Raw genomic sequence first — 57671 nt, forward strand, 5'->3', positions numbered from 1 at the left:
ACGAATTGGTATTTTAACAGACAATAGCGGCTTATACGAAAGACTTAGCATTTATGATAACTTACTATTATTTTGTGACTTATACGATTGCAAAAAGGAACGAATCGATGAAGTACTAGCACAAGTGAACTTGCTAGATGATAAAAAAACACAAGTGAAAAAGTTATCAAAAGGAATGAAGCAGCGCGTCACATTAGCGAGAGCAATCCTTCATAAACCAGATATCCTCTTCTTAGATGAACCAACATCCGCACTTGATCCAGTAAATGTGCAAAACATTCATAAAATCTTAAAAGACTTAAATAAAGAAGGAACAACAATTTTCTTAACGACACACAACATGGATGAAGCAGAAACACTTTGTAATCGCATTGCCTTTCTATGCGGTGGAGAAATTGTAGCGCTTGATACTCCAGAAAACCTTCGCTTGCAATACGCGAAAGATCAAATACAAGTTGTGTTAACAGATAAGAAGAAAGAAATTGTGAAAAAAGATGAATTAGGAGCAAAACGCATTTCAGAATGGATGAACAAAGGTGAATTACTATCCATTCATTCACACGAACCAACTTTAGGTGATATCTTTATTGAAGTTACTGGGAGGGGATTATAATGACATTTTCAATGAGACGTGTATCAGCTATTTTTAGAAAAGAAGTACAAGATTTTAAGACAAATTCACAAGTGTTGTTAATGGCATTTTTACCAATTATATTTTCATTTTTATTTAGCAAATTTGGAGCAGGAAAGGAAATGTTAGGCACTACGACTATAACGACCTTCCTATTTGTTGCAGGCTTTGTTCAATCTATGGTAATTGCAGAAGAAAAAGAAAAACATACACTACGTGTGTTAATGTTATCCCCAGCATCTTCTGTTGAAGTTCTTCTTGGAAAGAGTTTATTAACAGCAGGTCTGACGATGGCCATTTGTATTGCAAATTTATTCATTTTAGATCAGTTAAATATCAGTATTCCATTGGTAGGATTGATATTTCTATGTGGAACTATTTTATTTATCGTGCTTGGAACAATAATCGGATTACTTGCATCTTCTGTACCACAAACATCATTAATTGGAATGCCTATTTTAATGACGATGTATTTAGCTGTACAATTTGAGTCACTAGTTGAAAATAAAACAATTAAGACGATGATTGAATATCTTCCGACATCTCATATTGTAAAAGCACTTAACAGCTTAGTAGGTGGGGCCGGATTTAGTAGTATTGGTGGGCATGTATTAAATGTTGCAGTTTGGCTTATCATTTCTCTCGTTGTATGTTTAATCGTATATAAAAAGAAACAATTAGACTAAAAACTGAGCCGAAAGTGCTCAGTTTTTTCTTTTTTCTATCATTTCCTCGGAAATTTTACAATTCCTATACATATTTTTACAGATTTTGTCGAAAAGTAATTAGTTATAGGTTGTATAGGATGCGTGAATATTGTTCAAAATGATTGCTGAGGTGATGATGGAATGCGAGGAAGAAATAATAAAAAGTCGCAAAAGGTAGTACATTTATTTCAAAAAAGATGGGTGTTTCCGGCACTATACATTGCTTGTGCAGCGGTAATTTTAATGGTTGCGCTATGGTTCCAAGGAGCTAATCCGAAGAAGACTCCGAACCAAGATCAAGCAACACCGTATACACAATCGGAAGATCCAGCAGTACCAGTAACGAAATCTTCAGAAGTAGTGAAAATGCCAGCTGCCGCGAGTGTGGAAGTAGTCGTGCAGAAGAAATTCTATGAAGATGCAGCAACTGAGGCGGAACAAGAAAAAGCACTTGTCTTTTATAACAACACATATTCCCCAAATAAAGGAATCGACATTGCTGCGAAGAATGGAAAAGAATTCAATGTAGCAGCTGCTTTAAGTGGTACAGTAACGAAAGCTGAAAAAGATTCACTTCTTGGTTATGTTGTAACAGTTGATAGCGGAAATGGTGTAGCAGCTTCTTATCAAAGCTTAGGCAGTGTAAAAGTAGAAAAAGGTGCACGAGTTGCACAAGGTGAAGTATTAGGAAAATCCGGTCTAAGTGCAATGAATAAAGAAGCAGGTTCTCACGTTCACTTTGAAGTACGTAAAGACAATGTGGCTGTGAACCCTGAGCGCTACTTAAATAAATCAGTAGCAGAAATTAAAGCTGAAGCAGGCGCTGCAAAAGCAACGAACGCTTCTGGTAAAAAAGCTGATGACAAATCTCAAAAAGAAGAAAAGTCAACGAGCACGAAACCAGAAAGTAAAACAGAAGACAAGTCTCAAAAAGAAGAGAAATCAACAAGCGGTTCGACTAGTGACAAAAAAGAAGAACCGAAGAAAGAAGAAAAATCAACAAATGGTTCTACGGAATCATCTAACAGTTCTTCTTCACAAGAATAAAAAAGTGAAAAAATCAGTTCTCACTAGGAGAGCTGATTTTTTTACTTTCACCCCGCATTAACGGGCAGTAAGACCCCTACTTCAAAATTCAGTGAAAGCTAAGAAGTTAGGCCTGGGGTCAACTGCCCGTAAAAGCCCGATTGGTTCAACTAATAATCAGTGGGAAATGGCGCCCACTGATTAAAGTTTCACTTTATATAAAAATACTCAATTTCGAGAAAAAAGTTGCAATAACAAGGAAAAATGACGAGATTCTCGAATATATATTACAAAAGGGAGGGGATACTGTGTCATTTTTGTTTGTTCTGTCGACTGCTATTATTTTATTGTTTGTTTTATTCACGTTATATTATTACATTGCTGGTAAGAAAGAGGTTCCCCACCATCAGTTATTAGAAGAAGAGTTGGAGCGAGAAGAATGACGCCTTATATATAAGGTGTCATTTTTTTTCGCCAAAATAGTCACTGTTAACGTATTTCTCACAAAAAAATGTAATTTTTCTTAACTTAGTCCGCAAAAATAGTGAACATGTAGCATATATCAGTAGTGCGGGCAATACAATGGTATAAACCAAAGCAAAGAGAGTGTTTGAGGTGAGAAATCGTGAATCATTTCATTATAAATCCAAGAATGTTTAACGCTTACAAACAGCACTCACACTTACTTCTTAGTCATATGCAGCGAGGCTCATTTCACCCTTCTCACATCCAATTTAGGGAGGCGAGTGGTGTGCACGATTACATCAAAGAGAGAACTATCAAGATTGGTAAGTATATCGTGGAGACAAGAAAGACAGTGCGTGTCATTGCAAAGGAATTTGGGGTATCAAAGAGTACAGTCCATAAAGATTTAACGGAACGTCTACCAGAAATTAATCCAGAGCTCGCAAATGAAGTGAAAGAAATTCTTGATTATCATAAGTCTATTCGTCATTTAAGAGGCGGAGAAGCAACAAAGCAAAAGTATAGAAAAGAAGATGTAGAAAAGCCGGTCCGTCAATAAATATGCGATCGCAAACATTCCGTGTCAATTCGGTAATATTTTTCAGAAGAATTCTTTTTGCTAATATTACGTTTCTGTTAAATTTATGATAAAATCAGAAATTAGGTGTAAAAGAATTCGGGTGTAACCTGATTTTGAATATCGAGGAGGAAAAAACGGGAATGTTTGCGCGAGATATCGGAATTGACCTAGGTACGGCTAACGTATTAATCCATGTTAAAGGTAAGGGTATTGTATTAAATGAACCATCTGTTGTTGCAATTGATCGTAACACAGGTAAAGTATTAGCAGTAGGTGAAGAAGCAAGAAGTATGGTGGGACGTACGCCTGGTAATATTGTAGCAATTCGTCCACTTAAAGATGGTGTAATCGCAGATTTCGAAATTACAGAAGCAATGTTAAAGTATTTCATTAACAAATTGGACGTAAAGAGCTTCTTTTCAAAACCTCGTATTTTAATTTGTTGTCCAACAAATATCACATCAGTAGAACAAAAAGCAATTCGTGAGGCTGCTGAACGTTCAGGTGGTAAAACAGTATTTTTAGAAGAAGAACCAAAAGTAGCCGCAGTTGGTGCTGGTATGGAAATCTTCCAACCAAGCGGTAACATGGTTGTTGATATTGGTGGAGGTACAACAGATATCGCTGTACTATCTATGGGTGATATTGTTACCTCTTCCTCTATCAAAATGGCTGGCGATAAGTTTGATATGGAGATCTTAAACTATGTTAAACGTAAGTATAAGCTGTTAATTGGAGAACGTACTTCAGAAAATATTAAAATTAAAGTTGGTACAGTATTCCCAGGTGCACGTAGCGAAGAGCTTGAAATTCGCGGACGTGACATGGTAACAGGTTTACCACGCACAATTACAGTATGTTCTGAAGAAATTACAGAAGCACTAAAAGAAGATGCGGCTATCATTGTACAAGCTGCAAAAGGCGTATTAGAGCGCACACCACCAGAACTATCTGCGGACATCATCGATCGCGGTGTTATTCTAACAGGCGGTGGAGCTTTACTACACGGTATCGACATGCTTCTAGCAGAAGAACTAAAAGTACCAGTATTAATTGCTGAAAACCCAATGCAATGTGTTGCGGTTGGTACAGGTATTATGTTAGAGAATATCGATAAATTACCAAAGCGTGCTTTGAGATAAAAAATAAATTCAATTGTAAATAAAAAACCAGAAAGAAGCAATTCTTTTCTGGTTTTTTTATATAATAAGATATACTGGAAAAACACTTACAAATAAGCGTTGTTAGCGCTTTCTTTATGTATGCATTACATAAAATGTATATTAATTGTAATAGTTGGTCAATAAAATTTATGTTATAATCGCTAGTGTGAAATTCATGTGAACTTAATGTAAATAATTTGTAAATCTTGGCGATTTACATAGGGCTTTTGTTATTTGAATAATGATGCGGGGAAGGTCCTAATGTTTTTTTATATTTTCAGAAAAAAATTACAGGAGGACAATTTAATTATGAAAAAGGTAATTACATATGGAACATTTGACTTATTACACTGGGGACATATTAATTTATTAAAGAGAGCAAAAAACTTGGGCGATTACCTTATCGTAGCTATATCTTCAGATGAATTTAATAAGCTAAAGGGAAAAAAAGCTTATCATAGTTATGAAAATCGCAAAATGATTTTAGAAGCGGTTCGTTACGTAGATGAAGTGATTCCTGAACATGAATGGGAACAAAAAGAAAAAGATGTTCAAGAGCATGATGTTGATTTATTTGTTATGGGTGATGATTGGGAAGGTGAATTTGATTTTTTAAAGTCTCATTGTGAAGTTAAGTACTTACCACGTACAGCGGGAATTTCAACGACAAAGATTAAGAAAGAATTATTACAAGTTGCTCAATGATGAAGGAAGCAATGCGCGAAATAGTTATTTATATATATTTGTTAATATTTAAAACACTATTTAACATATGTAAAATTTTCCCAATAAAAAAGAAAGTGACATTTGTTATTTCATATGGTGAAAATTTATTCCATTTGCAAGAAGAAATGATAAAGCAGCGAGTACAGGATGAGGTAGTTGTACTCTATAAATCGACATGTAAATATGATCTGGATAAATATAATCTTAAAAAGTATCGTTTTGAATCATTAAGTATTCGCGATACGATACTTTCTACATATCATATGGCAACTTCAAAACATGTTTTGCTAGATAATTATTTTGGATGTTTATCGGCTATACATTTTAAAGAAGGTGTACAATGTACACAGTTATGGCATGCTGCAGGTGCAATCAAAAAGTTCGGAGTTGAAATGTCAAGTGTGAAAGTGCGAACGAAAAGAGCACAAGCGCGTTTTTTGAAGGTATATAATAAATTCGATAAAATAGTTGTTGGCTCTGATTTACTAGCTGATATTTATAAACAGGCATTTCAACTTTCTGAGGAAAATATTGTACGAACAGGAATTCCACGTACAGATCTATTCTTTCAATTAGATAAGCAGAACGAAGTAATCGTGGATTTAAAGAGCCAAAATGAGATGATTGGAAAGAAAAAGGTAATTTTATATGCCCCTACATTTCGGGAACAGGGGTTAATGGATTCTCATATTGAGTTAGATATTGATAATCTATATGAAAATCTTCATGATGAATATATTTTGATATTAAGGCTACATCCAGCTATAAGAAGAAAGATGGAAATACCTGATGAATATAAGGAGTTTGCATATGACTATTCATCCCATCCAAATATTAATGAGTTACTACTTATTACCGATATTTTAATTACAGACTACTCTTCTATTCCTTTTGAGTTTTCATTACTAAGAAAACCAATGATTTTTTATCCTTACGATTTAGAAATGTATGTGAAAGAAAGAGATTTTTGGTTTGAATATGAATCACTTGTACCAGGATATATTGCTAAGGATGAGAGCGATATAATTCGTTATATTAGGCAAGAGGATTATAATTTAGAGCGAGTTGATATTTTTGCAAAACATTGGAATCAATATTCTAATGGAGATGCAAGTAAACAATTAGTAAACTTGCTATTTAGTGAGCAATAAAACAAAAGGAGAGTGAAGAAGAAAGAATGGATTTAGTTAGTGTAATAATTTCTGTCCATAATAAAGAAGATTATATTGAAAGATGCTTACAATCTGTAGTAGAACAAACACATCAAAATTTAGAAATCATCGTTATAAATGATGCTTCTACTGATAAGAGTAAGTTCATTATTGATCAATTTACTAGAAAATATGCTCATGTTTACATGTATCAATTGAAAAAGCAATCAGGCGTTGCAAAAGCACGTAATCTTGGTGTGAATAAGGCGACAGGTGACTATATTTATTTTTTAGATGCAGATGATTTTATTACTCCCTATACATTGGAGCTATTTTTAAAGCATATCGGACCGTACAATACAATTGCAGGAAAAATCTTTAGAAATAATGTAGAAATTCCTGAATCAATTGAAGATGTACAGGTTCATTTTTATACAAAAGGACAGAAAACGAAAGCGTTGCGTGGAAGAACCTCTGTTAACATTTTAATAAAACGTAGTTTTATTAAAATGCATAAACTTCGATTTGATCAAAAGGTAGATTTCTTTTCTGATATTACTTTTTCAATCCCAGCTATTGTAAAAGTAAAAACATTGCCGATGATTGATATTCCCACTTATATAAAAGGTGATTGTTATGAGCCAATTGAGAATCCAACATTAACATTGTTAGATGATCGTGAAAAAATTGGTGATTTTTTGTATGTCTATAACAAAATGAAGGATAGTTATGGGAAATATGTTAGTATTTCGCGTTATCTGGATCGTCAGCTAATGAATTTCTACTTCAAGAATATTAGGAAATGTGTCGCACCTAATACAGATGTTTGGATGAGATGGTTCAATGTATTAAGTGAGAGTATGAACAAATTAGAAAACTCATTAGTTCAGAAGAGGAATTTCTTTGAACGAAAGGAGATTGCAGCTATTCAAGAAGGTAAAGCAAATGCTGCACAAAAATGGATGAAGCGCAAAGATACATATGTATCCTGGAAAAAGGCTTTTAAAACAAGACAAGATCTTTATAAAGAGGTATATCATTCATTTCTTACGAAACTCCCTCTTAAGCGGGAGAGGGTTGTTTTTGAAAGTTTTGCTGGAAAAAGTTATTCTTGTAATCCAAGATATATTTATGAAGAAATGTTAAAACAGTGTCCAGATATGAAGTTCATTTGGATATTTAATGATACAAAGAAAGACATTCCGGGTTCAGCGAAGAAAGTGAAACGATTAAGCTGGAGATATTATTATTATATGGCAACTTCTAAATATTGGGTTGCAAATGCACGTATGCCTGCATTTTTAGAAAAACGTCCAGAAACGATTTATTTACAAACGTGGCACGGTACGCCACTTAAAAAACTGGCCTCGGATATGAAGGAAGTTCATATGCCAGGAACAACGACTGAAAAATATAAACGTAATTTCTTTAATGAATCTCGTAAATGGGATTATCTTGTTTCACCAAATGATTACTCAACAGAAATTTTTAAACGTGCTTTTAAATTTGAGAAAGAAACATTAGATGTTGGATACCCGCGTAATGATTTGTTGTATCATCCAAAAGAAGAGCAAACACAAATTGCTAAAGATATTAAGAAAAAAATCGGGATACCGACAGATAAAAAAGTTGTTTTATATGCGCCGACATGGCGGGATGATGAGTTTTATGAAAAAGGTAAATATAAATTCAATCTAAAGCTAGATTTACAAGAGATGCAAAGACGTCTTGGAGATAAATATGTTGTTGCATTACGTATGCATTATTTAATTGCAGAAAATATTGATATATCAGGGTTGGAAGAGTTTGTTTATAACTTATCAAATTATGAAGATATTGCTGAGCTATATGTAATCTCTGATGTTTTAATTACAGATTATTCTTCTGTATTCTTTGATTATAGTAATTTAGGTAAGCCTATATTATTCTTTACGTATGATATTGATAAATATCGTGATACATTGCGAGGTTTTTATTTTAATTTTGCCGAAGAAGCACCAGGTCCATTGTTAAAAACATCTAATGAAGTTATCGATGCAATTGAAAATATCGAAGAAATAGAAGCGGAATACAAGGGGAAATTTGATCAGTTCTATAACAGGTTCTGTCATCTTGATGATGGAAATGCAGCAAAAAATATTGTGCAAAAGGTGTTCAAGCGTAGTATGTAATATTAAAGTATTATGATGAACGAAGGATAGCTTTTCCTATTTTTAGGTGCTATCCTGTCTTTTTTTATGAGGTAACACTGGATTGTAGAACAATAGAGAAAGTTGAGGAAATGTGATGAATCATACAGTTACAGTCATCGGCGCTGGAAGTTGGGGTACAGCATTATCAATGGTATTGGCTGATAATGGTCATTTCGTGCGTATTTGGGGAAACAATGCTAAACAATTGCGTGAAATTAATGAACAGCATACAAATAAAATGTATCTACCAGACATTGAATTACCTGAAACGATTCATGGTTATGAGAGTTTACAAGAAGCTATGCAAGGTGTTGATAAGGTTCTTCTAGTTGTACCAACAAAGGCAATTCGGCCTGTATTGGCACAACTTCGAAATGTAATAAATCAATCTATTACGGTTGTTCATGCAAGTAAAGGAATAGAACCAGGAACATCTAAACGTATTTCGGAGATAATTGAAGAAGAAATGCCAGCGGAGTTATTAGAAGCAGTTGTTGTATTATCTGGTCCAAGTCATGCAGAGGAAGTGAGTTTACGTCATCCAACTACTGTTACATCTGCATCTCATAACTTACAAGCTGCAGAAATGATTCAAGATTTGTTTATGAATCAGTATTTCCGTGTGTATACAAATCATGATGTATTAGGTGTAGAATTAGGCGGTGCTTTAAAGAACATTATCGCTCTTGGTGCAGGGATTAGTGACGGACTTGGTTATGGTGACAATGCAAAGGCAGCCCTTATTACACGTGGTTTAACAGAAATTACTCGTCTTGGTTGTGCAATGGGAGCAACGCCTATAACATTTGCTGGCCTTACAGGTGTAGGTGACTTAATTGTAACTTGTACGAGTGTGCATAGTCGAAATTGGCGTGCGGGTAACATGATTGGTAAAGGAAAAAAACTAGAAGATGTTTTGGATAGTATGGGTATGGTTGTTGAAGGAGTACGTACGGCAGAAGCAGCATATTACTTAGCAAAAGAGAAAAACATTGATATGCCAATTACGTTCGCAATTTATGATGTGTTATTTAATGGTGCAGATGCAAAAGAAGCAGTAGATACTCTAATGAATCGTATGGGCAAAGATGAACGAGATCTAGTTGCGAAGCAATAAAGATGAGTATTTGGAAGAGGTTAAGAAAAACATCAATTGTCGTTACAGCATGTAAGTTTGTGTTTGCGCTTTGTAGTAAAATTCCATATTCGAAAAAATATATTGTATTTGAAAGTTATTTAGGGAGGCAATATAGCTGTAACCCGAAAGCAATCTATGAATATTTGGCTAAACAAAATACTAGCTTTCATATGGTGTGGAGTGTTGACAAACGGTATGTAGATCAGTTTGAAGCAAACCGAATACCTTATGTAAAGCGGTTATCACTTCCGTGGTTTTTCTATATGGCAAAGGCTTCTTACTGGGTAACAAATAGTCGAATGCCACTTTGGATGGAAAAACCAAGGTATACGAGCTATGTACAAACCTGGCATGGTACACCGTTAAAGAAATTAGCGCAAGATATGGAAGAAGTATATATGGCAGAAACGACAACGAAAAAATATAAGAACAATTTTTATTATGAATCACGCAAATGGGATTATTTATTATCTCCAAGTTCGTATGCAACAGAAAAATTTAAAAGTGCGTTTCAGTTTGAAAAAGAAATAGTTGAAGTAGGGTATCCACGTAATGACTATTTATATACGCATAATCATTCTACCTATATTGAAGGAGCTAAGAAAAAACTTGGCTTGCCATTAGATAAAAAGATCATTTTATACGCACCAACATGGCGGGATGATCAATTTGATGAAACAGGTAAATACACATTTGACTTACAATTAGACTTGGCGTATTTACAAGAGAAGCTCGGTGAGGATTATATTGTTCTATTGCGTATGCATTACTTAGTTACAAGTGATTTTAATTTGTCAAAATACGGAAAATTTGTGTATGATGTTTCGAAGCATATTGATATAAACGAATTATATTTGCTTGCAGATATGCTAATTACCGATTATTCTTCCGTTTTCTTTGATTACGCAAATTTGCGTAAACCAATAATTTTCTATACGTATGATATAGCTACTTATCGTGATAAGCTCAGAGGATTTTATTTACAATTTGAAGAAGAGGCCCCAGGTCCAATTGTGATGACAACTGAGGAAGTAGTTTTGGCAATTCAGGGAATTGAGCAAGAGTGCTTAACGAATCAATTTGCAACAACATACGAAGATTTTTATAATCGCTACTGCTATGTGGAAGATGGACAATCTTCTAAAAGAGTGGTAGAGAAAATTTTCTTTAGAGAGGCATAATTCATATGAATGCAATGTTCATGATCATTAAGGAACAAGTAAACAACTTCTATTTAATGAAGCGTTTGTCTATCTATGAATTGAAAAGCGCGAATAACAATAATTATTTAGGAATGATTTGGGAAGTATTGAATCCTCTCATTCAAATGAGCATTTACTGGTTTGTATTTGGACTTGGTATACGAGGAGGACAGGGTGTCGATGGTGTACCATTTGTATTTTGGTTATCCTCTGGACTTGTTGTTTGGTTCTTCCTAAACCCAGCGGTTATGCAAGGTACTAAGTCGGTATATAAACGCATGAATATGGTTTCAAAAATGAACTTTCCGCTAAGTGTCATTCCGAGTTATGTTGTTTTATCAGTTTTTTATCAGCATATCATTTTAGTAGGAATTGTGACAGTTGCTTTTCTTCTTTCAGGAAGAGGGATAACGTGGCATTACTTGCAACTTCCATACTATATGATAGCAACTATTATGCTAGTGTTTGTAATTGTATTAATTACATCGACGTTAGCAACGATTGTGCGCGATGTTCAAATTATCGTGCAAGCGGTTATGCGAATGATGTTATATATAACACCAATCTTATGGACCCCAGAAAAATTACCACCTTTGCTACAAACAGTGATGAAATTTAATCCATTTGTTTATGTCGTAGAAGGATATCGAGGAGCATTTCTTGGAACAAGTTGGTTTTATGAGAAAGTAGCATATACATGTTATTTCTGGGGATGTGTTCTCGTTCTATTTCTGATTGGCGCAGCACTGCATATTAAGTTTAGAAAATATTTTGTAGATTATTTATGATGAGGACTGTAAATAATGAACAATCCAGTAAAGTTTCATAACGTAACAAAAAAATATAAAATGCATAGTAAAAATGCCGATAGGTTAAAAGACATGCTATATCCAGGTGGCTTCGGAGAAGATTTTTATGCTTTACAAAATATCACATTTGAAGCAAATCGAGGAGATGTAATTGGTCTAATTGGTGTAAATGGGTCTGGAAAATCGACACTTTCTAATTTAATTGCTGGTATCACAATGCAAACTGGAGGTAAGGTTACAACAAATGGCCAAGTTTCATTAATTGCAATCGCAGCTGGGCTCAATAATCAATTAACAGGTCGCGAAAATATTGAACTGAAATGTTTAATGCTTGGTTTCACAAAAGAAGAAATTAAGCAAATGACACCAGAAATTATCGATTTTGCAGATATTGGAGCATTTATCGATATGCCAGTAAAAAAATACTCCAGTGGTATGAAATCACGTCTTGGATTTGCAATCTCTGTTAGTATTAATCCGGACATCCTCGTAATTGACGAAGCGTTATCTGTTGGAGATCAGACATTTGCAGATAAATGCTTACAACGTATGAATGAATTTAAAGAACAAGGTAAAACGATATTCTTTGTGAGCCACTCCATAGGACAAGTAAAGCGTTTTTGTACAAAAGCATTGTGGCTTCAGTACGGTGAAATTCGAGGATTTGGTCCGATAGACGAAATTATGCCACAGTATGAAATGTTTTTAAAAGAATACAAGGCGATGAGCAAAGAAGAAAAACAACAATTTAAAGAAAAAGCAGAGCGAAAACAGGCGGGGAAGGACTTTGTAAAAGGGCAGAGCGATGGGACAACTGAAGCAGTATCTCCTCAGATAGAGTATATACCATTTCAGTACCAAAAACGTATGAAAAAGAAGAAGTTCTCGTTCAAATGGACTGGAATTATTCTTGCAGCGGTACTTTTGATAACAGCTGGTGGAATTACTTATAGCAAACGAGATCAGTGGTTTGCTTCTTCTCATAAACAAGAAGATAGTGTACAAGCAAAGCCAGAACAAAAGAAAGAAAACCCACTGCAAAAAATTGATATAAGATATATAACGGCTGCTAAAGCTAATATTCGTAGTGGACCATCTGTGGGCAGTTCTAATATTGAGAGGCTCGATTTCGGCCAACCTATTCTTGTAAAAGAAGTAAAACAAGATGAGAGCGGTGAAGGGAATTGGCTGAAGTTCATCCGTGCAGATGGAACGGAAGGTTGGGTGGGTGAATCAATTACAACGGCTGTTCCATTTGATCGATTGTTATCTTATGATGATATAAAGCTCAAGCTTGAACAATTTATTGAACAACCAGATATACTACAGCATGCGGCTACCGCATTTGGAAAAACAAAAGATCAAATGAATGAATTTCAAGGGCCAGCAATTGACGAAACAGTAGATGTTCATAAGACCATATACTATCGAAAGCTAGCGGTGGAATTAAACCCATCTGGAAAAGTGGTTTCTGTTATAATACAAAAACTATCTATCCCGGTAGAAACATTACTGCAAACGTTAGGAACACCACAAATTCAAAGTCAAGATAATAGTATCTATATTTACCGTACAAATAAATATGATTTCATATTTACGACATCAAATGGTATTTCTATAGAACAGATGAAGGTGATCTCGGCGGAAGAGATAGCTGAATAATAAAGAAAAGGCAAAAGGAGTATCCTTTTGCCTTTTTATATTCTACTTAATTTCAGAGAGGTTTTTTTATAACTGTTTCATTAATTTATCTGCCACTTTTTTAGAAAGCTGCTTTGTCATTTTAGGAACAAACGGTTTTATTGCGCCGTTAAAAACAAAGGCTCCTGTACCAGTTGTTCGTAATTCTAACTGACTCGTTACTTTTGTAGTAGAAGGAGAGATCGATTCAGCATGAAAAAAGCCACTACCAATTAATTTTTTAGTTGGAGAAGTCATCGTAAAGCTAATTTTATTAGGCATTTGCCATTCAATAATTTCAACATTGAGATTAACCTCTCGTTTAATAAATCCTAAATCACCGTGCAAACGCCAAGTTGAATGTTTGTCATCAATAATTTTATGTTTAACATAGCCAGTGACCAGTGGAGCCCAATTGTTTATATCACTAATAAATTTCCAAATTTGATCTGGTGAAGTATTTAACTCTATAGTATGTATACCTTTTGCCATTTTTGGATTCCTTTCTAAAAATAAAGGTATTTGAATAATTAGAATAAAATCATATATTCATTTTATTATAATATGGTTATGTAAATTATATTACAAGCGTTTTTTGCTTTTATTTTAATGATTTTTTATTAAAATTCATATTTCTAAATATCACATTTAAGAGAATGTGAGGAAAATAGAGAAATCCTGAGTAATATTGGGGAATTAATACGAAAAAGGTCGAAAATTAGGTTTTAATTTCTTATTTTTGTCATATATAATAAATCTTGAATACGACATTAAGGCTTAATATATTTGATATAATTTGCCTTTCCCTAACTTGGGTATACACTCTTTTCAACCTCCGTGTCAGAGATAATACATATTGAAAAGAGTGTATACATTTTTTTATTTTAGAAGGGAAATTCTAAAGTCTTTTTTATAATGACAAATGAGAGTTAAAATGGGATAATGATAGTATAACTTCCGGTGGTATGACCAATCTTGTTTAAGGAGAGAAGTGTATGCTAGATATTCAACAAATTAAAGAAATAATTCCTCATCGCTATCCATTTCTACTAGTGGATAAAGTTTTAGAAGTAGAAGAAGGAAAGCGTGCTATTGGGATAAAGAATGTTACAGCTAATGAAGAATTTTTTAATGGACATTTTCCAGATTATCCTGTAATGCCAGGTGTTTTAATTGTAGAGGCGTTAGCACAAGTTGGCGCTGTTGCCATGTTGAAGAAAGAAGAAAATCGTGGTCGCTTAGCATTCTTCGCAGGCATCGATAATTGCCGTTTTAAACGACAAGTCCGTCCAGGTGACCAACTTCGTTTAGAAGTTGAAATGACGCGTGTACGTGGAGCAATTGGGAAAGGTAAGGCGGTCGCAACTGTAAATAGTGAAATAGTTTGTGAAGCTGAGATTACATTTGCACTAGGTGATAAAAAAGAGTAAATGTAAAAAGGTGGTATTGTCAAAGAGACTTATTGCTCTTGGACTACCACCTTTTTGTTTATTTTAATTTAAAGCCTAAATTAGAATTAATCGTTGTATAGAATCTAAAGTTACGATTGGCATATTTTAATTGATTATCATTTAGTTTTGTAATGCTACATTTCATATAATCTTTATAGCGAAGGAATATTGCATAGCTTGCAGAAGGAAATTGATTTAAGACGTCAAGCCTAACCTCTATTTTCGCTTCCCCATGCTCATTTATATGAACTGGCACAGAGAATTCATTATCTATATCATGTCGGTCTCTAAAAATAACATCAGTAATTTCATTTATATAATCTCCATATACTAGGAATTCTGCTTTATATGTATCTTCATAGAATTGATCATATTTAAAAACAGCAAGCATGGGGACACGAATATGTTTCAATTTTCCTTTTAGGATAGAAACCATGTACGGTAAGTTGTCTTGAATCACGTATTTTTTAATTTTTTCTTGTTTATCCCATTTAAATAAGGTAGCGATATCTTCATACTGTTCTTTCAGGAATAACTGATAAGCAACTTTATTTATTGGATGGAAGAAATTTTGTGAAAAATTATATCGTAAATCTTTTGTTGTTTCTAGTACTTTATTAAATGTATCAATATATGCTTGTTTATCTTTACTTCTAAAGAAATGATAGCGATTAAAGAGTCTTGTAATGGAGTCAAATTCATAAAGACGATTCAAAATTATTTTTTCTTCATTGATTGGTAAGTTTTTTTGAATCACATATTTAATAACAGCAATGTTACTATCCATTTTTTGAATGACATCTGTTTGTGTTGTTAAAGAATTGTTATTTTCATCTAGACGATTTACGTAATAGATTGTTTTTGAAGTTGTAGAAATTGATTTTGAATGGATAAGTATATCTATGAAAAACTGTTTGTCTTCTGCAAATTTCATTTCAGGGTATTTGATGTTATTTTCTTTAATAACACTGGCTCTCATTAAACGAGCGCATGGCCCTAAATGCTGGAACATATTCGGGATTGAAAATGGTGAAACACTTCTTCGCTCTTTACAAGATTGATGTTCACCGACAATACTAAAGCCATCAGACTCGATCTTAATAGTTTTACCAACAACATAATCATCTTTCGTTTCTTCTAATATGTTATATAAAGTTTCTAGTCCATCGACTTCAAGATAATCATCTGAATCTAAGAAGGTAATATATTCAGAAGTAGATAGTTCGATTCCTAAATTACGAGGAACCGCAGGAGTCCCTGTATTCTCGGCAAGATATACAACAATTATATTTTTGTATTTATTTGCATATTTCAATAATATATTTCTAGATGAATCTGTTGAAGCATCATCTACAAGGATATATTGGATATTATCGAAGCCAATGCTTTGATTTATGACCGATTCAATTGTTTTTTTTAAGTCCTTTTCTGCATTGTATACAGGTGTTATAACTGTAAGTTTATTTTTATAAGAAAGTGCATGTGAGTTCTTAATGTAGTAGCCTTTTTCATTATATACAATTTTTATTTGTTCGTTTGTCTTTTTATTAGCTACTTCTAAGTCATGGATGTTTGACATTCGTGTAACACCAACCTTTTTATAATATACTAAATATCATAACATAATTTGCGAAGTGTTTTGGGATAGGAGAGGTAACATAGGTTGATTTAAGGTGTGAATAAATATTAGAATGAAGAAGAAAAGAATAAAGGTATGTCGATACTTAAGTCCCTTTATTTTTAAACAAATGCTGGATTAAAGAATATAGGGGATTTGAAAAAATTAATTGAAGTTTGAAAAAAGATATTAAAATATTTAAGGAGAAAGTTAATATTTGCAATAATAAAGATATTGTAAACGTCTTTTGTAAATATGCATATTAATTAATGATTTATTTATCAATAGTACTAATAACGATGCATTCTCAATGTTATGGGAGATGAAAAAATTAGATTTGTAATTTTAACCAAAAATTTTCTCGACCATTCTTGCTATGCTAATGTAAGTTTTGTAATATATTAAATAATTGTTGAATATTAAAGTACATGAAATGTGGGAACAGTATATAACATGCTGTTTAGCAAAATAATGATTTGAATTTTAGGTAGATACGAAAGATGGTATATCATTATATGATTTTTATGGTAGAATCTTATTTCATATTTAATAGACTTGGAATTTTATGATAGAAAAATCTATGCATGGTGATGAAAGAAAGAGGGTTGCATAATGAAAAAGAAAATTTTATTTTGGGTACTCGGTATTCTTGGGGTACTAATAATAGGCGGAGGCATTTATGCCTATAATGTATATTCTTCTGTATCTAATACATTAAAGGAAGTTCATCAACCTTTAAAACGTGATCAAAACAACAATAAAGTTGAAGAAAAAGTTAGCAAGAGTGAACCAGTGTCAATTTTATTACTAGGGGCAGATGAGCGCGGTAATGATAAAGGGCGTTCAGACTCTTTAATGGTGATTACATTAAATCCTAAAAATAACTCTATGAAAACAGTAAGTATTCCTCGTGATACGTATACAGAAATTGTTGGAAAAGGCAAAAGCGATAAAATCAATCATGCTTATGCATTCGGCGGAGTAGATATGTCTGTAGCGACCGTAGAAAACTTCTTGAATGTTCCTATTAATTATTATATTGAAGTGAACATGGAAGGCTTTAAAGATATCGTTGATGCAGTCGGTGGGGTAGATGTAAATAATGATTTGGAGTTCTCTCTAGAAGGGAAGCATTTCCAAAAAGGGAATATTCATTTAACAGGTGACCAAGCTCTAGCATACACACGTATGCGTAAAGAAGACCCACGTGGTGACTTTGGACGTCAAATGCGTCAGCGTCAAGTAATGCAGGCTGTTATTAAGAAGGGTGCAAGCTTCTCTTCTTTAACAGGTTATGGAGATGTATTAGCAGCAATTCAAAAGAATGTGAAGACAAACTTAACGCAAGATCAAATGTTTGATATGCAAAAGAATTATAAAGATTGCTTGAAAAATAGTGAGGATATCCAAATCCCAGGTGACGGTCACAAGGCTGCTGATGGTATTTGGTACTACTATGTTCCAGATGCAGCAAAACAAGATTTAACAAATAAATTAAGAGCACATCTTGAAGTGACGAAGTAATAGGTAATGACCCAACTTCTTTAGACAGAATTCGGTTTCCCAAGTGCTAAAGGACACGAAGTTTGGGCACAATATGTAACGGATTATTTCGTTGCTAAGTAATAAAGGTACACAAAAGGTATACGAGCAATCGTATACCTTTTATAATAAGAGAGTGAGTAAGAAATCCTAATATATGTAGGAGGAAGACAATGAACTCAATTCTAATCTGCGGCGGAGCTGGTTATATTGGTTCTCACGCTGTGAAAAAATTAGTAGACGAAGGTTTATCTGTAGTAGTAGTAGATAACTTACAAACTGGTCATGAGGATGCAATTACAGAAGGTGCGAAGTTTTATAATGGAGACCTTCGTGATAAAGCATTTTTAAGAGATGTTTTTACACAAGAAAATATTGAGGCAGTTATGCACTTTGCAGCTGATTCTTTAGTTGGAGTTAGTATGGAGAAGCCTCTTCAATATTATAATAATAATGTGTACGGTGCACTTTGTTTATTAGAGGTAATGGATGAGTTTAAGGCAGATAAGTTTATTTTCTCTTCTACTGCGGCGACGTATGGTGAGGTAGATGTAGACCTTATTACTGAGGAAACGATGACAAATCCAACGAATACATATGGAGAAACGAAGTTAGCAATCGAGAAGATGCTTCATTGGTATAGCCAAGCTTCTAATTTACGTTATAAGACTTTCAGATACTTTAACGTGGCTGGTGCAACTCCAAATGGTATTATTGGGGAAGATCACCGTCCAGAGACGCATTTAATTCCTCTTGTATTGCAAGTGGCATTGGGTCAACGTGAGAAGATTATGATGTTTGGTGATGACTATAATACACCAGATGGTACTTGTATCCGTGATTATATTCATGTTGAAGATTTAGTGGCAGCTCACTTCTTAGGGCTTAAAGACCTACAGAACGGCGGAGAGAGTGATTTCTATAACTTAGGAAATGGTAATGGTTTCAGCGTAAAAGAAATCGTTGATGCAGTTCGTGAAGTTACAAATCATGAAATTCCTGCTGAAGTAGCACCGCGCCGTGCGGGAGATCCAGCACGTTTAGTTGCTTCCTCTCAGAAAGCGAAAGAGAAGTTAGGTTGGGATCCTCAGTATGTAAATGTGAAAACAATCATTGAGCATGCTTGGAATTGGCATCAGAAGCAACCTAATGGGTATGCTAAATAAAATATAATAAGTGAAAGAGAGGGGATTGTCGTTCAACATATGTTCGACAATCCCCTCTCTTTTTTTATAAGATTTTTGCTATACTAAAATGTACTTATAATACAGGGTGGAAGGAGGAGAATGATGAAAATACTTGTAGTTGATGATGAATCGAGTATTCGTAATTTGATTCGGATGCAGCTTGAGATGGAAGGGTATGAAGTGCTCACGGCGGCTGATGGAAGAGAAGCTATAGAGAAATGGAATGAAGGACCGGATGTATTGATTTTGGATGTTATGCTTCCAGATACAGATGGGTATGAGTTGCTTCGTTTGTTCCGTGAGAAGAATAGGGATATTCCAGTGCTCATGTTAACTGCGAAGAGTCAGATGAATGATAAATTGCTTGGCTTGCAGCTTGGTGCAGATGATTATGTGACGAAGCCATTTAATTATGCGGAGCTTATTCTTCGGGTTAAGAATATGACGCGGCGTGTGAAGAAGACGGAGGTAACAGTAAGTCATGAAGTGATTGGGGCGGGGGAGATAACGATTTGTCCTAAGGAAAGAAAAGTGCATGTTAGTGGAGAGGAAATTCAGTTAACGTACCGAGAGTTTAATTTATGTCAGTTGTTTGTTTCCAATCCGCAGCGTGTATTTATGAGAGATGAGTTACTTGAGAAAGTATGGGGATTTGAGTATATCGGAAATACGAGAGCGGTTGATATTATGGTGCAAAGGCTGCGGAAGAAGTTAGGGAATAGCGGGGAATATATTAAGACAATTTATGGCGTCGGCTATAAACTGGATTGTTAAGTGGTGATGGTATGTCTTTAAAAAGAAATATGGTGTTTGGAATAGTTGGACTGTTAATCCCGATTTTTGTTCTTTTGTACGCAGTTGTTTATATTACGTTAGAAAAGAATATGTATCATAACGCGGCAAATTCTTTAGAAAAGTTAAGTGTAGAAGCACAAATTTATACGATGAATTATTTAGAGAAGGAAGCAGAGGTCGAGACGCTCGGTCCAAATTCGCTTTTAATTGCTTCGTATTTAGCGAAGCGCATGGATGTACGTGTACAGATGATCGGGAAGAATGGAGATGTTGTGGCGGATACGCAAAAAGGAGCACTTCTTCATCGAAATATCGATATTGCGAGTTCTTTGAAGGGGAAGAAATCGTATGTTTTTGAAGAGGGAGATCCAGCTCCAATTCTTTTGTTTTCAAGCCCAGTGTATTATGGAAACGATGTCATTGGAAGTGTTCGTTTTATAAATGAGTTAACGGGTGAGAAGGAAGTTTTAACAAATGTCGGTTGGACGTTTTTAATGACGTCTCTTTGCCTCGTAGCTACGGGTATTTTCTTTGCAATTCGTTTGGCGAAGTCTCTGCATAAGCCGATTGATCAGTTAAGACAAATGGCAAAGCGGCTTGCGAATGGGGATTATAAAAGCAAGATTGAGCTAAATGAATATGTGGAAATTGCTCAGCTTTCATCATCTTTTAATGCGATGGCCGATGGAATTGAATTGCATATTAAGCAATTGAAAGAGGAGAAAGAGAAGCAGAAAGATTTCTTAGACCGTATTACGCATGAGCTAAAAACGCCGCTAACTGCGATTATTGGCTATGTGGATTTAATTCCGAAGTTAAAGGCGAAGGAAGATGTACAGGAGAGCCTGCGTTATGTAGCTGTAGAGAGTGAGCGTTTATTATCACTTGTGGAAGAATTACTTAAGTCTTCAAAGTACGGGACGAGTACGTTTGAAGTGTCACCTACAGTTGTGAACATAAAGGAATTAGCAGAAGAAGCAGTTTCAATTGTGAAACCTCGCCTGCAGAAATTTGAGATTGAAGTGATAAATGAGTTAACAGATGTACATGTTGTTGCGGATTTTGATAAGACGAAACAAATCTTCTTAAACGTGCTTGATAATGCGATAAAATATAGCGATGCTACGCAAATTCGTATGAATGTAATTGTAAATGAACGTGAGGCGAAGGTTTTTGTTCATGATGATGGCATTGGTATAGATGAAGGGGTGCTTGCAGAGTGGAATGAATCGCCAGAAGGGAAGGTACTTCCTTCTAGTTACGGGAATGGTTACGGTTTGTATATTTGTCAGGAGATTATGAATAAGCAGGGCGGAAGTATGCGAATTGAGAGTAGTGAAGAGGTAGGAACTACAATATTTATTACATTTTTGCTTCCGAGACGGATGGAAGACATAAAAAACTTGAAAGCGGTTAAATGATACATTTATGAAACAATTATGCGGTATTTTCGAAACAACGTTTTTTTATCTTGGAGGTAGGCAGAAATGAAAAGGCTATCATTTCAAATTCTTATGTTTGTCCTTTGTATAATCGTTTCTCTTATTTTGTTTTATGTGATGGAGAAGCAAATATACAATCGAATCACAATAGTGAATGACAAACAAACTGTTTTACAAAGAGTGAATGAATCCCTGCCTACTGAAATGAAGGTTAGGCATGAAAAGTGGGGAGAAATTGTTATAACGGATGAAGTTCGTTTGCATACCATTGTTTCATTCTTTGACCGAATTCAAATAGAACCGAGAGAAGCTAAGAGTCAAGAACAAGTATTTACTGGAGAAGTAACGTACTTGAACGGACATAAACGTACTTTTGCAGTAGGTGACTTGTTCCAGTACGGGGCTGATATGTACGGAAAGAATGGTACGGACCCAATGATTTCAGCATTTCAAACGTATTTGTTAAGCCTGTATTACACGCCAGAACGTATTAGTGATTTTTTTGCGTCAGCGCAGGATGTCATAGTGCGCCAAGGTGATGTAGAACGTGCGATGAATCTTACGCACATACTTGATTCGATTCGGTACGCAAAGCAAATTACAGATTACGGAGAAATACAGAAATTATTACAATCACAGAATGAACCGATTGCTTATATTACTGCTTATAAAACAGGAAAGCGTATAAAGAATGAGCGAGAAGACATTCTTACTATTTCTGTATATCCATCGTACTTTGTTGTGCAATATCTTGGTGATAATAATGGGAATGTCATGTATATGAAAAGCTCCCTCGCAAATTTATTTGTAAAGGAGAATGTGTCATGAGAAAGATAGCCTTTTTCTTCTTTTTGCTAGTAATTGGAGGAGCGATGTCTAGTTGCTCTCGAGATACAACCTCTATTAAATATAATAAAAATGGTCTCCCTATTTTGGAGAATCGTCATCTTGTTGCGTATGTAGCAGCTCGTGAGGAAGTGGGTGAAGCTTTGCTTTCATCATTTTGTAAACCGCGCGGCTGTACGTATGAATTTATTCGTCTTTCGACAGAAGAGCTTCTTCGGAGGGTAGAAGAGGAAGCTGGAAATCCGAAAGCGGATATTATTATTGGCGGTACGGTAGATGCGCATCAAATGATGAAACAAAAAAATCTATCTATTCCTGTTACGAGTCAGCATGCGAATCGTATTTCAAAAACTGTTAAAGATAAAGACGGTTATTGGTACGGTTATGAAGTGGAGAAACTGGCAATTGCGATCAATAAAGAGCGGTGGAATGAAGAAATAGCACCGCTCGGACTTCCTTATCCATCAAGGTGGAAAGATTTATTAAATCCAGTATATAAGGGAAAGATTGTGATGCCAGATCCAAATGTATCAGGAACAGCATATACGTTTTTTCAATCACTTATTGATACTGTAGGTGAAGAGGAAGCAAAAGCATATGTGAAGAGTCTCGCAGGGCAAGTTGGTGAAGTAACGGTAAATGGTTACATGCCAGTAGAACTAGTTGCGAGTGGTGAGTATATGGTAGGCATCAATTTCATGGGAGATCAGAGAATGCTTCAAAAACAAGGCTTTCCAATTGTAAGTATTGTACCTGAGCAAACAGGGTTATCTGTTAATGCGATTTCGAAACTAAAACGTGCACCGAATGGTATTATTGCGGATTTATTTATTGATTATTGTTTATCAGAAGAAGCGGGTCACATTTTAGAAAAGGTTTCGTTTGGCGTACCAACAATGTTTGCGAAGAACGAGAAAGAAATTGAAGGACAGCCGGTTAGAAGAACAAACAAAAATATATCAAATAGTGGAATAATCGAGATATGGAATAGACAGCGTCTCTCTCAGAAGTGAGAAAAGGAGACGAAAATATATGTTTAAATGGCTTAAGCCAGCACCTGCAATTGAGAGATTGCCAGCGGATATGATCGACCGTGTATATCGATTACTACGTATCCGTGTATTGATGGGAATTTCAGTTGGGTATGCTGCTTATTATTTAGTTCGTAGTAACTTTACGTTATCTAGTACGTATTTAGTACAAGAATATGGGTTTAGTACAGCTGAAATTGGACTACTAGGTTCAATCATGGCAATTGTTTATGGATTTAGTAAGTTCTTTATGGGGAATTTGTCAGATAAAGCTTTCGCCCAGCGCTTTATCGCAGTCGGTTTATTCTTATCAGGGCTTGTAAATATTTGTTTCGGTTTTGCATCGTCATTTGGAATGATTGTTACATTACTTGTTCTAAATGGTATTGTACAAGGTATGGGAGCACCACCTTGTAGTATCGTTATGACGAAATGGTTCTCAAAGAAAGAACGTGGTACGAAAACAGGTATTTGGAATATTTCACATAACGTTGGCGGAATGCTTGTGCCACCACTTGTTGGAATTGGTGTAGCTATTTTTGGTGAAAATCATTGGCAAGGCGGCGTATTTATTTTCCCAGCGATTATCGCAATGGTAATTTCAGTTCTTGTCTGGATTAATGCGAAGGATACACCAGAATCAGAAGGTCTTCCTCCAATTGATGAGTATCGTAATGACTATGAGAATCTTGAAAAAGCAGATCATGCTAACAAGATGTCACCAAAAGAAATTTTAATGAAATATGTAGTGAAAAATAAATTTGTTTGGTTCTTATGTATTGCGAATGCATTTGTTTATTTAATTCGCTTCGGTGTTATTAACTGGGTTCCACTTTATTTAACGACAGTTAAAGGTTTCTCAAAAAATGAAGCACACGCGGCGTACGCAATTTTTGAAGGTATGGCAATTCCAAGTTCATTAATCGTTGGTCTTTTAAGTGATAAATTATTTAAAGGAAAACGTATGCCATTATGTATCATTAGTATGGTCGGAGTTGTTATTGGTACGTTTGTATATTGGCAAGCAACTAGCATACTTGTTGTAAGTATTGCAGTTTCTATTATCGGTTGTTTAATTTATGTACCACAGTTCTTAATCGGTTTAAGTGCGATGGAATTAGTACCGAAATTTGCAGTAGGTACGACAGTTGGTATGTGTGGTCTGTTCGGTTATGTAGGTGGAAGTCTTGTAGCAAACGCAGCAATCGGTGTTATTGTTGATCGTTCTGGCTGGGACGGCTGCTTCATCTTACTATTAACAGGTGCAATTTTATCAACAATCTTCTTGTTCATCGTTCAACGTGGACATGAGAGAAACGCTCCTAAAGCTGCATAATATTTTGTTCGAAAAGCTATCCAATTATCATGTTGGATGGCTTTTCTTATATTAATATAATCTTTCCTTAAATCTATCTTAAAAGACAATATGTCATATTTCTAATCATTGGAATTTTTGTTACAATATAAATGGATGTGTAAAACTTTGTAAAAATAATGTAATAATATGTAATCTGTTTTCAGAAAGTTTTATACAATTTTTATATTAAACTATTAAGTTATAAAGGGAGCGAGAAAATGATACCAAATACGGTTCGTACTCCAAACAAGAAGAAGAAGTGGATTATTATCGGGGTTATTGCACTAATTGTTATTGTAGCAGCAGTTAATATTTTTATTATGCAAGGCAAGAAGAAAGGAGCATCAACATCTGCTGATGCTGTGAGCTTTGAGAAGGTAACGGAGCGAAAGCTTAATAATACGAAATTAATTTCTGGTCAGGTGAAGCCTGGGAATATTGAAAGTTTTTATGCAGATCCAACTAAAGGAAAAGTGAAAGATATTGAGGTAAAAGAAGGACAAGAGGTTGAGAAAGGTGCGAAGTTATTCTCTTATGATAATGAAGAGATTAATTTGCAAATGAAGCAAGCTGAGCTTGATCAGAAGATGGCGGATATGCGTTATGATCAAGGGAAGAAGAAGATTGATTCGTTGAAAAAAGAAATTAAGAAGGCAAAGGATAGCGGAGCTGGGAAAGAAGTAACGGATCCGATGGACGAGCAAGTAAGTGAGTTAGAGATGGCGCAAAAGACAACGGATCTTGAGAAAGAAAAAGGGAAGTTGCAGAAAGAAGAATTAAGTAAAAAGCAGAAAGAGCTTACGATTTATAGTAATTTTACTGGTGTCGTTCAAAAGTTAGATAAAGATGCGGCGCAAAGTTCATCTCAAGCGTTAGGTGGTCAAGGGAAAGCATTTTTACAAGTGGCGTCTAAAGATCCATTCCAAGTGCAAGGGACGTTAACTGAGCTTCAGAAGTCACAAATTCAACCAGATCAAACATTTACTGTTACTGCGAAAGCAAATAGTAAGAAGAAGTGGACTGGTAAGATTACAGAAGTAAGTGAATTCCCAACGAGTACAGAGATGGCTCAAGCAGGCGGTATGGGGGAAGCGACTCAAAATATGTCCCAATATACATATAAAGCAAGTCTTGATAGTCAAGATGGTTTATCTCCAGGTTATCACGTTTCTCTGCAAGTAAATTTAGAGAATAAGACGATGATTGCTGTTCCGACTAAGAGTATTGTAGAAAAAGCTGATGATGCATTTGTTTATGTTGAGGATAAAGGAAAGCTTCGTAAACAAAATGTGAAAAAAGGTTCTACTGATGGAGACTGGACAGAAATTACTGAAGGCGTAACAGTGGGGCAAAAGGTGGTTAAAAATCCTTCCGACGATGTGTATGACGGAATGGAAGTGAAAGAGAAATGATTACGTTAAATAATATTGCTAAAACGTATTATCAAGGAAAATTGGCAGTGCCGATCTTACATGATATTAGTTTAACGATTCAAAGTGGTGAGTTCGTTTCGATTATGGGACCGTCTGGTTCTGGTAAATCAACGCTTATGAACATTATCGGTTGTTTAGATCGTCCAACAGAAGGCGAATATATGCTGAATGATGTGAATATCTTAACAGCAGATGAGTCAAAGCTTGCTTTAATTCGTAATGAATATATTGGCTTTGTGTTTCAGCACTTTAATTTGCTGCCGCGTCTTTCAGCAGTAGAAAATGTTGAACTTCCGCTCGTATACGGTGGCGTGAAGAAAGCAGAGCGTCGTCAAAGGGCTCTAGAAGCGCTTGGTAAAGTCGGTTTGTCAGATAGGGTTCATCATCTGCCGAATGAATTATCAGGTGGACAGAAGCAGCGTGTAGCGATTGCAAGGTCGATTGCGAATAACCCAACGTTCATTATGGCCGATGAGCCAACTGGTGCGCTTGATACGAAGTCTGGTGAGCAAGTTATGAATATTTTCACGAAGCTAAATGCAGAAGGTACAACGATTGTTATGGTTACGCATGAAGAGGAAGTAGCAGCGTATTCTTCCCGCCGCATTGTACTGCGAGATGGAAAAATTACAGAAGATAGAAGGTGTGCGGTATGAGTTTACTAGATAGTATAAAAATTGCCCTATCTTCTATTTTAGCTCATAAACTGCGTTCAGCTCTTACGATGCTCGGTATTATTATCGGTGTTGGTTCTATTATTACTGTCGTTGCAATTGGGCAAGGCGGGGAAGCGATGCTGAAGTCGAAATTCGCAGGCTCTGGTGGTAATAACCTGATGCCAATTCAATTTAAAGCAGATATTAATGATGAGTTTGCTATGGGCGGATTTCAAATACCGAAGTTAACGGAAGAGGATATTTTGGAAGTAAAACAAGTGAAAGATGTTTCACACGTTATTACGACAAACCAGAATTCAGAGGTGCTTGATGTAAATGATAAAAAAGCAAATCTGAATGTTATTGGGCTTGATAATGAATATTTTGCGGTTAATAAAGTAAAGGTTGTAAAGGGACGTACTTTAAGTGAATCAGATATTACTCATGCAAATAATGTTGTGATGGTTAGTACAAAGACAGAGGAAACATTATTTAAGGATGTAAACCCAGTTGGACAAATTATTGAGATGAAGGGACAGCCAATGCAAATTATTGGTGTGTATAAATCTGATAATGAGTTTATGGGATTTGAAATGGAAGAAGCGTTAATCCCTCTTACGTTATGGCCTGTTTTATACGGAACAGATGATATTCAAAATATCGCAATTCAAGCTAAAAATGTAGATGACCTAGAAGCAGCAGGAAAAAAAGCTGTTGATGTATTAAATAGTCGTAAGCCAAGTGAAATTCCAGGTAAATATGAACTGGTGAACTTAAAAGAATTCCAAGAAAATGTTTCTAAAGTCACAGGCATCATGACAATGATCATCGGCGGTATCGCTGGTATTTCACTAGTCGTTGGTGGTATTGGTGTTATGAATATTATGCTCGTATCTGTAACAGAGCGTACGCGCGAAATTGGGATACGTAAAGCGCTTGGGGCAACACGTAGTAAAATTTTATTACAGTTTTTAATTGAAGCAGTTATGTTAACACTTCTAGGTGGTTTGATCGGAATTGGTCTTGGATATGGCGGGGCCTATATCGTTTCCACATTTGCAAAATGGCCACCACTCGTTTCATGGGAAGTTGTCGTTGGAGGCGTACTGTTCTCTATGACACTTGGTATTATTTTTGGATTAATTCCAGCGAATAAGGCTGCGAAATTAGATCCAATTGAAGCATTACGTTATGAATAATTAATAGTGTAGTAGAACTACACATTACCGTTCTAGTGGGCGGTTCGTAGCCTCATATGAGGAAGTGAACCGCCCGTTAGAACGGGTTATATAAATAGAAGGAGGCGTTATAATGGAAGCGAATATTAATACGCAAAAAGCTGGTGGAGAGAAGCCATCATTGTTTGGAATGATTACTTCTCCTGGTTTACAGTTTGAGAGAATGAAGACGACTGAGAAAGTTTGGGGTATGTTCTTCATAGTGGCACTATTACAAGGACTTGTAGGTGGTTTAAATTCGTATATTACGTATACATCACCTGAGATGATTGAAATGCAAAAGAAATTAGGTGGTGCACTTGCAGAACAGGGCTCGATTGTATCAAGTGTAATTTCTAGTACGATATGGGGAATAGTAGGTGTTATGATCGCAACATTCGTTGTTGCAGCTATTTATAAAGTGTTTATGATGTTTTACGGGAATGATACTTCTTATAAAAAAATAGTAATGATTATTGTATACGCGGATATTGTTGTTGTTATTGGTGGACTTATTAATGGTGTTATAGCTTTAATTTTAGGTGCTGGACCAACTGCGTATACAAGTTTAGGACCACTATTCGATCAAGGTTCACTTGGATATGGAATTGGTAATACAATTGAATTGTTCTATTTATGGAATTTAATTTTAATTTGGTTAGGATTACAAGTTACAGCAGGATTAAGTAAAGTGAAAGCAGCTATTCCAATTATCGTTTTATTCATTATTAAGGCGGTATTCTTAGCTGCGATTGTTGTATTGATGGCAAAGTTTTTACCAGGTTTGCCGGTATAATATGATTGGACTAAAAGGTGGCTCTCCCGAGAGTCACCTTTTTTATTTTTACCCTTATTTCAAATACGACCAACAGAATTTCAAATTCTACTGTGTGTAATTTCAAATTTTGGCGGTAGTATTTGAAATTACTCACAGTGAAATCGCTTCTTTATTTTTATATTGTGGAGGTACCGGCGGAATAACAAAGAGGTATACCTTTTAGAAGTGGGTACTGTTTGAAACCAGAAACTTTTAAAGAGGCGGTTGTTTTGTATGAAGGAATGATTGTAAATCAAATTAAGAAGTTGGGTATTTACCAAGATCATGAAGAGTATTATCAATGTGGTTTAATTGGTCTTTGGTATGCGTATGAAAGATTTGATGCGGAGAAAGGAAGTTTCCCAGCATATGCAGTTGTAACTGTGCGGGGGTATATATTAGAAAGGTTGAAGAAAGAGTTTGCAGTGCAAGAAAAGTGTGTATGTGTAGGAGAGTATGAGGATATCTTCCACTTTGAAGATATTGAAATGAAAGCGAAGGATTTTATGAGTGTATTAGATGAGAAGGAGAAGTACATTATTTTTGAACGATTTTTTGTAGGGAAAACGATGGGAGAAATCGCTAGTGAGATGGAAATGACTTATTATCAAGTGAGGTGGATGTATCGGCAAGCACTTGAGAAAATGCGAAATAGCTTAAGAGGATAAATATTATCATAAGAATGGAAGGCAAGGGATATTGCTTTCCATTCTACTTATTATGTTAAGGTAGTAAATGTAGTAAGAGGTTTTTAAATTGTAGTGAATCTTGCATGTTCATACGTGATAATACGTATCCAGCTTTTAATAATTGTTGTTTTAACCTATGAGGACTGATATGTATTGTTGTAGTAGTACCATTTGAAAAATGAATATTAGCTTTTTTACTCTTTTTGAAAAACTCTATGTCATCTATATGGTTATAAAACAGCCATATACAGTTTGGAGAAGAAGGAGATTCTGTCGGGAAAGCACAAATATATTCTCGATGATTAATTGGAATTGGGACATTTTGTTTGAAATGAAAGTTTGTTTGGACTGCTTTACGTCTGCCTTGATAAGTAGAGTGAACATTGGTTAGACAAGATTTCTTGATGAGCTGGAGAGCAGTTTGACAGGAGTAGAGATGGTTCCCGCTACTTTCGATTATTTTTGTTTGATAATAAGGGTGCTTGTAAGGCTCTAACATCATTGTAGAATTAGAAATAAAAATATCATTTTCATTGTTCATAACTTCGAGTCCTCCCCTATGAAATGTCGTTATAAATATCATTATATACGAATTAAGTAAAACAATTGTTAATCTTTTGTTTTGTATTGTAAATTTTGGCTATTCGTTTACAATCAATAGATGTTAGTCTTTCTAATTTGCATCGCTTGTACATATATATGAAAATAGAAAAGAGTAGGCGGTGAGATAGTATGAAGAAAAGGTATATTATTATGGCTCTAGTTGTTGTTCTTCTAGTATATTTAGCAAATAGTAATCCGAGTAAAGGTGAATATACGGACTGGGCAGCGAAGCAGTTTATGAAACGTAATGATGTAAGTAAGAAGCTAGACGAAGTTCAAAAAGAGAATGAAGAGGGTCTCCTTGGCGATCTAGCATCAGCTGGTAAGAAGTTGGCGAAAAAATATGTTGAGCCACAAGTTGGGTTGTTAATCGATCATTATACGAAGCGAGATGATTATATATTCTTCTCAACATATAAGACTGAGTTTGATATAGGCGAAGAGCACTATAAATATGTATGCGTCGGTTTTTCAAAAATCTTTATTCCGATTGAAATGCCGAAGAAAAAAGACGAATCTGCAAAATGATGCAGATTCGTCTTTTTCATTTATAGAGTAATGGGAACTTCAGATACATTCCTTCCTACAAGACGGGCTCCTTTTTTTCGAGTATTATCATTAATTGATGAAAATACAGATGAGGCAAGGATGGTATCCATTACTTGATTTACGACTTGTGCATCAACGGGTGTGATAGGTTTTTCGATGGAAAAAACAACTGTTTTTCCATCTTCTTTTGCGAAAATTAATTCTAGTACTTGCATATGTTATTTCCTCCTTTTTATTTATCCCGCTATATGCGGGCATCGTGATTGGTGTTGGCTAATAATCAGCGGGGGATGAAAACCCCACTGATTAAAGTTTCACTTTATAGGTTAGAAAGATCTGATGTGCTAACAAGTTGTATAGCGTGAAGCGGTGATGCTTGTACAGAAGCAAGAGCACGTGCTACGTTTTGTACTTGCTCTAAGTTTGCGTTTGTTTTCACACGCTTAAATTGTTTGTTCTTGAAAACTGGTTTTCCGTTCTTATCTAATCCACTGTTTAAGACAAGACGTAAAGTTAAGTCCATTACGATTGTTTCGACTGCCATGTTTATCACCCCCTTTCACTTTATAAATAGGGCATGAATGTCATGTTTTGGCGTGAAATTTATTCTTTTTTTTGGTACGCTTAAAAGACTAAGAGAGGGGTTTCGGAAGAATGAATCGTAAATGGTTATTTTGGATTCCTGTTTTACTATGGATGGGGTTGATTTTCTATTCCTCGGCACAACCATATAAAAAGCAGGATATGCGTTCGGATATTGAACAATATGTAAATGTTGAGTTTGTGAAAGAGCATTTCTCATGGGTATCTATCGATTATGGTGGTGGTACACCTGTTAGCATTGCAAACAAAGGTGTAGGCGGATTTGTTGAGTTTTTCCTTCGTAAAGGTGCTCATTTTATGGTGTTCTTTATGCTCGGTTCATTGACGTATTATGCTTTTCATCGATCAGGTTATTCGAGAAAGCGGTGTTTTATATACGCCCTTCTTTTCGTCGCGGGATATGCAACATTTGATGAAATTCATCAATGGTTTACAGGAGACCGTACACCGATGTGGCAAGATTCATTACTGGATACGTGCGGCGGATTAACAGGAATTATAATAAGCAATTGGTTTTGGAATAGAAAAAGGAGCTAATCTTTTGAGATTAGCTCCTTTTGTTTATCCCGCTATTCGCCGGGCAGTAAGACCCCCACCTCAAAATTCAGCGAAAGCACAGAGGTTAGGTAGGGGACAACTGCCCATAAAAGCCCGATTGGTGAGGGCTGATAATCAGTGGGGGCTGAACAAACCCCCCACTGATTAAAGTTTCACTTTATACACCAAGCAATTCTTTTAGTTCATCTGTAGATAGTTCGGTCATCCAACTATCGGTTGTAATGACGGCGTTATTTAATGATTGTTTTCTTTCTAACATTTCATCAATTTTTTCTTCGAGTGTCCCCGTTGTAATAAGCTTATGAACGTGAACGAAGCGTTTTTGACCAATGCGATATGCACGGTCTGTTGCTTGATTTTCTACAGCTGGATTCCACCAACGGTCGTAGTGAATGACATGGTTGGCAGCGGTTAAGTTTAAGCCAGTTCCACCTGCTTTTAACGATAAGATGAAAATGTCATACGTTCCGTTTTGGAACTGCTCGATCATTTTGTCTCGTTCTTTCTTCGGTACACTACCGTTTAAGAAGAGAACGCGCTGACCGAAATGTTCTTCTAACACATCTTTTAGCATGTTCCCCATACCGATGTATTGTGTGAAGATTAAACAACTTTCATTTTGATCTTTTATATTTTCAATGAGTTCCATTAGCGTACTCGTTTTCATGGAACGTTCGATGATGTCTTTTGGTTCTGTTTCTTTTAAATAAAGAGCAGGGTGATTACAAATTTGTTTGAGCTTGTTCAGCATGAGTAATATAAATCCACGTCTTTCAATCCCACTTAATCCTTCTACATTTTGCAATGTATCTTGAACAAGTTGTTCATATAAGGAAGCTTGTTCGCCAGTAAGTGGACAGTAAGCTTTCTGTTCTTGTTTATCTGGTAAGTTTAATGCGACGGTTTGATCTTTCTTCGTTCGGCGCAGTAAAAACGGCGAGATAAAACGTTGAACTTGTTGGATTTTTCCTTCGTCACGGTCTTTTTCAATTGGTGAGACGAAGCGTCGCTGGAATTGTCCTAAGCTGCCGAGATATCCATGATTAATGAAGTCGAAAATAGACCAAAGTTCGGCAAGTCGGTTTTCCATCGGTGTACCAGTTAAAGCGATTTTGTGATTTGCTGGCAAGTTTCGTACTGCTTTTGACTGTTTTGTATGTGGGTTTTTAATATTTTGTGCTTCATCCAAAATAACAGCATCCCAGCATAACGTACTAAGTTCTTCTTCATCAAGCTGAGCTAATGCATAAGATGTTAATATAACATCTGCTGATTGAAGGAAGTCTTTAAATGATTCGCCTTTCGCTCGGTTGCTTCCATAATGTAACTGAACACGTAAATTTGGTGCGAAACGCTCAAATTCTTTTTGCCAATTTCCAAGAACAGATGTCGGTGCCACGATTAAAGCAGGGCCTGTTTGGAGATTGTTCTCTTTTATATATAGTAAGTAAGTGATCGTTTGAATACTTTTTCCAAGTCCCATGTCGTCAGCTAATAATGCTCCGAATCCAAGCTTTCTTAAATATAATAACCACTCAATGCCATGTTGTTGATATGGACGGAGTGTTGCGTTTAGTGCAGAAGGGACATCTACTTTTGGAATTTCTCCAATGTGCAATAGTTTTTGGAATAGCTCTTCATAATATCCATCTAGTTCGATTTCAATATCGGTAAATGGACTATCTTCTTCTACAATTTCTGCCTCAGCAGTGTTTGATAAATGTTGCTGAAGGACATCTTTCATTTCGAGTCCATATTTATCGGCACGGTTCATGAGCTTTCGTACTTCTTCAATAAAGGCTGGATCCAGTCTCATCCATTGACCATTTATATTGAATAACCGTTTGTTTTGTTCAACGAGTTCGAAAAATTCGCTTTCGGATAAATCAATGCCGTTCGTTGAAATGCGCCAGTCAAAATTAACGAGCGTATTCATGCCAAAGAAAGATTGTGTTTGCGTAGCATTTTGCTTCAGCTGTACACGTAATTTTGGTTTTGTTGCTTTTAAATTTTGCCACCATGATGGTAGTAAAATCGTAATACCTGCGGCGAGTAATTCGTTACTTGCTTCCGTTAAGAAGTTCCACGCTTCTGTTTCAAAGAGTTCACTTCGGAACATCTCGTCTTCTTTTAACCACGGTACGAGCTTACTGAAGCCTTCTTGTGTTTCAAGAATACGCTCTTCATAATCGTGCCATCGTTTTGGTAAAGAATTGATACTTTCATATACATATATGCGATGTGCTCCGCGCTTTGGTGTAACAATTGTTTCAAGCTTCCACATCTCAAATTCTTCTTGCGGCTCTTGTAGCCGTAGTCCGATTGTAAAGGGAAGGTCATCTTCAATGTAACCAATTTTGCGAAGCCAATCTTCTTCATGTAGTGCTGCATCCAATTGTCTTTTCGTAAAGTCGTAATGTTCATAAAGTCTCTTGGCATCTTCCCATCCATCATTTGAACGGTTATCTTGTAATATGCTTTCATTTACCGCAGTCGAGAAAAGAGATGCCAATGTGTCATCTTCGATTGGGGTATTTTGAACTTTCCAAGATGGTTGCTGAGACCAACGCTCCATATCAGGTACGAAGCTACCACTGATGAAGGCATCCCATAATTCGTTCGCATCTTCCGTAAGTGCTGTAATAGGGCCATTTATTTGAATATGGGCAAAGGAGTTCATCGGTTTATTAGCGATGTATTCAAATGCTTGTGCGTTTGTTAGCATAACACCTTGTTTTCCTTCAAAGGTAGCTTCTTTTAGAAACGTGCCGTAGAAGGAAGTGGAGTGCCATGTAAATGCATTTCGTTTCCAACTTGTTACGGATAATGGATTACCGCTGTCATCTTCTCCCCAAAGGAACCAACCTTGACTAACGTGCTGGAGCCTAATTGTTACTTCAGTTTGATTGATCATCGATTAATTTTCCTTTCCGTAATTCCTCTTGTAGTGCACGCAGGCGTGAATGTAAGTTTGCGATATGAATAATGAAAGCATCCCATTCATCAGTACGCTTTAGTCGTTTATATAATGTACGTAATTTCTTTAAGTAACGAACTGCACGTCTATATGATTTACGATTTCGCTCTTCAATGGCCTCGGTAGCAGCAAGGTGATAAAGAGGAAGGGCCGCTTCTGGTGCTTCCTTTTCAATATCTTTCAGAGGCTCTTTCAAAAGTTCAATGGCTTCAAATCCATGTAGGAGCTGAAGTTCTGCCCATGTACGATATTGCTTTTTCGCGAGTACGTATTGCTCATAGTTTGCGAAACTATATGGTAATAGCTCTTGTAAAATCATTTCGAGTCCGGCTTGTTCATTTGTATGGGTTGCATACGTTTCATACATGATGACAAACAAGCGAACGATATCTTTTATGAAAATTGTATTTTCGTGCTCATGTATCGTTTTCTTCACTTGCTTATACGTAAAGGAAAGCCAGTTTTTCGCACGATCCCACTGCATTGTATTTAATAGCTCTTCTAACCAATAGAAGTATAGACTTACAACAGAAGCAGGCTGTTTCTTTAGTAAGTCCATCACTAATAGGTCTTCGTCATTTAAAAAGAGTAGATGAGAAGATGCTAATGCTTTGGAAAGTGGATTAATTTTCGTATCGATTCGCTTTTCTTCTTCTTGTAGTTGCTCTTTCTTGTGTAAGAGTTCACTCCATATGTGACGATAAATAAAAAATCTCTCTTGTGTATAGGCGTCGGTGGAGAAGAAGACTTCGTGAACGAGACGAGCTGTTTCTTGCAAAATTGCTTCAGACTCTGAAGGAATCGCTTCTGATTGTAAGTCCCGAACGATGGATTCCACTTTATCTACAAATAAGCGAACGACGTTAACAGGCTGGTGATAAGAATACGTTTTATTTGCTTCGAAGTCCTGAATCTCTTCTAGTAATTTTTGAAAGCAATAAAGCGCTGCGTGTAGCCTGAACAACTCATGTATCGCAACAATGCGCGGAGCTTTCCGCTCGAGTTTCGTATAGAAGTCCGTAAAAATACTCATAAGAAAATACATTTGTTTATAAGTAAGCCGAGCTTGTTCTTTTTTAAATGATTCATATTCGTTATCAAAATATGATTGCCAACTTTTATAATCCGTTTCTTCAAAAGCTGATGATTGCAATACTTGTCTTGCAGTTCGAATAGGAGGAAGGGAAGGTTTCGTATTATTTTTAAATAAAGTTAATACATCTCCTACTTGCCCGAAACTAGATGCTGCAGATAGTAACACAGCGAGCATATGCTCACATTGTGTTGGTGCGAAGCAATCGCAATAGCTTTCAGCGACGTTACGAATCGGGATATGGACGCTATATACGCTGCCTGTAGCATCTACAGTTCCTGATAGCGTATAACCATCAAAGTCAACGTTGTAGACAAAACCACTACGATATAGGTGCCGAGCTGTAGCGACATGTTCCTGATCAGCTGTTTGCTGTGGATCTAGTCCTTGAACGAACTCATTCGCAATCATCATAATTTCATCTTTCGTAATTGAGTGTTGCAGCATAATATTCCTCCGTACACATATTTCTTTCCTTTACCATTATAAACAAAAAATGCTCAAAACAGAAAAAATGAAATTGGGATTATTGTATTGTAACCGTGAATGGAGATGGAAAGGTGTTGTTCCATATTTTTGAACGGCATCTTTTTGTAGTTTATATCTCGTGTTCAAGAAGGGAAAACAAAAAGGATATCACTTAGCCGAAAAAAGCAGCTAGGTGATATCCTTTTTTACAATTATGAGCGCGTTTCCTTTAGTATCGCTTGCACATATGGGTCATGTAATATTTGTTCTACGATTGGTAACATATTTTGTTCGAATGGAATGTCGATAGGAAATGGCTTTTGTGATCCGGGTTTGATTCCATATTGGACAATTTTGTAATGAGTATTTTCTTCAGAGCTGAGTACAATTAATTTATATCGATTGTCATCGCCAGCGAGTGAAAAGTCAATGGAAGTAGCGTCGTATGTTACTTCATCTTTATATATATACGGTTTTGGTGTACCGATCCAGTCTACTTTTGCTTGTACATTCATGGATATAACCTCCTTATAGATATTATAAAAAAATAAAAGCCAGCTCTCAACAAAGAGAACTGGCTTTAGCAGTCATTGGTTATTTTAAAATTTTCACTTTAACAGTTTTGCGTCCCCATTTTTGAGCAGCGCTATCTGATCCAAGTAGGATGTCGATACGGTTACCTTTAATTGCACCGCCAGTATCTCCAGCGATAGCTTCTCCGTAACCTTCCACCCATACTTTAGATCCTAATGGAATTACTTTCGGGTCAACAGCGATCATTTTCATGTTTGGGTTCGCTGTTAAGTCATGACCCATTGCAGTTAATACACGGCCACCGTATGTGCCACCGTTTTCGCTCGGATGAGCTGTATATGCTGTAGCTACAACTGTTAACTCACGACCACCAGAAGGTGTGCTAGTTTCAGCAGCTTTCACAGCAGGCTTAGCAGCTGGTTTTGCTTGTGCTGCAGGTGCTTGCGCTTTAGCTGGTGCTACAGTTTTAGCAGGAGCAGGTTGTTCTTGTTTCTCGATAACAGGTGCTGTACCTGTTAAGAAAGGAACGTGAACATAAGCTGTTTTCCCGTTATATTCAAATTGTAACCACTCATTTTGTACTTGGTTCGTTGTTTCGATCATATCGTCTTTCTTTAGCGTTCCAAGAACTTCTGAGTCTGTGTTCGCTTCAGCACGTACGTTTAATACGTTAGCTGTTACGTAGTAGATGCTTTTTGTAAACTCTGTACTTACGAATGCGTCTTTACCATCTAAAGTGATTTTTGACCATCCGTTCTCTGTATTTTGAACATCTATTTTATTCCCGTTTAGTAATTTACCGACAACTTTTGATTCCGTAGTAGGGTTTTCGCGTACATTTAGTACGTCTGTTGTTACAACAGTTTCTGCATTAGCAGATGATGTGAAAATCCCAAGACCAAAAACTGCTGCTGTTGCTATTCCAATTAATTTTTTCATGATAGCCTCCATTGCGTTTGTTTTCGTGTCCTCATTATAGCAACAGATTTTTTCTGATTTCGGGAAAACACACAATTACAAACCATTCGTAATCAGTCGTTAACATCCTGTAATATAACAAAAAATATAGGAAAGCGTTTTTCATTCTATGTGATTAGTAGGTTTCTACTTATATTCAAAATATTTAATACAACATATATTTTTCGGTGTAAATAAAAATATTACAAGATTGTTACATAATGTTTACTAAACGATTACATTCCTTGAGTATTTTACCGTTTTATGGGTAATATAGTTATATAAACATAAACATTTCGTTTGTGAAACTATAAACACGTGCTATATACTAGCAAAAAAACCGCATAATTGTTACAAACAGAAAGGGTTGCAAGGAAGAAAAATGCCCTTTTTTACATCTGTAACACATCCTTTTTTGGGAAAACACATTCCCATCCGCATTTTTCTCACACAATTTGACAGCAGTATTTCGATCTTGTAGCTCTTGCAGAGTAAAAAGATTATACGGAAGGTAAGGCTGTCCATAAGAATTCGAATTGGTGAAGGTGAAAGTAAGAAATCACCGTGAAATTATAGTTTTCTATCCGATTTTACATATCGGAATTTATGTTATTTACAAAAGTGAAACCTACGAAGGGGGATTTGATGAGGAAACTGACAAAAACATTCATCGTATCATTAACATTATGTATTGCATTTACAATTTGGGGGATTATTCCCGAATCTATTATTGGAAAAGGTAGCTTAGGAAATGTAACAACCGCAATTCAAACTGCATTAGTTAGTAAGTTTGGATGGTTCTATATTATTTCTGTTTCTATTATATTAGGTGTGTCTATCTTTTTAATTGTTTCGAAATACGGTTCTATTCGTTTAGGTAAAGAGGATGATGAACCTGATTATAGTTATATGACATGGTTTGCTATGCTATTTAGCGCTGGTATGGGTATTGGTTTAGTTTTCTGGGGCGTTGCCGAACCATTAAACCATTTGTACGCACCTCCGTTTGGAGAAGGGGCAACTGAGGAAAGTGCGCGTCTTGCACTACGTTTTTCATTTTTCCATTGGGGATTACATCCGTGGGGACTATATGCATTTGTAGCGCTGTGTATTGCTTACTTTACTTTTAGAAAAGGAAAAGCAAGTACGATTAGTGCGACAGTAGGTCCGTTATTTAAAGGCGGGGAACATGGACGTATTGCTCATTCATTTGATGTGTTAGCTGTTTTCGCAACTGTGTTTGGTGTTGCAACATCATTAGGTCTTGGTGCGAAACAAATTGCTGGTGGTGTTAGTTATTTAACATCTATCCCGAACTCATTGCCGACACAGTTAGTTATTATTGCAATCGTAACCGTTCTTTTCATGTTATCTGCGCAAACAGGTCTTGATAAAGGAATTAAATATTTAAGTAATGCGAATATTATTTTGGCGTTTGCACTTATGATTATTGTATTATTTGCAGGTCCAACAAACTTTATTATGAATTACTTCACTTCAACAATTGGTTCTTATATTCAGGAATTGCCAAGCATGAGCTTCCGTTTAAGTCCATTAGATGAAGGCGGAAATCAATGGATTCAGTCATGGACAATTTTCTATTGGGCATGGTGGATTGCATGGTCACCATTCGTAGGTACGTTTATTGCACGTGTTTCACGAGGACGTACCATTCGTGAGTTTGTTATCGGTGTGTTACTCGTACCGACTGTAATTGGTGCACTTTGGTTCTCTGTTTTCGGCGGGACTGGTATTCATATGGAGCTGTTTGGTGATGCTCATATCTTCGACAAAGTGAAAGAGATGGGAACAGAAGTAGGGTTATTCGCTATGTTCGATCAGATGGGAAGCTTTGGATCAGCTTTATCGGTATTAGGTATTCTGCTTATTGCAACATTCTTTATTACATCTGCAGACTCTGCGACATTTGTTTTAGGGATGTTAACGACACATGGTAGTTTAAATCCACCAAACCGCATTAAAATGGTTTGGGGTATCGTTTTAGCATCGATAGCTTCTACCTTATTATATATTGGTGGATTAGAAGCACTGCAAACGGCAGCTATTATTGCGGCATTCCCATTCGTCTTCGTTATTTTCTTTATGATGGCAGCATTATTTAAAGAGTTACAAAAAGAGGGGCGTATGAAGCGTCATAAATAATAGAAGGAAAAAGAGCTGATTATATATCAGCTCTTTTTTATATAGAAGGAATTTTAACTGCAAGTCAGGGAAATAAAATACTTTACTATGTAAGTAGTATGCCTTTTATATAAAGAAAAATCGATACGTTTCGACAAATTCCGATAATTTGTAAATTCTATTCATATTTTTGACAAAAAATTGTCGGAAATGTGTTGTCACGTTTATGTATATGTGCTATATTATTTCCTGTAAGCGATTTCAAATAGTTTTAAAGCGCATTCAAGGGGGACATCTAGAATAATGAAACGTTACGAAAGAAAGTGGAAGCATATTTGTTTGAAACGTGTGGCACATCGTAGTGTCCAAGAAAGCACGGAACCTAAGACTGAAACGCGCAAAGAACAGCAAGAGAAGCAATTGGTTCTACAAAAATAGCAATCACTTTTTCGTATATAAATGAAGGTCAATCGTTCGTTGGGGGATGGACGTGAAATTACTTTCAGCTAAGGGGTATTGTCTGATATATAATTTATACGGCAATAAATAAGCACAGAGCATACGGCGCTCTGTGCTTATTTTTATTATTTATCTTTTTTGAATCGAACTGTTTTATCCCAGCCAATGACTTGTTTCTTGCTCTTTGCACGTAAGTATAAAATTAAGCTACGAATGAATAAGTACGTAAAGAGCTGTGCGTACGTAAAGTACATGATAACACTAATAAAAATATTAGTTGGTGTAAAGGTTCGTTCTACACTCTGGGCACTAAATAATTGAGAAACATATGTAATATATGCGACATACCACATAAATAGTAGCGGAATGCTATATTGAATTTGGAATATCCCGAGTAACCCAATTACAAACCAAACGTTCGAGATGATTAAGAATAGCCAAAATACAACATACACTAAAACTTGTTGTAAGGAATGGACGAGAAGTTTTCCTTTAAAGAAACTTAAGGAAGAAAACATTTTTTCTAAAATATACAAGTTCCCTTGGAGCCAACGTGTACGCTGCTTAATAAGGATTTTTAAATGCTCAGGTTCTTGTTCCCATGTAATCGATTCTGGAACGATTGGCAAGAGATAGCCTTTTTGTGTAATTCGTAATGTTAATTCAGCATCTTCTGCAATTGCATACGGGTCATAACCGCCAAGCTCTTCTAATGCAGAGCGGCGAAGAAGCATGTTTGTTCCTGTTAGTGAACCTGTTTGGAATAGTAACCAGCGTCCGGATTGCATAAGGAGCTGGAAGATTTGAAATTCTAATGAAATCATTCGTGTTAGCCAGTTTCTTTTTTCATTTACAGTACGAACGTGACCGACAGCTCCAACAGCATCCTCGGTTGTTTCAGCGTGTTCTACAAGCATTCGCAGTGCATGTGGTTCAGGCTGGTTATCTGCATCATACACACAAAAGTATTCACCATCTGAAATACTAAGACCATAGTTTAATACACGCGATTTCCCTTTTGGTTCACCCGCCGGTACACGAATGTGACGAATATGAGCATAAGCTTTATCGAAATCGTCACCAATTTCAGGTGTCTCATCTTGAGAGTTATCGTTTAATAAATAAACAGTTAGTTTGCCTGGATATTCAATCTTCGCCATCGCCTCTAAAGTATCTTTAATAACGACACCTTCATTGTGGGCGGGTATTAAAATGTCGACGCTTGGATAATGTTCTAGCGTACGATCTTTTCGTTTCCTATTTCGGTGAACTAAGCCCGCAAGTGTTAAGAAAGAATAGTAAACGAGTAAGCCAGAGAACAGAAAGGCTGTAAAAATAAGTACATATTTAATTGAAAATGTGATGCTGATCCAAAAAACAAGTACGCAAAACAGGAGGAATAATAGGAGTATAACGAGTGTCATCATAATACTGTCGGTCCTTTTGTAGCGATTTGTTCTCGTTTAATCTTAATGTCTTGAATTGCCTCAGCTGCAAGCCATTTTTCCATTTTAGGCTGTAGGCGGTTCATTACAATATCGGCACCAGCTTCATTTGTATTTTGTAATAAAATGACTAATGTGTTGTTATCATATTCAGCAACAAGGTCAAAGTCAGCCCTTACCGTTTCAACTAATAATGAAGCTACACGGTCCATAACACTTTCCTTCGTATATTTACTAAAGGGAGTGAAGTCAAAATAAATCATAAGGCCTGTTTCATTACGACGATTCATTGCATTTATTAATAATGCTTGTCGTCTTTCGAATTCTTGTCTCGTTAATAATTTTGATTCTCCAATGTATTGTTCTAACGTTCTCACACGTTCGGTTAATTCTTTATTTTCATGAATGACCTTCTTTAATAAATGAGTTGAGATATATACGATGAAGAAGTTTGCTGCCATTAGGAAGTGGGTAATAATGTATTCCCATTGTTCTGATGTACTCCATAAGTAAAGCCACGCTTGGTAGAACAGATAGAATACCGAAGTAATGGTTCCTAATATAAAAAGAACAAATGCGGTTTTATCAGTCAATAATAGAAATAGTACATTAACAATTACATATATAATTGTGAAAATGAGAGCATGCTCATATTGTGTTACATGTACAGTTGTAAAATAAAATAAAATTTGTAAAATCCACATAGAGAGGACTTTATAGAAGTTATCTTTCACAAAACTTTCCTCCTTAAAGGTAATTCATGCAAGGATACTTGTAGTATGCACAATTATTAAGAAATAGACCGGATGGCTAGATTCTTTTAGAGAGAGCAACAACAAGTAGTATCTCTCTTTTGTAAGAAAAAATAAACAGACTTACTAATTATTGTATCATAATGTTCTTATATTTAAGCATAAAGTATTTAATATATATCGAAAAAAATAAATAACAAAAAGTCCCCTCTTTAGAAAAGAGGGGACTTATATCAATTTATAGGAACATCATACCTGCAACTGCTGCATTTAAGAAGTTCGCTAGTGTACCAGCGATAACTGCTTTAATCCCTAATTGTGCAATTTGTTTACGGCGAGTAGGAGCTAGCGTTCCTGTTACACCTAACTGAATTGCGATAGAAGAGAAGTTTGCGAATCCACAGATTGCGAATGTTAAAATTAAATTTGTTTTTGCAGAGAACTCTGCCATGTGTGGTCCTAAGTTTGCATATGCAACGAATTCGTTGATTGCAAGTTTTTGACCGATAAAGCTTGCTGCTTGTACAGCTTCACCAGGAGAAACCCCAATTAAGATTGCAAATGGTGATAATAAGTAACCGAAAATTAAATCAAGGCTAAGTTTAATATGGAACAGAGAGCCAATTAATCCTAATAGACCATTTAATAAAGCGATTAATGCGATGAAAGCCATTAACATTGCTGCTACGTTAATAACAAGTTGCATACCTTCAGATGCACCACGTGCCGCTGCGTCAATAACGTTTGCATCTTCACGTTCTGTAGAAAGTTCAACGTTATTATCTACTTGTTCTGTTTCTGGCATAATTAGTTTCGCAATTAATAAACTTGATGGAGCTGCCATAATTGCTGCTGCTAATAAGTGTTCTAACGGAATACCCATTGCTGCATAGCCGACAAGAACTGATCCGGCAACAGCTGTCATACCGCTTACCATAATAGTAAAGAATTCACTATTTGTTAAACGTGCTAAGTAAGGTTTAATTAAGATTGGAGCTTCAGTTTGTCCTAAAAATACAGTTGTTACAGAGTTTAAACTTTCAGCCTTAGAAGTTCCAAGAAGTTTACTTAATGCACCACCAACGACACTGACAAATTTCTGCATAATACCGAAATGATATAAGATTGCAACTAATGAACTAATAAATACGATTGGAAGTAGTGCTTGAATGAAGAAAACAAATCCCCAAGGGCCTTTTGCGTTGACTAAATCCCCAGCAACGAATTTAATTCCCTCGTAAGAAAAATTAATTAACCCTTGAACGCCATCTGCAGCGTATTTTAAACCTGCTTTTCCGGCATCCCATCGTAATACGATAAATGAAAATGACATTTGTAATGCTAGCGCGATTAAAATTGTGCGCCAATTAATAGCTTTGCGGTTGGAAGATAGTAAGAAAGCAATTGCTAATACTCCAATCACGCCGCCAATTCCCCATAAAAGATTCATGCAGTGTATGCTCCTTCCTCATAGTAAAAAAAGTGTATAAACCAGTTGTCTATACGTTTACGAATATAACATCTTAAGTAACTTATCATAATGGACATCAGAGGTCAAACGTCTAACGAAAAGTTTAAATAAAAAGAAAATTCTTTAAAAAAACACATATAAAATGAATAGACATGAAATAGGTTATGTTTTTTATGTGGAAATATACATTATGATAACGTTATGGATCATTATTGTAGAATATGGTGTATGAAATAGGGAAATAGATACATTATTTTTTCAGGGGAAATAGGTCATACACATTAAAAAGAGCCTTCTAGTAATCTAGAAGGCTCTAAAAATATAACTTAAGGTGCTTTCGTATAACCTAAGAAGTGCTTACTCCAATAAGAGTTACTTAGTGAAGCAATTGCTACACCTTTATCTCCAGCTTGGATAAACGATCCGCCTCCAAGGTAAATACCCATATGAGAAGGACCAGCTTTATAAGTGTCTTTGAAATAAATTAAGTCACCTGGTTGTGGATTTGAAGTTTGTGGTAGGCTACCCCAATATCCCGCAACACTTTGACGACTAATGTTATGACCAAATTTCTTAAATACGTGGTAAATGTAGCCACTACAGTCAACACCGTTAGCAGAAGTACCGCCCCAAACGTATGGTACGCCTTGCATTCCTTTTGCATATGCAAGTATGGAAGAACTATCGCCGCTATTATTATTGTTGTTATTGTTTTGATTATTATTTTGGTTGTTGTTAGGTTTATTATCTACTGCGCCACCCACTGGTGTTTTAGAAAGGTAACGTGTTCCGATATAACCAGTTTGGCCGTTGTAGTTAATTTTACTCCATCCAGAGTTTTCAGAGATTACTTGAACCTTCTGTCCTTGTGGAAGAGCCCCTATGATTCTATAATTTGTACCTTCGCCGCTACGTACATTTAAGGCAGAAGCATTAATGTAGTAGTCACCAATTGCACCTTGATTAGGTTGTTCAGGTTGTTTTGGTTGCTCAGGAGTAGCAGTGCCACCTTTAACGAATTTTACAAACTCGCTACTAACGAAGCCTGTTTTTCCTTGATAGTTTACTTTAAACCAACCATTTTCAGATCCAACTACGTTTAATGTAGTCCCATTTAACACGCCGCCAATTACACTATGGTAAGCAGCAGGGCCTGTACGAACGCGTAGAGATGTTGCGTTAACAACGTAAGTACCACCAGTTTGAACGGTTACATTATTATTTTGATTATTATTTTGGTTGTTTCCTTGTGTAACGTTATCGCTAGAACCGCCTTTTGTTACGTAGTCTTTGCTTACGTAAGCTGTTTGTCCTGCATAATTGATTTTGAACCAATCTTGAACTTCGCCAACAACTTGTACGACTTGTCCTTTTGTAACAGAACCTACAGTTGTGTGAGAAGTGCTAGGACCTGTACGAACACGAAGGGAAGATACATTTACTGTGTAGTTTCCGCTTGCTGGTTTTACAGATTCTTGGTTGTTATTATTCGTATTGTTGTTTGAAGAACCTGCATTAGAAGAAACACCAGATACGAATTCGCTACTTACATAGCCAACTTGTCCATTATGGTTGATTTTCACCCAACCATTTTCTTGGCCAATTACGTTTAATGTTTGTCCTTCATATACACGTCCTGAAACAGAACTAGAAGTGTTAGGAGCGGTACGTACACGTAATACATCAGCAGTAACTTTATTCTTTCCACCTGTTGTACTTACGTTAGAATTGCTTGCTCCATTTTTTGATACGAATTCGCCACTAACAAAGCCTGTTTTACCATTAATGTTAATTTTGAACCAACCATTTTCTTCGCCAATCACGTTTAAAGATTGACCGTTATAAACGCGAGAGATGATGTCGTGAGAAGTACTTGCTCCTGCACGAACATGTAATACGCTAGCGTTTACCGTATAAGATGAGCTGTTTGATGCATAAGCTTGGACAGTTGTAGCAGCTTTTTGTGTATTTTGTTCAGGGGCAGCTTGAACACTATCAAGTGTAGGGGCTGCTCCTCCTGCTACAGACACTGCCGCAAGACCGGCAAGGTATTTTTTCATAATTTGTCGATTCCTTTCTGTCTGTAATGTAGTGAAGAAATATTTACCAACTGTTAAAAATTCTAAAGAGCATGTCGATTACTGTCAAGACTTATGCGGTAATCTTAATATGACAAAAAGATTACAAAAAAAAATCAAGGCATAAATCTATACCTTGATTTCCATTTAAATGCATATATTGAATGTAGAAAGTGTAGAAATGATTTGTGTTTAAGAAGATGACATATTGGAGTGTAACAAGCTTTGAGAAAATGACCTTTGCAGCATTTTTGTGATAGGGCCAACTTGGCCATCTTGGATTGCGGTTCCATCCAGGTGAGTCATTGGCAAAATTTCAATCGTTGTTCCTGTAAAGAAACATTCATCCGCTTGATAAACATCACGAACGCTGAAAAGTTCTTCTTGTACAGGAATGCGAAGGGTCTTCGCTAAAGAAAGGACATATTGACGAATAATACCATTTAAAATAAGGTGATTAGCTGGATGTGTGTAAAGAGTTCCATTTTTGATTAGAAAGAAGTTCGAGCAGCTTCCCTCAGTTACAGTACCATTTCGTACGAAAAGAGCTTCTTTACAACCTTTGCGTTCCGCTTTCGTAGCAGCTAATACATTGGGTAATAAATTTAATGATTTGATATCACAGCGTAGCCAGCGCGTATCCGGTTCTGATATAGCACGTACACCATATTCAATCCATAACGCGGGTCTTTCTTTCTTCGTAATATAGGCATAGATTGTCGGCGGGACGTCATATGAGAATGTGTGGGTACGAGCTTGTACACCGCGAGATACTTGCAAATAAATCGTTCCATCTTCGTAGAAATTATTACTTTCAATTAGTTTGTAAAGTAGGATAATAAGTTCTGCTTTTGAGAAAGGGAGTGATAATTCTATTTCTTCCATGGAGCGATATAATCTTGTGATATGCGGATCTAATAAGTGAAAGTTCCCTTTATATAGGCGAATAACCTCGTAGACACCATCTCCAAACTGTAAGCCTCTTTCTTCAAGTTCTATGTACGATTTTTGTTTCGTTGTATCAATAACTGCATCATTCCAAAGTACAAATCTTTCATATGCCAATTTCCGTCCCATCCTTTCGTAAGTGCATAAGTAAAGTGAAGCTTTCATTCGGAATAAAAATCACTATAGTAATTTTTATGTGAGTACTTCTTTACATATGACGTATATGTATTTGTAAATGGTAGAGAAGTAGTAGTGATTTACAGCATTTTGTATATACAAATTCGAAAATAAGGAATAAGAATCCTGCTTTTGAATAAAAAAAAGCAACATTCTTATGGAATGCTGCACAAGGAGGGTAGCTATCTTTCATAGGGACATCGTCTTATTGAATGTTTTGTGTATGGAAACAAAACACATTGAAAGACAATTATAAGAAAGTAGAAATAAACGATTCATATATTTCTTTAAGGGATCTTATTAAAGATGAGAGATAAGAAATATATAGAAACTCGCTTACATATTTTATTATAGAGATGTTTCATTAATCCTATGTGAATATTTGGTAAAGGTTATGTAATGTTAAAGTTAATGAATATAAGTGATTGTATGGAGAAATATAAAAAAAAGAGGCTGAGATTACTCAGCGCTCTTCTTTTCTTCTTTAATAGCTGTCTTTACTTCACCAGTTTTGGTCTTATTACTTTCAGAGAAGCGAAGTAAGTCACCTTCAATGATTTTGTCAGACATGTTCAATTCATTTTGGGCACGATCAATAAGTGGTTGAGATTCTTCTTTTGGCAATTGTACAACTTCGCCAGTAGTACGGTCGTAGAATGTACTGTTCGTGTACATGTACTTATCTGTAATGAAGCTACCGTCACGAAGAACGACGAATCCTTTATTATCAGGTGAGAATACATCATGACCGAATTGAACTTGATTCGTAGAATCTACACCAAGTAAGTTTAGAATTGTTGGTTTAATGTCAATTTCACCAGTTGGTTTTGAAATTGTTTTACCTTCTTTTTGACCTGGAACGTGAATAAACATCGGTGTTTTTTGTAAGTTCATATGGTCAAATGTAGTGATTTCTTCTTTTCCTAAGAACTGTGCCATTGCACGGTTATGGTTTTCAGAAATACCATAGTGATCACCGTAGAATACGATAACTGAGTTGTCGTAAATACCTTCTGCTTTTAGACGCTCAATAAAGTGTTTCATTGCTTCGTCTAAATAGCGAGCAGTTACCATGTAACGGTCAAATACGCCATCACCAGAATTGTATTCATCGATTAATTTCGTACTTTCATCATAAGTGAATGGGTAATGGTTTGTTAAAGTAAGGAAGCGAGTATAGAACGGTTGCTTTACTTCTTTTAACATATCAATAGATTGATCGAAGTATTCGATATCTTTTAATCCCCAATTTAATTTCGTTTCTGGCGTAATCTTGTAGTCAAGTTCGTTGTAGTAACGATCATAACCAAGTGCCGGATACATAATATTACGGTTCCAGAATGTTGCGTTGTTCGCGTGGAATACTGATGTGTGATATCCTTGCTCACGTAAAATTTCTGGAGTTGCTGTATATTCGTTATTACCGTGTGTGAAGAATACAGCACCACGGTCTAGTGGATACATGGAAGTATCTACTAAGAATTCAGCATCAGATGTTTTTCCTTGCCCAGTTTGATGGAAGAAGTTATCAAAGTAATAACTTTCTTTCGTAAATTGGTTTAAGAACGGTGTAACTTCTTGTCCGTTAACTGTTGCACCAATTAAGAATGTTTGTAGTGACTCCAGAGAGACAACAATTACGTTTTTCCCTTTTGCAGTACCAAACATATTAGGATCTGGTTTGCTTTGTGTTGTTTTTACGTAGTTTTCTGTTTCTTGTAATTTACTACCGTCAGCAAAAGCTTTTTGTGAACTTGATTTTGCTTGTAAGCCAAGGTCGTAAACTTGGTGTACATATAAACCTAAGTTTTTAACAAGCATAACGCGGTCAAATGAACGTGTTAATAGTTCTGGACGCTCAGCTTCTGCCAGTCCTAAGTTTGCGAAGAAAATAGCAACTGTTGACACGAAGTATAGGGAACGCATTGGGCGTGCTACACGCTCTGTCGGTGCAAAATTCTTCATCTTCTTCAATAAAATGAAGAATACGATAATATCAGCAAATGCAAGGATGATTTTGTAGTTAAACAATTCTTTCACACTAGAACCTAAACTTCCAAAGTTAGATGTTTGTCCTAGTACAGGTAAAGTAACGAAGTCATTGTAGAATCCGTAGAACATTACGTTACCAACAAGAATGATTGTTAAGACAAAATTAATTCCAAGTGCTATATAGTTACGTTTTTTTCCTTTTGCAAATAATGCAAGGCCAACGAGCAGTAATGATGCTGCTAATGGGCTAAGGAATAAAATGAATTCTTGCATGAAAGATTCAAGTTTTAAATCGAAGCTTGTGCGTGTAATAATATACGTCTTCAGCCATAAAGCTAAAGCTACGAATACAGTGAAACGCACATTTTGAAATTGTGATTTCAAGGTTTCTTTCATTCATTTCCACCCTTTCTCTATCAGGCTTGGTCGATTTTGGAGCGAAAAATGCTAAAATAAAAAATACATAGTTTTCTTGGCCATAATTAGAGGTTCTATATTCACCCATATACGACTATAACTATGCATACCCTTTTGGTTTCTTTTGCTGCTCATAAGTATAACGTCATTTCTGTATTATACAACAAAATTCATTTCTGAGAAACACTATAACATTTTACATTTTTTGTATGAGGTTTGTCACTACCAGAGAAAACTTTAACATTCGTTTATATGTCCGTCAACTAGAAAATATAACAAAGGTAGAGCAGAATGTTAAGTGGAATTGAAAATTTTCTAGGTTGAGAAATAAGAAATGACGATGGGTAAGCGGTTATCTAGAAACCTATTATATGAAGGGAAGTACGGGAAAATTAACGAACACTTGTTCTTTTTTCGTTTGTTTGTTACAATGAAAGTTCATTGATAGATTATGTGTAATTTTGATGAACTTTTACTGATAACATATTGTAGCTTATTTCTTTTAAAAAATAGGGAGGCTTTTACATGAAACAAAAATTTTCAGTTGAAGCGTTTTGGGAAAAAGTAAAACATGTTGCAAAACAAGCAGGGCAGTCGGTCATTTATGCAAGTTTATTATTGTTTTACGTTTTGCAGAAACCGGATGTTCCAAAACGAGTGAAAATTATTGTAATTGGAGCACTTGCTTATTTTATTGCACCGATTGATGCGATTCCGGATTTCATTGCTGGAATTGGTTATACGGATGATTTAGGGGCGTTAATGGCTGCGCTATTACAAGCGTCGATATACGTCAATGAAGATGTGAAAGATAAGGCACGAGTGAAGTTGGCAGAATGGTTTGGTTCGGATATAGACACATCCTTTATCGATCAGAAATTAGATCAATAGGTGAGAACTGTCATATGGTGACAGGGCGAACGTAAGCGAGGAAGTGCATTATGCCATCAGGAAGAACGCATACGAAAATAAACTTAATATCCCTTCCGGTTGTTTTGTTTATGCTCTTTTCGTATGGATTAACAAACTTTGATTTTTTATTAACTTTTGCAATTGGTTTTTTAGTAGGTACTACATTTTTAACGCCGGATTTAGATACGTATAGTAATGCGTATAATAAATGGGGATTCTTACGTATATTTTGGTATCCGTATAAGAAGGTAATGCCGCATCGATCCTTCTTTACACATACAGTTATACTTGGTGATGTGATTCGTATTGCATACATGTTAATTGTATTTTCTCCGTTTTTATTCCTATTAAATGTAATCGCGCTTGACGGGAATTTAATAGAAATTGTGAAGAAACATGAGGTTGAAATTATAACGTTCGTAATGGGAATTGTCGTAGCGAGCACGCTTCACATTATAGCGGATAAAGTGAATACGCGCCGCAAGAAAATGATGAGAAAAAAGAAGAAACGCAGAAGGTAAAAAAACCGTCCCAAAAGGTATTTTGGGACGGTTTTTTCTTATTAAAAGGTTGTCGTATCATCGATAACCTTTTATTTATTATTATGCATGCTGTTTTAATCAAACGTTTGTTTAAAATTAAGCTTTCAGTATTTTAATCCCTTTTACGATGTTCCAAATGAAGTAGTATAAGCTAATAATGCCGCAAATACATAAGACAATCATTGCTCCAATTCCAAGTGTTACGTCTGGTTGATCAGATCCGATACCCATAATTCCTAGAATAATGAATCCAATAAATGCCGCGATGCTTGGAATGATGTGTGTCCATAGAGCGCGTTTTGCGTGTGGTTTTGTTTCAGAATCGCCCACAATCCACACAATGATAGGGAATAAGATAGGGGCAAATAATACACTAAAGTATGATAAAGCTGCTAATATTTTGTTTCCGTTCATATATATCACCTCATAAATAATATCCGTTGTTATACCTTTATTATGCAGGAAATGTAGCGAGCTTCCTATCGATGAACATTACAAGAACGTGACGTTTTTGTAAGATTTTCATGTTAAATAATAAAATTTTCAAAAAAATCTTTTGTAATGGAAATTGTTGTGATAAAATTAATGAAAACGTTTTCTTAAACGTTTTTTTATTTTAGACTTAAAGGTATGATGACCTGATAGTCTATTGATGAGGTTATTCTATTTAAAAGGGGATTCTTTAGGGGGAGAGAACAATGAACACATGGACACAAGTTTATGATCCGTTCGGAAACATTTGGATTTCGGCAGCGGTCGCACTTATTCCGATTATCTTTTTTTTCTTAGCTTTAGCAGTTTTCCGCATGAAGGGGTATGTGGCAGGATTTGTTACAGTTGTACTTACAATTTTAGTGGCGTTATTCGCTTATAAGATGCCGTTCACGATGGCGATGGCAGCGACCGGATATGGTTTCTTATACGGACTATGGCCGATTGCTTGGATTATCATTATGTCGGTATTTTTATATAAAATATCTGTAAAAACAGGTCAATTTGATGTCATTCGTGCATCTGTATTATCCATTACAAATGACCATCGTTTACTCGTTATTTTAATCGGTTTTTCATTTGGAGCATTTTTGGAAGGGGCAGCAGGATTTGGTGCACCAGTAGCGATTACGGCAGCACTCCTTGCAGGTCTTGGATTAAATCCTTTATATGCAGCGGGTCTTTGTTTAATCGCAAATACGGCACCGGTAGCGTTCGGAGCGATGGGAATTCCGATTACAGTTGCTGGACAAGTAACAGGTATTGATCCACATAAAATTGGACAAATGGCTGGACATCAATTACCATTTCTATCATTATTTGTTCCGTTCTTTATCGTATTTTTAATGGATGGATTTAAAGGAGTAAGACAAACATGGCCAGCTCTATTTGTAGCGGGTAGCTCATTTGCAATTACGCAGTTCATTACAGCGACGTTTTTAGGACCAGAACTTCCGGATATTACGTCAGCACTTGTAAGTTTAGTGAGTTTATCGCTATTCTTAAAAGTTTGGCAGCCGAAAGAAATCTATCAGTCTAAAGAAGTAAATAGTGAAGTAGCTGCGACAACGACAGCAACATCTATGCCGAAACTAACAGTAGGAAAAGTAGTAAAAGCATGGTCTCCATTCATTATTTTAACTGTGATGGTAGTCATTTGGAGCCAAAGTTTCTTTAAAGCGTTATTTGCTCCAGGTGGCGCATTAGAAAGCCTCGTGTTTAAGTTTGAAGTTCCAGGCTTACACAATCTCGTAATGAAAGCAGAGCCAATTGTAAATAAACCGACGCCTTATGAAGCAATCTTGAAATTAGATATTTTATCAGCGACGGGAACAGCAATTTTAATTGCTTGTATCATTTCTATCTTTATTTTGAAAATGAGTGCAAAAGATGCCGTAGTAACATTTAAAGAAACGCTAAATGAACTTAAGATGCCAATTCTATCTATCGGATTCGTATTAGGATTTGCATTTATCGCAAACTATTCTGGTCTATCTTCTACATTGGCATTAGCACTTGCAGGAACTGGCGGACTATTCCCGTTCTTCTCACCATTCTTAGGCTGGATCGGTGTATTTTTAACAGGATCCGATACGTCAGCGAATGCACTGTTCTCGAATTTACAAGCGATTACAGCGCAGCAAGTCGGTGTATCTGAAGTACTTCTCGTTGCAGCAAATACAACGGGCGGTGTAACAGGAAAAATGATTTCTCCGCAATCGATTGCGATTGCTTGTGCCGCAGTTGGACTTGCTGGAAAAGAATCAGATTTATTCCGCTTTACAGTGAAGCATAGTTTATTCTTCGTCATTATTGTTGGTATTATGACGTATGTACAGGCATATTATTTAACGTGGATGATTCCATAAACAACAAAAGAAATAAACTTTGCATTTTTCAGATTATCGTGTATGATGGGAAAGTATTGAAAATTAAATCAGTGATAAACTAGGGGTGCCTAACGTATGCGTAGGCTGAGAGAGAAGCGTGTGAACTTCTTAACCCTTTGGACCTGATCTGGCTCGTACCAGCGTAGGGAAGTTAACGGCTTTACATAATGATGTCTTTATGAGCCAGGTCCTTATTTTTTTATGGACCTGGCTCTTTTTATTTTGGCATACGCTGGCCATATCTCGTCCTTGTCACGTACAGGGGGGCAACAAAGGTTATGAAACAGTCTGTTTCAGCTGAGCAAATTGAATTGAAATCGAGTTTAACAGGAAGTAAGAAAGTGTATGTGGATGGACCACGCGCGGGTATGAAAGTGCCGATGCGCGAGATTGAACAAAGTGAAACGAACGGCATTCCAAATCCGCCAATTCGTGTATATGATACGAGCGGTCCTTATACAGACCCTGCGTATAAAGTGGAGCTGGAAAAGGGAATTCCAACGCCGCGTCACTCTTGGATCCTGGAGCGGGGAGATGTAGAAGCATACGAAGGGCGCGAAGTGAAACCAGAGGATGACGGTGTGAAGGTGGCTTCGAAACATACACCTGTCTTTCCACAAATGGCTCGCCAGCCGCTTAGAGCAAAGCAAGGGGCAAACGTTACGCAAATGCATTATGCGCGTAATGGCATCATTACGTCTGAGATGGAATATGTTGCGATTCGTGAAGGAGTAGAGCCTGAGTTTGTTCGTAAGGAAATCGCAGAAGGTCGTGCCATTTTACCAGCGAACATTAACCATCCGGAAGCAGAACCGATGATTATCGGGCGTAACTTCCACGTGAAGGTTAATGCAAATATCGGAAACTCTGCTGTATCTTCTTCGATTGCAGAAGAAGTAGAGAAGATGACGTGGGCAACGCGCTGGGGTGCGGATACGATTATGGATTTATCTACAGGTAAAAATATTCATACGACGCGTGAGTGGATTATTCGTAACGCGCCTGTACCAGTCGGAACTGTACCGATCTATCAAGCGCTGGAAAAAGTAAACGGAATTGCAGAAGATTTAACGTGGGAAGTGTATCGTGATACGTTAATTGAGCAAGCGGAGCAAGGTGTTGATTACTTTACGATCCACGCGGGCGTGTTACTTCGTTACATTCCGATTACTGCAAAGCGTACGACAGGTATCGTTTCACGTGGTGGTTCAATTATGGCACAGTGGTGTTTATTCCATCATAAAGAAAACTTCTTATACACTCATTTTGAAGAGATATGTGAAATTATGAAGCAGTACGACGTTTCGTTCTCGCTTGGAGATGGATTACGTCCAGGTTCGATTGCAGATGCAAATGACGAAGCACAGTTTTCTGAGCTTGAAACACTTGGTGAATTAACGAAGATTGCTTGGAAACATGATGTGCAAGTGATGATTGAAGGACCTGGGCATGTACCGATGCATTTAATTAAAGAGAATATGGAGAAAGAACTTGATATTTGTCAGGGCGCGCCGTTCTATACACTTGGGCCGTTAACGACAGATATTGCACCAGGTTATGACCATATTACATCCGCAATTGGGGCTGCAATGATTGGCTGGTTTGGAACGGCGATGCTTTGTTATGTAACGCCGAAAGAACACTTAGGTTTACCGAATAAAGATGATGTTCGCACGGGGGTTATTACGTACAAAATTGCTGCACATGCAGCTGATCTTGCGAAAGGGCACAAAACGGCTCATCAGCGTGATGATGCACTTTCAAAAGCTCGCTTTGAATTCCGTTGGCGCGATCAATTTAATTTATCTTTAGACCCTGAACGTGCGATGGAATATCACGATGAAACACTGCCAGCAGAAGGCGCGAAAACGGCACATTTCTGTTCAATGTGTGGGCCGAAGTTTTGTAGTATGAGAATTTCACATGATATTCGTGAATATGCGAAAGACAACGATTTAGAAACGACAGAAGCAATTGAAAAAGGGATGAAAGAGAAAGCGAAGGAATTTAAAGACACTGGGAGTCATTTATACCAATAACACGTTACACCTCTTTACTTGATTGATCACACTGTAGTACCTAACTTAAATATAGAAGAAGCCCGCTTTGCTAAGACGGTAGCAAAGCAGGCTTCTGTCGTTTATCCCGCTTTAATGGGCAGTAAGACCCCCAACTCAAAATTCAGCGAAAGCAAAGAAGTTAGGTGGGGGTCGGGCTGCTCATAAAAGTCCGATTGGTGAGGGCTGATTAAAGTTTCACTTTATAAGGCGAAGAAGAGGTGTACCCAGTAGTATAAGAGGAATAATGTGACGACTGTTGTGAGAGGGATAACGATAAGGGATACACTTAAATAGTCTTTCCATTTTACTTTAATTTTGTTTTGTTTCAGGATATACATCCAAATGAGGGAAGCTAGTGTACCGATTGGTAATAATAGTGAACCGATGTCACTACCAATAATGTTTGCGAGGTAGATAGTTTTTAATGTGACTGGGTCTAGTCCCATTTCTGTTAATGTGATTGTACCAATCATAAGTGCAGGATGGTTATTGAAGACGTTAGAGAGGAGGGAGACGAGTCCACCCATTGCAAAGCTAGCATAGAGTAGATGTTGACTTACAACTGGTTCAAGCCAATTTACAAGCGCCGCTGTTAATCCTGCGTTGTGAAGCCCGTAAATAATGACGTACATAGAGAATGCGAAAATTAAAATGTGCCACGGTGTCTTTTTCAAAATATCGACAGGGTTTGTTCGTAAGTAGTACCATCTCCAGATGAGAAGAGTGAGTGAACCGAGTACAGCAACAATTTCGATTGGAATCGATAAGAAGGATGCCACGAATAGAAGACAGCGCATAAGGAAGACGAAGCCTAATACTTTTAACATAAATTTTGTACGTTTTTGTTTCGTATCAACAGAATTTTTTCCTTTTAACGGATGGAAGTTTTTCGTGAAGAAAATTTCTTCAATATCATATGAAGAAACAGGTAATCTTTCTGGTAGCTTTTTCTTTAAAACTGTATACATAAGCCATGACATAAATAGTAGTCCTAATGTTGCTGGTACAAACATCATTGCTGTGTGCATATAAAGAGTCATATGAACGATATTTAATGCGATTAAGTTTACGATATTACTTACACCAATTGGTGCACTAGAGGCAGTGGCGATTAAAGCACCGCTTAATAAATAAGGGATTTGTTGATGAGGTTTTAATTTAAGATTTCTCAGTAGTAAAATTAGGATTGGTGTTGTAATTAAAATACTACCGTCGTTATTGAATAAAAGAGTCATAAGAAAACAGAGTAATTGAATGTACCAGTATAAGCGGCGACCGGAGCCTTTTGCTAAATTCGCAAGTTTTGCTGCGGACCAGTGGAAGAAGCCGAAACTTTCTAATATAACCGCCATAACGATGGTCGCTAATATTGTTATGGAGGCACCGCCAATTTTACTAATAATGTCCATGACGTCTGGTTTTGATACAAGTCCAGTAATCAGGATAATGCCAGCGCCAATTGCTGCCGGCCACGCCTCATTTAAACCACGAGGTCGCCAAAAGATAACAATCATCGTTAAGAAGAATACAATAATAGTAATCCATATTTCAATGCTCATATTTTGCCTACCTTTCTATGTTCCCTTGAACAAATGTAGCTTGTCTCAAGTTTGTATTGGTAGTATATTCAGCAAAAAATAGGAAGAACTAGACGTATAATAGAATAAAGTGAATATGTGTTTTTCAAGTGAAAGGACAAGTGTCACGGATAGTGAAATAACTATTGTGAGATGAGTCTATAAATTAATGGGGCGATAAGACAGAAAATGAAATTTATATGGGTGATTATGGAGATATATTGGCGCAACGCAAAATATATCAGCGATTTTTAAAATATATCGACTTATCGACAAAACATGACAAAAGGAGCCCATCCCAAAATGCCTTTTGGAACAGACTCCGAGGCTATATTATTTTTCCTTCAAAAAAGTTCGATCCTTCAAGAATAAATTCCAGAAGAAAATAAATCCTGGTAGTAAAATTGCGATTCCAATTGCGTATA

51 protein-coding genes and 1 riboswitch (2 of these 52 only partly in view) are annotated in these 57671 nt (G+C 36.3%); of the genes, 33 read left to right on the forward strand and 18 right to left on the reverse strand.

What is annotated here, in order from left to right:
- From MR115_RS08200 to tagH, 13 genes are all read left to right on the forward strand, one after another.
- On the forward strand, positions 1–613 hold the 3' portion of the coding sequence (locus MR115_RS08200) for an ABC transporter ATP-binding protein (RefSeq protein WP_061679412.1). 230 nt of this gene lie to the left of the window's left edge; the window shows 613 of its 843 coding nt (coding positions 231–843); the start codon falls outside the window, past its left edge; its stop codon occupies positions 611–613.
- Positions 613–1317 carry an ABC transporter permease gene (locus MR115_RS08205; protein WP_242240782.1) on the forward strand — a complete coding sequence of 235 codons (705 nt, stop codon included), beginning with the start codon at positions 613–615 and terminating at the stop codon, positions 1315–1317. Before MR115_RS08200 ends, MR115_RS08205 begins: the two co-directional genes overlap by 1 nt.
- Before the next feature lie 162 nt (positions 1318–1479).
- The gene (locus MR115_RS08210) at positions 1480–2385 is read left to right on the forward strand and encodes a stage II sporulation protein SpoIIQ (RefSeq protein WP_242240783.1); all 906 of its coding nucleotides are present in this window, start codon (positions 1480–1482) and stop codon (positions 2383–2385) included.
- 287 nt (positions 2386–2672) lie between these two features.
- A complete protein-coding gene (locus MR115_RS08215; RefSeq protein WP_000008903.1) occupies positions 2673–2807 on the forward strand; it encodes a hypothetical protein in 135 nt (44 codons plus the stop codon).
- A gap of 308 nt (positions 2808–3115) precedes the next feature.
- Positions 3116–3388: a sporulation transcriptional regulator SpoIIID gene (gene spoIIID / locus MR115_RS08220; RefSeq protein WP_000544012.1), complete on the forward strand. Its 273-nt coding sequence runs from the start codon at positions 3116–3118 to the stop codon at positions 3386–3388.
- 161 nt (positions 3389–3549) lie between these two features.
- Positions 3550–4551, forward strand: coding sequence for a rod shape-determining protein (gene mreB, locus MR115_RS08225; RefSeq protein ID WP_000457990.1), 1002 nt, complete (start codon positions 3550–3552; stop codon positions 4549–4551).
- 330 nt (positions 4552–4881) lie between these two features.
- Positions 4882–5277, forward strand: coding sequence for a glycerol-3-phosphate cytidylyltransferase (gene tagD / locus MR115_RS08230; protein WP_242240784.1), 396 nt, complete (start codon positions 4882–4884; stop codon positions 5275–5277).
- Between the two features lie 11 nt (positions 5278–5288).
- Positions 5289–6449: a CDP-glycerol glycerophosphotransferase family protein gene (locus tag MR115_RS08235; RefSeq protein WP_046960151.1), complete on the forward strand. Its 1161-nt coding sequence runs from the start codon at positions 5289–5291 to the stop codon at positions 6447–6449.
- A gap of 26 nt (positions 6450–6475) precedes the next feature.
- The gene (locus tag MR115_RS08240) at positions 6476–8620 is read left to right on the forward strand and encodes a bifunctional glycosyltransferase/CDP-glycerol:glycerophosphate glycerophosphotransferase (protein WP_242240785.1); all 2145 of its coding nucleotides are present in this window, start codon (positions 6476–6478) and stop codon (positions 8618–8620) included.
- A gap of 115 nt (positions 8621–8735) precedes the next feature.
- Positions 8736–9758, forward strand: coding sequence for an NAD(P)H-dependent glycerol-3-phosphate dehydrogenase (locus MR115_RS08245; protein WP_242240786.1), 1023 nt, complete (start codon positions 8736–8738; stop codon positions 9756–9758).
- A gap of 2 nt (positions 9759–9760) precedes the next feature.
- Positions 9761–10960 (forward strand): CDP-glycerol glycerophosphotransferase family protein, encoded by a 1200-nt coding sequence (locus MR115_RS08250; protein WP_098633353.1) that lies wholly within the window; start codon positions 9761–9763, stop codon positions 10958–10960.
- Positions 10961–10965: 5 nt separating this feature from the next.
- The gene (locus MR115_RS08255; RefSeq protein WP_046960122.1) at positions 10966–11769 is read left to right on the forward strand and encodes an ABC transporter permease; all 804 of its coding nucleotides are present in this window, start codon (positions 10966–10968) and stop codon (positions 11767–11769) included.
- A 15-nt stretch (positions 11770–11784) separates the two neighbouring features.
- On the forward strand, positions 11785–13452 hold the full coding sequence (tagH, locus tag MR115_RS08260) for a teichoic acids export ABC transporter ATP-binding subunit TagH (protein ID WP_242240789.1): 1668 nt from the start codon (positions 11785–11787) through the stop codon (positions 13450–13452).
- Between the two features lie 66 nt (positions 13453–13518).
- Here tagH and MR115_RS08265 read toward each other — a convergent pair whose 3' ends face one another.
- The gene (locus tag MR115_RS08265) at positions 13519–13962 is read right to left on the reverse strand and encodes an SRPBCC family protein (RefSeq protein WP_242240792.1); all 444 of its coding nucleotides are present in this window, start codon (positions 13960–13962) and stop codon (positions 13519–13521) included.
- Between the two features lie 503 nt (positions 13963–14465).
- Here MR115_RS08265 and fabZ point away from each other — a divergent pair.
- Positions 14466–14900, forward strand: a complete 435-nt coding sequence (gene fabZ / locus MR115_RS08270) for a 3-hydroxyacyl-ACP dehydratase FabZ (protein ID WP_242240794.1) — start codon at positions 14466–14468, stop codon at positions 14898–14900.
- A gap of 58 nt (positions 14901–14958) precedes the next feature.
- Here the strand turns inward: fabZ and MR115_RS08275 are convergent, their stop codons facing one another.
- The gene (locus MR115_RS08275) at positions 14959–16500 is read right to left on the reverse strand and encodes a glycosyltransferase family 2 protein (RefSeq protein WP_242240796.1); all 1542 of its coding nucleotides are present in this window, start codon (positions 16498–16500) and stop codon (positions 14959–14961) included.
- A 651-nt stretch (positions 16501–17151) separates the two neighbouring features.
- Between MR115_RS08275 and tagU the strand changes: the two genes are divergently transcribed.
- The 12 genes from tagU to MR115_RS08335 all read left to right on the forward strand — a co-directional run bounded on the left by tagU (position 17152) and on the right by MR115_RS08335 (position 29530).
- Positions 17152–18063 carry a polyisoprenyl-teichoic acid--peptidoglycan teichoic acid transferase TagU gene (gene tagU / locus MR115_RS08280; protein WP_242240798.1) on the forward strand — a complete coding sequence of 304 codons (912 nt, stop codon included), beginning with the start codon at positions 17152–17154 and terminating at the stop codon, positions 18061–18063.
- A 191-nt stretch (positions 18064–18254) separates the two neighbouring features.
- Positions 18255–19247, forward strand: a complete 993-nt coding sequence (gene galE / locus MR115_RS08285; RefSeq protein ID WP_242240801.1) for a UDP-glucose 4-epimerase GalE — start codon at positions 18255–18257, stop codon at positions 19245–19247.
- 123 nt (positions 19248–19370) lie between these two features.
- The gene (locus MR115_RS08290) at positions 19371–20042 is read left to right on the forward strand and encodes a response regulator transcription factor (protein ID WP_242240804.1); all 672 of its coding nucleotides are present in this window, start codon (positions 19371–19373) and stop codon (positions 20040–20042) included.
- Between the two features lie 11 nt (positions 20043–20053).
- On the forward strand, positions 20054–21484 hold the full coding sequence (locus MR115_RS08295) for a sensor histidine kinase (protein ID WP_242240806.1): 1431 nt from the start codon (positions 20054–20056) through the stop codon (positions 21482–21484).
- A gap of 66 nt (positions 21485–21550) precedes the next feature.
- Positions 21551–22333 (forward strand): DUF3919 family protein, encoded by a 783-nt coding sequence (locus MR115_RS08300; protein WP_098596680.1) that lies wholly within the window; start codon positions 21551–21553, stop codon positions 22331–22333.
- Complete coding sequence (locus tag MR115_RS08305) at positions 22330–23364, forward strand: ABC transporter substrate-binding protein (protein WP_242240809.1); 1035 nt, start codon at positions 22330–22332, stop codon at positions 23362–23364. The genes MR115_RS08300 and MR115_RS08305 overlap by 4 nt, the downstream gene beginning before the upstream one ends.
- A gap of 19 nt (positions 23365–23383) precedes the next feature.
- Positions 23384–24718 (forward strand): MFS transporter, encoded by a 1335-nt coding sequence (pgtP, locus tag MR115_RS08310; RefSeq protein ID WP_061679382.1) that lies wholly within the window; start codon positions 23384–23386, stop codon positions 24716–24718.
- A gap of 239 nt (positions 24719–24957) precedes the next feature.
- Positions 24958–26151 (forward strand): efflux RND transporter periplasmic adaptor subunit, encoded by a 1194-nt coding sequence (locus MR115_RS08315; RefSeq protein ID WP_242240811.1) that lies wholly within the window; start codon positions 24958–24960, stop codon positions 26149–26151.
- Positions 26148–26828: an ABC transporter ATP-binding protein gene (locus tag MR115_RS08320; RefSeq protein ID WP_048542605.1), complete on the forward strand. Its 681-nt coding sequence runs from the start codon at positions 26148–26150 to the stop codon at positions 26826–26828. Before MR115_RS08315 ends, MR115_RS08320 begins: the two co-directional genes overlap by 4 nt.
- Positions 26825–28027, forward strand: coding sequence for an ABC transporter permease (locus MR115_RS08325; RefSeq protein ID WP_064460100.1), 1203 nt, complete (start codon positions 26825–26827; stop codon positions 28025–28027). Before MR115_RS08320 ends, MR115_RS08325 begins: the two co-directional genes overlap by 4 nt.
- 112 nt (positions 28028–28139) lie before the next feature.
- Complete coding sequence (gene yknW / locus MR115_RS08330) at positions 28140–28841, forward strand: YknW family membrane protein (RefSeq protein WP_242240813.1); 702 nt, start codon at positions 28140–28142, stop codon at positions 28839–28841.
- Positions 28842–29059: 218 nt separating this feature from the next.
- Positions 29060–29530: a sigma-70 family RNA polymerase sigma factor gene (locus MR115_RS08335; RefSeq protein ID WP_242240815.1), complete on the forward strand. Its 471-nt coding sequence runs from the start codon at positions 29060–29062 to the stop codon at positions 29528–29530.
- A gap of 55 nt (positions 29531–29585) precedes the next feature.
- Here the strand turns inward: MR115_RS08335 and MR115_RS08340 are convergent, their stop codons facing one another.
- A complete protein-coding gene (locus tag MR115_RS08340; protein ID WP_088022288.1) occupies positions 29586–30092 on the reverse strand; it encodes a competence protein ComK in 507 nt (168 codons plus the stop codon).
- Positions 30093–30283: 191 nt separating this feature from the next.
- On the opposite strand from MR115_RS08340, the gene MR115_RS08345 reads away from it, so the two are divergent.
- Positions 30284–30682, forward strand: a complete 399-nt coding sequence (locus tag MR115_RS08345) for a DUF4359 domain-containing protein (protein WP_088022292.1) — start codon at positions 30284–30286, stop codon at positions 30680–30682.
- Between the two features lie 20 nt (positions 30683–30702).
- On the opposite strand, the gene MR115_RS08350 is transcribed toward MR115_RS08345, so the two are convergent.
- Both MR115_RS08350 and MR115_RS08355 read right to left on the reverse strand, forming a co-directional pair.
- On the reverse strand, positions 30703–30918 hold the full coding sequence (locus tag MR115_RS08350; RefSeq protein WP_242240817.1) for a DUF2922 domain-containing protein: 216 nt from the start codon (positions 30916–30918) through the stop codon (positions 30703–30705).
- A 104-nt stretch (positions 30919–31022) separates the two neighbouring features.
- Complete coding sequence (locus tag MR115_RS08355) at positions 31023–31247, reverse strand: DUF1659 domain-containing protein (protein ID WP_242240818.1); 225 nt, start codon at positions 31245–31247, stop codon at positions 31023–31025.
- A 110-nt stretch (positions 31248–31357) separates the two neighbouring features.
- Here MR115_RS08355 and MR115_RS08360 point away from each other — a divergent pair, with 110 nt between their 5' ends.
- Positions 31358–31843: a VanZ family protein gene (locus tag MR115_RS08360; protein WP_016136054.1), complete on the forward strand. Its 486-nt coding sequence runs from the start codon at positions 31358–31360 to the stop codon at positions 31841–31843.
- Between the two features lie 178 nt (positions 31844–32021).
- Here the strand turns inward: MR115_RS08360 and MR115_RS08365 are convergent, their stop codons facing one another.
- The 4 genes from MR115_RS08365 to MR115_RS08380 all read right to left on the reverse strand — a co-directional run bounded on the left by MR115_RS08365 (position 32022) and on the right by MR115_RS08380 (position 37875).
- Positions 32022–34778: a DEAD/DEAH box helicase gene (locus MR115_RS08365; RefSeq protein ID WP_242240820.1), complete on the reverse strand. Its 2757-nt coding sequence runs from the start codon at positions 34776–34778 to the stop codon at positions 32022–32024.
- Entirely contained in the window at positions 34762–36381 is a 1620-nt protein-coding gene (locus MR115_RS08370) for an SWIM zinc finger family protein (protein ID WP_242240822.1), read from the reverse strand. The genes MR115_RS08365 and MR115_RS08370 overlap by 17 nt, the downstream gene beginning before the upstream one ends.
- Positions 36382–36614: 233 nt before the next feature.
- Entirely contained in the window at positions 36615–36917 is a 303-nt protein-coding gene (locus MR115_RS08375; protein ID WP_061679371.1) for a DUF3910 family protein, read from the reverse strand.
- Between the two features lie 79 nt (positions 36918–36996).
- Positions 36997–37875: a cell wall-binding protein EntA gene (locus tag MR115_RS08380; RefSeq protein ID WP_242240825.1), complete on the reverse strand. Its 879-nt coding sequence runs from the start codon at positions 37873–37875 to the stop codon at positions 36997–36999.
- A 663-nt stretch (positions 37876–38538) separates the two neighbouring features.
- On the opposite strand from MR115_RS08380, the gene opuD reads away from it, so the two are divergent.
- A complete protein-coding gene (gene opuD / locus MR115_RS08385) occupies positions 38539–40056 on the forward strand; it encodes a glycine betaine transporter OpuD (protein ID WP_242240827.1) in 1518 nt (505 codons plus the stop codon).
- Positions 40057–40619: 563 nt separating this feature from the next.
- On the opposite strand, the gene MR115_RS08390 is transcribed toward opuD, so the two are convergent.
- The 6 genes from MR115_RS08390 to MR115_RS08415 form a co-directional block, all read right to left on the reverse strand.
- On the reverse strand, positions 40620–41921 hold the full coding sequence (locus MR115_RS08390; protein ID WP_000988760.1) for a glycosyltransferase family 2 protein: 1302 nt from the start codon (positions 41919–41921) through the stop codon (positions 40620–40622).
- On the reverse strand, positions 41918–42673 hold the full coding sequence (locus MR115_RS08395; protein ID WP_000654297.1) for a PleD family two-component system response regulator: 756 nt from the start codon (positions 42671–42673) through the stop codon (positions 41918–41920). The genes MR115_RS08390 and MR115_RS08395 overlap by 4 nt, the downstream gene beginning before the upstream one ends.
- 256 nt (positions 42674–42929) lie before the next feature.
- Entirely contained in the window at positions 42930–44141 is a 1212-nt protein-coding gene (locus MR115_RS08400) for a NupC/NupG family nucleoside CNT transporter (RefSeq protein WP_097863759.1), read from the reverse strand.
- Between the two features lie 347 nt (positions 44142–44488).
- Entirely contained in the window at positions 44489–46222 is a 1734-nt protein-coding gene (locus MR115_RS08405) for a C40 family peptidase (protein ID WP_242240829.1), read from the reverse strand.
- A gap of 210 nt (positions 46223–46432) precedes the next feature.
- Positions 46433–47317 (reverse strand): D-amino-acid transaminase, encoded by an 885-nt coding sequence (locus tag MR115_RS08410; protein ID WP_242240831.1) that lies wholly within the window; start codon positions 47315–47317, stop codon positions 46433–46435.
- Positions 47318–47824: 507 nt separating this feature from the next.
- Complete coding sequence (locus tag MR115_RS08415; protein WP_097863756.1) at positions 47825–49753, reverse strand: LTA synthase family protein; 1929 nt, start codon at positions 49751–49753, stop codon at positions 47825–47827.
- A 546-nt stretch (positions 49754–50299) separates the two neighbouring features.
- On the opposite strand from MR115_RS08415, the gene MR115_RS08420 reads away from it, so the two are divergent.
- Both MR115_RS08420 and MR115_RS08425 read left to right on the forward strand, forming a co-directional pair.
- Positions 50300–50665, forward strand: a complete 366-nt coding sequence (locus MR115_RS08420) for a YkvA family protein (protein ID WP_242240832.1) — start codon at positions 50300–50302, stop codon at positions 50663–50665.
- Between the two features lie 50 nt (positions 50666–50715).
- Positions 50716–51207 carry a metal-binding protein gene (locus MR115_RS08425; protein WP_242240833.1) on the forward strand — a complete coding sequence of 164 codons (492 nt, stop codon included), beginning with the start codon at positions 50716–50718 and terminating at the stop codon, positions 51205–51207.
- Positions 51208–51324: 117 nt separating this feature from the next.
- Here MR115_RS08425 and MR115_RS08430 read toward each other — a convergent pair whose 3' ends face one another.
- On the reverse strand, positions 51325–51642 hold the full coding sequence (locus tag MR115_RS08430; RefSeq protein WP_242240834.1) for a magnetosome magnetite crystal formation protein family: 318 nt from the start codon (positions 51640–51642) through the stop codon (positions 51325–51327).
- Between the two features lie 284 nt (positions 51643–51926).
- Here MR115_RS08430 and lldP point away from each other — a divergent pair, with 284 nt between their 5' ends.
- Complete coding sequence (lldP, locus tag MR115_RS08435) at positions 51927–53588, forward strand: L-lactate permease (protein WP_242240837.1); 1662 nt, start codon at positions 51927–51929, stop codon at positions 53586–53588.
- Between the two features lie 71 nt (positions 53589–53659).
- Positions 53660–53775: riboswitch (TPP riboswitch) on the forward strand.
- A 112-nt stretch (positions 53776–53887) separates the two neighbouring features.
- Entirely contained in the window at positions 53888–55648 is a 1761-nt protein-coding gene (gene thiC, locus MR115_RS08440; protein ID WP_242240840.1) for a phosphomethylpyrimidine synthase ThiC, read from the forward strand.
- 221 nt (positions 55649–55869) lie between these two features.
- Here thiC and MR115_RS08445 read toward each other — a convergent pair whose 3' ends face one another.
- The gene (locus MR115_RS08445; protein WP_097817015.1) at positions 55870–57228 is read right to left on the reverse strand and encodes an arsenic transporter; all 1359 of its coding nucleotides are present in this window, start codon (positions 57226–57228) and stop codon (positions 55870–55872) included.
- Positions 57229–57579: 351 nt separating this feature from the next.
- Positions 57580–57671 carry the 3' end of a cytochrome d ubiquinol oxidase subunit II gene (locus MR115_RS08450; protein WP_000544166.1) on the reverse strand. It continues 934 nt past the right edge of the window, so the window shows 92 of its 1026 coding nt (coding positions 935–1026); the start codon falls outside the window, past its right edge; its stop codon occupies positions 57580–57582.

The sequence above is a fragment of the Bacillus cereus group sp. BfR-BA-01309 genome, from assembly GCF_022664315.1.
GTDB classification, from domain to species: Bacteria; Bacillota; Bacilli; order Bacillales; family Bacillaceae_G; genus Bacillus_A; species Bacillus_A mobilis.

Coding starts and splice junctions, on each gene's coding strand:
- MR115_RS08430 (WP_242240834.1), bottom strand. CDS start 51,642: ATGAACGGAAACAAAATATTAGCAGCTTTATCATACTTTAGTGTATTA.
- MR115_RS08445 (WP_097817015.1), bottom strand. CDS start 57,228: ATGAGCATTGAAATATGGATTACTATTATTGTATTCTTCTTAACGATG.
- tagH (WP_242240789.1), top strand. CDS start 11,785: ATGAACAATCCAGTAAAGTTTCATAACGTAACAAAAAAATATAAAATG.
- MR115_RS08420 (WP_242240832.1), top strand. CDS start 50,300: ATGAAACAAAAATTTTCAGTTGAAGCGTTTTGGGAAAAAGTAAAACAT.
- MR115_RS08290 (WP_242240804.1), top strand. CDS start 19,371: ATGAAAATACTTGTAGTTGATGATGAATCGAGTATTCGTAATTTGATT.
- MR115_RS08300 (WP_098596680.1), top strand. CDS start 21,551: ATGAAAAGGCTATCATTTCAAATTCTTATGTTTGTCCTTTGTATAATC.
- MR115_RS08390 (WP_000988760.1), bottom strand. CDS start 41,921: ATGATGACACTCGTTATACTCCTATTATTCCTCCTGTTTTGCGTACTT.
- MR115_RS08240 (WP_242240785.1), top strand. CDS start 6,476: ATGGATTTAGTTAGTGTAATAATTTCTGTCCATAATAAAGAAGATTAT.
- MR115_RS08235 (WP_046960151.1), top strand. CDS start 5,289: ATGCGCGAAATAGTTATTTATATATATTTGTTAATATTTAAAACACTA.
- MR115_RS08320 (WP_048542605.1), top strand. CDS start 26,148: ATGATTACGTTAAATAATATTGCTAAAACGTATTATCAAGGAAAATTG.
- tagU (WP_242240798.1), top strand. CDS start 17,152: ATGAAAAAGAAAATTTTATTTTGGGTACTCGGTATTCTTGGGGTACTA.
- MR115_RS08355 (WP_242240818.1), bottom strand. CDS start 31,247: ATGGCAGTCGAAACAATCGTAATGGACTTAACTTTACGTCTTGTCTTA.
- lldP (WP_242240837.1), top strand. CDS start 51,927: ATGAACACATGGACACAAGTTTATGATCCGTTCGGAAACATTTGGATT.
- MR115_RS08210 (WP_242240783.1), top strand. CDS start 1,480: ATGCGAGGAAGAAATAATAAAAAGTCGCAAAAGGTAGTACATTTATTT.
- MR115_RS08265 (WP_242240792.1), bottom strand. CDS start 13,962: ATGGCAAAAGGTATACATACTATAGAGTTAAATACTTCACCAGATCAA.
- MR115_RS08405 (WP_242240829.1), bottom strand. CDS start 46,222: ATGAAAAAATACCTTGCCGGTCTTGCGGCAGTGTCTGTAGCAGGAGGA.
- MR115_RS08255 (WP_046960122.1), top strand. CDS start 10,966: ATGAATGCAATGTTCATGATCATTAAGGAACAAGTAAACAACTTCTAT.
- MR115_RS08365 (WP_242240820.1), bottom strand. CDS start 34,778: ATGATCAATCAAACTGAAGTAACAATTAGGCTCCAGCACGTTAGTCAA.
- MR115_RS08245 (WP_242240786.1), top strand. CDS start 8,736: ATGAATCATACAGTTACAGTCATCGGCGCTGGAAGTTGGGGTACAGCA.
- MR115_RS08350 (WP_242240817.1), bottom strand. CDS start 30,918: ATGCAAGTACTAGAATTAATTTTCGCAAAAGAAGATGGAAAAACAGTT.
- MR115_RS08410 (WP_242240831.1), bottom strand. CDS start 47,317: ATGGGACGGAAATTGGCATATGAAAGATTTGTACTTTGGAATGATGCA.
- MR115_RS08360 (WP_016136054.1), top strand. CDS start 31,358: ATGAATCGTAAATGGTTATTTTGGATTCCTGTTTTACTATGGATGGGG.
- MR115_RS08205 (WP_242240782.1), top strand. CDS start 613: ATGACATTTTCAATGAGACGTGTATCAGCTATTTTTAGAAAAGAAGTA.
- MR115_RS08345 (WP_088022292.1), top strand. CDS start 30,284: ATGAAGAAAAGGTATATTATTATGGCTCTAGTTGTTGTTCTTCTAGTA.
- MR115_RS08425 (WP_242240833.1), top strand. CDS start 50,716: ATGCCATCAGGAAGAACGCATACGAAAATAAACTTAATATCCCTTCCG.
- MR115_RS08275 (WP_242240796.1), bottom strand. CDS start 16,500: ATGTCAAACATCCATGACTTAGAAGTAGCTAATAAAAAGACAAACGAA.
- MR115_RS08250 (WP_098633353.1), top strand. CDS start 9,761: ATGAGTATTTGGAAGAGGTTAAGAAAAACATCAATTGTCGTTACAGCA.
- pgtP (WP_061679382.1), top strand. CDS start 23,384: ATGTTTAAATGGCTTAAGCCAGCACCTGCAATTGAGAGATTGCCAGCG.
- MR115_RS08325 (WP_064460100.1), top strand. CDS start 26,825: ATGAGTTTACTAGATAGTATAAAAATTGCCCTATCTTCTATTTTAGCT.
- MR115_RS08370 (WP_242240822.1), bottom strand. CDS start 36,381: ATGCTGCAACACTCAATTACGAAAGATGAAATTATGATGATTGCGAAT.
- opuD (WP_242240827.1), top strand. CDS start 38,539: ATGAGGAAACTGACAAAAACATTCATCGTATCATTAACATTATGTATT.
- MR115_RS08400 (WP_097863759.1), bottom strand. CDS start 44,141: ATGAATCTTTTATGGGGAATTGGCGGCGTGATTGGAGTATTAGCAATT.
- tagD (WP_242240784.1), top strand. CDS start 4,882: ATGAAAAAGGTAATTACATATGGAACATTTGACTTATTACACTGGGGA.
- MR115_RS08295 (WP_242240806.1), top strand. CDS start 20,054: ATGTCTTTAAAAAGAAATATGGTGTTTGGAATAGTTGGACTGTTAATC.
- mreB (WP_000457990.1), top strand. CDS start 3,550: ATGTTTGCGCGAGATATCGGAATTGACCTAGGTACGGCTAACGTATTA.
- yknW (WP_242240813.1), top strand. CDS start 28,140: ATGGAAGCGAATATTAATACGCAAAAAGCTGGTGGAGAGAAGCCATCA.
- MR115_RS08315 (WP_242240811.1), top strand. CDS start 24,958: ATGATACCAAATACGGTTCGTACTCCAAACAAGAAGAAGAAGTGGATT.
- MR115_RS08415 (WP_097863756.1), bottom strand. CDS start 49,753: ATGAAAGAAACCTTGAAATCACAATTTCAAAATGTGCGTTTCACTGTA.
- MR115_RS08380 (WP_242240825.1), bottom strand. CDS start 37,875: ATGAAAAAATTAATTGGAATAGCAACAGCAGCAGTTTTTGGTCTTGGG.
- thiC (WP_242240840.1), top strand. CDS start 53,888: ATGAAACAGTCTGTTTCAGCTGAGCAAATTGAATTGAAATCGAGTTTA.
- fabZ (WP_242240794.1), top strand. CDS start 14,466: ATGCTAGATATTCAACAAATTAAAGAAATAATTCCTCATCGCTATCCA.
- MR115_RS08340 (WP_088022288.1), bottom strand. CDS start 30,092: ATGAACAATGAAAATGATATTTTTATTTCTAATTCTACAATGATGTTA.
- MR115_RS08305 (WP_242240809.1), top strand. CDS start 22,330: ATGAGAAAGATAGCCTTTTTCTTCTTTTTGCTAGTAATTGGAGGAGCG.
- galE (WP_242240801.1), top strand. CDS start 18,255: ATGAACTCAATTCTAATCTGCGGCGGAGCTGGTTATATTGGTTCTCAC.
- MR115_RS08375 (WP_061679371.1), bottom strand. CDS start 36,917: ATGAATGTACAAGCAAAAGTAGACTGGATCGGTACACCAAAACCGTAT.